Source organism: Pseudomonas sp. TWRC1-2 (genome assembly GCF_049896685.1).
Lineage (GTDB): Bacteria > Pseudomonadota > Gammaproteobacteria > Pseudomonadales > Pseudomonadaceae > Aquipseudomonas.
Map to the genome: position 1 here is coordinate 56,269 of NZ_JAFCUU010000003.1, position 55,582 is coordinate 111,850.

The window sequence follows — 55,582 nt, forward strand, 5'->3', positions numbered from 1 at the left end:
CGCGGTGGCCCTTGCGCAAGGCATGGTGGGCGAGGGTGATGGTCACGCTGGAGCTGACCAGCAAGATCGTATTGATCAGCGGCAAGCCCCAGGGGCTGATGGTGCCCTCCGGTGGCGGGTACATTTTTGGGTCAGGGTTGTTGAGCAGCGGCCAGGTGAACTGAAAGTTCGGCCACAGCATGTGCGCGATGCCCTTGTGCCCTTCACCGCCCAGCCATGGCCCCGACATGTGCCGCACATAAAACAGGGCGCCAAAGAACGCGACGAAGAACATCACCTCGGAAAAGATGAACCAGGTCATGCCCCAGCGAAACGAGCGGTCCATCTGCGGGCTGTACAAACCGGCGCGGCTTTCCTTGATCACCGCGCCGAACCAGCCGAACAGCATGTAGGCCAGCAGCAGCCCACCGACGAAAAAGATCCACGGCCCGTGGGATTCCGGGCGCGCCGCCTTCAGATCGTTGAACCACACAGCCAAACCGTACACGGTGGTGAGCATGCCCAGGGTGGCAATTATTGGCCATTTGCTTTGCGCTGGTACGTAGTACGTATCATGAGACGACATGTATTCGCTCTCCTGATTGAGGGGGCAAACAGTAGCTAGCCGCCGGTATGGACGGCCACCGGCGGTTGGCGCGCAGTGATGTCAAACAGCGTGTACGCCAGGGTCAAATGCTTCACATCCTTGGGCATGTCGCGGTCGACGATAAAACGCACCGGCATTTCAATGCGCTGACCGGGCTGCAGCACTTGCTGGGTGAAGCAAAAGCACTCGGTCTTGTGGAAGTACATCGCCGCTTCGGCCGGGGAAATGCTCGGCACTGCCTGGGCTTTCATGACCTTGTCGGTGGGGTTGTAGGCGACGAACAGCATCTCGGTGACCGCACCGGGGTTGACCACCACTTCGTCAGCCTTGGAGTGAAACTCCCAGACCATGTCGATGGCATTGGTCGACAGGAACTGCACTCGCACCTGGCGCGTGGGGTCGACGACTTGCTCACCTTCGTACTGCCCGGCGGTCTTCCCGTTGATGCCGAACGCCTTACACATCACGTCGTAAATCGGCACCAGGGCGAAGCCGAAGGCGAACATCGCCACCACCAGAATCAGCAGGCGGGTGACCAGGCGCTTGATGGGGATGGACTCAAGCATGGCAGCCACCCCGCTTTTGACTTTCTGTGGGAGCTGGCTTGCCTGCGATGAGGGTCTGGCAGTTGATAGATTCGGTGACTGACACACCGCTATCGCAGGCAAGCCAGCTCCCACAGGAGAGCGAGGTAGCCTGGGCCAGGGTATTCACTTGACCTCCGGCGGCGTGGTGAACGTGTGATACGGCGCGGGCGAGGGGATGCTCCACTCCAAACCTTCGGCACCATCCCACGGCTTGGCCGGCGCCGGCGGGCCGCCGCGGATGCACTTGATGACGATGAACAAGAAGAAGATCTGCGTGGCGCCAAACATGAAGGCGCCAATCGAGGAGACCATGTTGAAGTCGGCGAACTGCAGGTTGTAGTCCGGCACCCGGCGCGGCATGCCGGCCAGTCCCACGAAGTGCATCGGGAAAAACGCCATGTTCATGCCGATGAAGGACAGCCAGAAGTGCAGCTTGCCCAGGGTTTCGTCGTACATGTGCCCAGTCCATTTGGGCAGCCAGTAGTACGCCGAGGCGAAGATGCCGAAGATCGCGCCAGGCACCAGTACGTAATGGAAATGCGCCACCACAAAGTAGGTGTCGTGGTACTGGAAGTCCGCCGGGGCAATTGCCAGCATCAGACCGGAGAAGCCGCCGATGGTGAACAGGATCACGAAGGCCACGGCAAACAGCATCGGCGTCTCGAAGGTCAGCGAGCCTTGCCACATGGTGCTGACCCAGTTGAACACCTTCACGCCCGTCGGCACGGCGATCAGCAGCGTGGCGTACATGAAGAACAGCTCGCCCACCAGCGGAATGCCCACCACGAACATGTGGTGCGCCCACACAATGAACGACAGGAACGCGATGCTCGCCGTGGCGTAGACCATAGAGGTGTAGCCGAACAGCGGCTTGCGCGAGAAGGTCGGGATGATCGAGCTGACGGCACCGAAGGCCGGCAGAATCATGATGTACACCTCGGGGTGACCGAAGAACCAGAACACGTGCTGGAACAGCACCGGGTCACCGCCACCGGCGGCACTGAAGAAGCTGGTGCCGAAGTGGATGTCCATCAGCATCATGGTCACGCAGCCGGCCAGCACCGGCATCACCGCGATCAACAGGAACGCGGTGATCAGCCAGGTCCAGACAAACAGCGGCATCTTCATCAGGGTCATGCCCGGCGCACGCAGGTTGAGAATGGTCGCGACCACGTTGATCGCGCCCATGATCGAACTGATGCCCATCAGGTGGATGGCAAAAATAAAGAACGTCACACTTTCCGGCGCGTAGGTGGTGGACAGCGGGGCGTAGAAGGTCCAGCCGAAATTCGGCCCGCCGCCGGGTGTGAACAACGTGGAAACCAGCAGCAGGAACGCCGCTGGCAGCAGCCAGAAACTGAAGTTGTTCATGCGCGGCAGGGCCATGTCCGGCGCGCCGATCATCAGCGGGATCATCCAGTTGGCCAGGCCGACAAAGGCCGGCATCACCGCGCCGAACACCATGATCAGGCCGTGCATGGTGGTCATCTGGTTGAAGAACGCCGGCTGCACGATCTGCAGGCCGGGCTGGAACAACTCGGCGCGGATCACCATGGCGAACGAGCCGCCGAGCAGGAACATGGTGAAGGCGAACCACAGGTACATCGTGCCGATGTCTTTGTGGTTGGTGGTCAGCACCCAGCGCATCAGGCCTTTGGCGGGGCCATGGGCATGGTCGGCGTGACCATGGTCATCGATCACAGTGCTCATGGCCGTTCTCCTGCAAAGGAATGGGCTGTGCGGTTCAGGGCATACGCAGTTGAGGCCGTCATTTGCTTTCCGCCTGTTTCAAAGCCAGCACGTCTTTGGGCGTGACCATGTCGCCTTTGTTGTTGCCCCAGGCGTTGCGTTCGTAGGTCACCACGGCGGCGATGTCCACTTCCGACAGCTGTTTGCCGAAGGCGGCCATGGCGGTGCCAGGCTTGCCGAAATACACGCGGTGCAGGTGATCTTCCTTAGGCCCGGTGGCGATCGGCGAGCCTTTAAGCGCCGGGAACATCGGCGGCAGGCCTTGGCCCTCAGCCTGGTGACAGGCCACGCAGGTGGTGTGGTAGACCTTGTCGCCACGCGCCACCAGCTCTTCAAGCGTCCACTCTTTGGAGGTCAGCTCCTTGAGCTTGGCCGCTTCTGCCTTGCGCTCGCCGAGCCAAGTGTCGTAGTCGGCCTGGGATTTGACCTCGACCACAATCGGCATGAAGCCGTGGTCCTTGCCGCACAATTCAGCGCACTGGCCACGGTAGATGCCGGGCTTCTCGATACGCGTCCAGGCCTCGTTGACGAAGCCGGGAATGGCGTCGCGCTTGACCGCAAAGGCCGGCACCCACCACGAATGGATCACGTCGGCGGCAGTCACCAGAAAGCGCACTTTGGCGCCTACCGGCAGCACCAAAGGCTGGTCGACTTCGAGCAGATAGTGCTCGCCCTTGGTGGCCTGGTTATGGATCTGCTCGGCAGGGGTGGCCAGGTTGCTGAAGAATTCCACGTCCTGGCCCAGGTATTTGTAATGCCACTTCCACTGGTAACCGGTGACCTGGATATCGATATCCGACTCGGTGCTGTCGTAGATGTTGATCAGGGTCTTGGTCGCCGGAATGGCCATCGCTACCAGGATCAGCAACGGCACTACGGTCCAGAGGATTTCCACGGTCGTGCTTTCGTGAAATTTGGCAGCCACCTGGCCCGTGGACCGGCGGTGCAGGATCATCGACCAGAACATCGCGCCAAACACGACAATGCCGATCACCACACAAATCCAGAAGATGGTCATGTGCAGGTCAAACACGGCGTGACTGACTTCAGTAGCCCCTGGCGCCATATTCGTTGTCCAGGCGGCGTGCGCCTGGCCGAATACCGACCACAACAGAAGGCCCATCCAAACGTGTGGATGTCGCGTCATTGCGGGTTCCCCTTTATGTTTCTTGTTATCCCGCCGGTTTGCACCTGCGGCGAAGGGAGCGGCTTCCATACTGCTTACAACCGCCAAGCCTTGCCTGCTTCATGCAGTTGGGCGTCATCAGCTAATTGCGTACAAAATCGAGTATAGACAGCCGGGGCAACCCCGCAATGTGTAGGGGCAAATGAGCACAAACAGACGGGCGGGCCCAATAAATACGGGGGCGCAAACGTTTATCCGACGAACGATGGCGATTCGATATAACGCATGCGCATAACCATGAAATAATTATGACAAACGCGTCTTAGGCCCTCGTATAAACGAGCTACCTTGTTCTTTCCCTTTTCCTACGCCTGCTTCAATGGAGCTTTCATGAACACCGCCGCATTGCGCGAGCAGATTTCCCGTGCCCATCAACACGAAGCCAGCACTGGCCAGCTTGCCCAGCAACTGGAAAAACAATTGCCGCACCTGCATTCGGCCATTTCCCTGGCTGACGGTGATCGCAACATTGTCATGACCCGTTTTGTTACTGCCTACATCGAGCTTGTCCCTGACTTGCTGGAAGCCGCCAATGACGTGGCGCGCGAAGCTGGCATCGAAAGCCAGATCAAGCCGGTACTGAAAATTGCTGAGCATTTCTTCCTGCAACCGCCCGCGATTCTTGCCGGCCACGAAGGCCTCGACGGCCTGCTGGACGAGGCCTACCTGGCCCATCGCCTGGTAGAAGAAGTCAACGATCTGTACATCACGCACTTCGGTCAGCCGTTGATTCCGGCGGACACCACCGTGGCCAACTTGATCGCTCATCAGCTGATCGGCGAAGCATTTGCCAACCAGTTGGACGAAGCCGTGCATTTGGCGGTGGATGAAATGCTCAACGAAGACAGCTTTGCGCTGGAGTCGGTCGAGGCTTACCGCGAGACGCTCAAGAGCCCGAACACGGAAGCGGCGTGGAAGCGCTGGCCGTGCCTGTCGCGGCAGCTGGGGGTTGAGTTGGCGTTGGATCAGCCGGCTTAACTCTTCAATATGATGCAAAACCCATGTGGGAGCGGGCTTGCTCGCGAATGCGGTAGATCAGTCGACATTGCTTTGACTGATACACCGCTTTCGCGAGCAAGCCCGCTCCCACATTTTTGATTGGGTTCCGTCAGCTAGTGGACGGCGCCGAACCTATCCCCACGGTCGTGCGCACCCGGCCTTCAAGCCTGCGCTTCAGGCCGCGCGCCTCGATCACCAGTTGCGAGCCCTTGGCCGCATTGGCCCGGCCCCATTCCTCCAGCAACTCCAGGCAGGAATGGTCGATGTAACTCAAGTTGCTCAGCGGCACATGCAACGTGGTCCCTGCGGGCACCGTCGAAAGCACTTGGGTCAGTGCCGGCACTTTCAGGAAGGTCGCCGCACCGGTCAGGCGCAACTCCATCTCACCGTCCTGGGGCAGGTCGATCAGGCTGATTTTCAGTCGCGACGCCTTGAAGGCCAACTTGACCAACGTCAGCCCGAAGCCCACCAGTACACCGGTCAGCAAGTCGGTAAAGATGATCGCCAGCGCCGTCGCGGCATAGGTGAACATCGGCATCCGCCCGTATCGGCCCAATGCGCGAAATGCTTTCACGTCCACCAGCTTGATCCCGGTGTACACCAGCACGCCCGCCAGGCTCGCCACCGGGATGCTTTGCAGCACGCTCGACAGCAGCAGCACGAACCCCAGCAGCCATACACCGTGGAACATCGCCGACAAGCGCGTGGTCGCACCGGCCTGCACGTTGGCCGAGCTGCGCACGATCACGCCGGTCATCGGCAGCGCGCCGACCAGGCCACAAAGCATGTTGCCTACACCTTGAGCGGACAATTCCTTGTCGAAATCCGAGCGCTGGCCGCTGTGCATGCGGTCAACCGCAGCAGCCGACAGCAGGGTTTCGGCGCTGGCGATAAAGGCCACGGCGAACGCGGCGATCAACAGTTGCGGATCGGCCAGGTTCAGCAAGTCGCTGGGGCGTAGCCAGTCAATGGCATCGGCAAGGTTTTCCGGGACTTCCACACGCTTGACCTGCAACGCCAGCACCAGGCTGGTGACCGTCGCCAAGCCCACGCCCAACAAGGCGCCTGGCACAAACCGCAGTTTTTGCGGGCGGAATTTATCCCACAGGTACATCACCAGCATGGTCGACAGCCCCAGCAAACCCGCTTGCCAGCCAAGGCCTGCGCCCAGGGTTGGTATCGCCTCAACCACCGCGGCCGGGAAGCCCGCCAGGTTATCCAGCCCGGAAGGCTTGGGCGCGCCGTCGAGCATCACATGGACCTGCGAGAGCACAATCAGCACGCCGATCCCCGCCAGCATGCCGTACACCACCGCCGGCGCCGTGACGCGAAACCAGCAGCCCAGACGCAATCGCCCGGCCACCAATTGCAGGAACCCCGCCAGCAACAGGATGGGGCCGAGCATCATCATGCCGTGCTGGCGCACCAGTTCGAACACCAACACTGCCAAACCTGCGGCGGGCCCGCTGACCTGCAGCGGCGATCCAGCCAGCCAACCCACCACCAGGCCACCGATGATCCCGGTGATCAGCCCTTTGGCCGGCGGCATGCCAGACGCAATCGCGATGCCCATGCACAAGGGCAGGGCGACCAGAAACACAACCACGGACGCGAGCAGCTCCCGAGGCAATACAGCTTTCAATTGAGCAGCACGCATAATGACTCTCCCAAGGCATTCGCCGGGCGCGGCAATGCCTGGCTGCATCCATGGCAGCCACCGCATTACCCGGCAGGGAAGTGTTTTAGAAGCGCGCTTTAGGCGTCGCGCAAGGGATTGGTCCGTCGCCGCTCAGCGGTCGAAATGCCGCCTGATCTGCATCGTAGGCTCGGATTTCGCTGGTCTCGATGTTGTAGATCCAGCCATGGATAAACAAATGACCATTGGCCATGCGTGAGGCCACGGAAGGGTGGGTGCGCAAATGCTGCAACTGGGCGATGACGTTTTCTTCGGTCAGCACCTTCATGCTTTCGCCTTCATTGGCGCAGTCGCAGTTGTCCTCAACCATCGACTTGGCGACCTCGGCATGACGCAGCCAAGCCCGGACCGTCGGCATTTTTTCCAGGCTCTGGGGGTTGAGTACCGCGCGCATGGCGCCGCAGTCGGAATGCCCGCACACGATAATGTGCTGCACGCCCAGAGCGAGAACCGCGTACTCGATGGCCGTGGAAACGCCGCCGTTCATCTGTCCGTAGGGTGGCACCACGTTGCCGACGTTACGCGTGACGAACAGGTCGCCAGGGGAGCTTTGGGTGATCAGCTCGGGCACGATCCGCGAATCGGCACAGGTGATAAACATCGCCCGCGGGCTCTGGGCCGTGGCGAGTTTTTTGAAAAGTTCTTCCTGCTGGGGGAAGACGTCGTGATGGAAATGCAAAAAGCCGTCAACGATGTGCTTTAGCGCTGCATCGGCGGACTCGGCCACCTGAGGGGCTGAAGCCGACGCAGCCAACGGCTGTTTATCCTTGTCACTCATGATTCATCCTCTTGATTAATGCAGGGAGAGTGTTCAGGTCATTTCGACGCTGGGCCAGTGGATTAGTTGTAAAACGCTGAAGACCACGCTTTCGACCCACCAGTCACTCGCAGAACAAGGTAACCGCCGAAACTTAACTCAAACTGAATGAACCGCTCTAGATCGCGGGTTTCAGTGATATCAAAACGCGACTACTCCTACAGGCATGTCGCGCCCTTCTTGGTCAGTTTACAACAATGCCATCTGCCTGCCCGGTGGGCAGAACGCCGTGCAATCCAGATTAAACCCTTCCCGACGATTAAGCCCCAGGCGCTTGATCGCCTTGCTGAAGCGCTGCGCCAGCAGATCGGCGAACGGCCCCTCGCCCCGCATGCGCACACCGAAGCGGCTGTCGTACACCTCACCACCGCGCACCTGGCGCACCAGGCTCATCACATGGGCCGCGCGCTGCGGGGGTAATGCGCCGCCAGCCACTCCTCGAACAACGGCGCCACCTCCAGCGGCAAACGCAGCATCATGTAGGCCGCACTTTGCGCACCCGCCGCGTGCGCTTCGGTCAGCAGGCTCTCGAGCTCGCTGTCGTTGATCATCGGAATCATCGGTGAACACAACACGCCCACCGGGATGCCGGCCTCGCGCATCACCCGAATCGCCCGCAACCGTGCCTTGGGCGCCGCCGTGCGCGGTTCCAGAATGCGCTTGAGCTCATCGTCCAGGCTCGTGAGGCTGATCATCACTGCCACCAGCCGCTGCCGGGCCAGCTCGGTCAGCAGGTCGAGGTCACGCAAAATCAGCGAGCCCTTGGTGATGATGGTCACCGGGTGGCGGTAGCGCAGCAGCACTTCGAGGGTCTGCCGGGTGATCCTGTACTCGCGCTCGATGGGCTGGTAGGGGTCAGTATTGGAGCCCAGATTGATCGGCGCACACACATAACCCGGCTTCGACAGCTGTTGCTCCAGCACCTGGGCGGCATTGGTCTTGGCGATCAGTTTGGTTTCGAAATCCAGCCCCGGCGACATGTCCCAGTAGGCGTGACTGGGCCGCGCGTAGCAGTAGATGCAACCGTGCTCGCAACCGCGATAGGGGTTGATCGAGCGATCGAACGGCAGGTCCGGCGAGTTATTGCGGGTGATGATGCTTTTGGCCGTTTCGATACGCACTTCGGTCCCCTGGGTCGGCGGCACCTCCTGAAACCAGCCGTCGTCCTCGGCCACACTGACCGTAGGCGCAAAGCGATTGTGCAGGTTGGTGGCCGTGCCCCGGCCACGGGGCGGTAAAGGTGTAGACATGAAAACGCCCCAATACTGTTTTTATATACAGTAATGGGGCGTGATGGTTATGACCAGTGCCGTCTGGCGGTCAGTGCTTTTGCGTCACTTGCCCCAAGTCATCGCCCGAGGTGGTGCGCATATCGCTCTTGCGCAGGTCCGCCACGTCGCTGGCTTTTACCGGCGCACCTTTATTGCCCCAGCTGCCGCGGACGAAACTGACCACATCCGCCACTTCCTGGTCCGACAACCGCCAGGCAAACGCCGGCATGGTGAACGTCGACGGTGCCGTGTGCGTAGCCGGCAAGGTGCCGCCATTCAACACAATGTTGATCAGCGACGTGGCATCTGCCGTCTGCAACACCGGGTTACCCGCCAGCGCCGGGAACACCCGCGTATAGCCATGGCCGTCGGTACGGTGGCACGCCGCGCAGTTGTCGATGTACACCGACGCGCCCGGCTTGCTGTCGTCACCTTTCCACAACGCCTCGGCCACCTGTTTGTCGTACTGATGCGGCTGATCCTTGGGATCCACCGCCGGCAGGCTCTTGAGGTAGCGGGCAATAGCAGTCAGGTCATCCTGCGACATGTACTGCATGCTGTGCACCACCACATCGCTCATGCCGCCAAACACGGCGCTGCGATCACTGCGGCCGGTCTTGAGAAATTGCACCAGTTCGTCCTCGCTCCAGCTGCCGAGGCCGTCCTTGTGATCGCCGCGCAGGCTTTTCGCGATCCAGCCTTCCAACGGCGCGCTGCCGGACAGGAAGGCGTTGCCGTCAGTGGCGCTGAGGGCTTTTTCCTGCATGGTCAGGGCGCGCGGCGTATGGCAGGCGCCACAGTGTCCCAAGCCTTCAACCAGGTACGCGCCACGACTGACCACCGGGTCCGCGGCCGGTTGTGCCGGATGCTCCTCAACGGACGGCGCAAACATCCAGCGCCAGGCCGCCAACGGCCAGCGCATGCTCAAGGGCCAAGGAATATCGCTGTCTTTGTTCTCTTGGGCGACCGGCTCTACACCCTTCATGAAGTAGGCATACAACGCCTGCATGTCGCTGTCGCTGACACGCGCGTAAGACGGGTAGGGCATCGCCGGGTAAAGCGTACTACCGTTCTTGGCGACGCCATGGCGCACGGCCTTGTCGAAATCTTCGAAGCTGTAGTCGCCCAGGCCGGTCTTGTCCGGGGTGATGTTGGTGGAGTAGATCACGCCGATCGGGGTTTCCATCGGCAGCCCGCCGGCAAAGGGTTTGCCACCCTTGGCGGTGTGGCAGGCCACGCAGTCACCGGCGCGGGCCAGGTATTCGCCCTGCTTGACCAGGTCGGTCTCAGCGGCGCTTACCGAACAGCTGCTCAAGAGTGCCAGGGAGGCGATAACAAGTGCTTTCATGGTCATCGCTCCTTATGCCTGAACCAGTGGGCCGGGGTTTTTCAGGTACTGCTCGCGGATCGCCCGCGCCGACCAATAGGTCAGTGCCGCCACCAGGCCGGTAGGGTTATAGCCCAAGCCCTGTGGGAAAGCTGACGCGCCTGGGACAAACACGTTGTGTACGTCCCAGCTCTGCAGGTAGCGGTTCAACGCACTGGTTTTCGGGTCGGTGCCCATGATCGCGCCGCCGTTGAGGTGGGTGGTCTGGTAGGCCGCAGTGTTGAAGTGCTCACCGACCTTTTTGCCGAGCACAGCAATGGCCTTGGGGTTCATCGCTTCGGCGACCTTGCCCATTTTCTCCATCATGAAGCGGTTCATCTTGATGTCGTTTTCCTGCCAGTCGAATGTCATCCGCAGCAGTGGCAGGCCGTAGGCATCGCGGTACACCGGGTCCAGATCCAGGTAGTTGCCCCGGTAGGATTGATGCGCACCGTGGGCGTCCATCGACACCTGGTGGGTGTAGTAATCGGCGGTCGCGCGCTTCCAGGCACTGCCCCACGCTGGCGTGCCTGGCGGGTTGGACGTACCGGCAATCGGCCGGCTGCCGGCCTGGTTGACCCACATCGGCGAACCGCCGACAAAGCCGTGCGGCCCATGGTCGAAGTTATCCGCGTTGAAATCATCAATGGCCACACCATTGCCGCCCGCACCGATGAAGTTATTGGTGTGGGTGTCCTTGTCGAAGAAGGCTTTGATGGTGCCCATGTTCTGGTAGGCGAAGTTGCGGCCCACCACGCCCTCATTGGTAATCGGGTCGTAGGGTTTGCCGATACCCGAGAGCAACATGAGGCGCACATTGTTGAACTGGAAAGAGCCGATGATCACCAGGTCAGCCGGCTGCTCGCATTCGCGACCCTGGGCGTCGATATAGGTCACGCCGGTGGCCTTGCTCTTGGTGCTGTCCAGGTTGACCTTGAGCACGTGGGAATTGGCCCGCAGCTCAAAGTTCGGTACCTGACGCAGCGCCGGCAGGATGTTCACATTCGGCGAGGCCTTGGAGTACATGTAGCACACGTAGCCGCTGCAGAAACCGCAGAAGTTGCACGGGCCCATCTGTGCGCCGTAGGGGTTGGTGTACGGCCCCGACGTATTGGCCGACGGCAGGTTGTAGGGTTTGTAACCAACCTCGGCGGCCGCTTTCTGAAACAGCTGTGCGGAGACGGTGTTTTTCTGCGACTCCAACGGGAACGGGTTGGAGCGATCCGGCGCATACGGGTTGCCACCACGGCCTTCGCCCACCACCTGACCTTTTACGGTCCAGGCCTGGCCGGAGGTGCCGAAGACTTTTTCCGCGTAGTCGAAAAACGGTTCCAGCTCTTCGTAGCTGACGCCGAAGTCCTGGATGGTCATGTCCTTGGGAATGAAGTTTTTGCCGTAGCGCTCTTCGTAGTGGCTGCGCATGCGCAACTCGATAGGGTCCACACGAAAGTGTACGCCCGACCAGTGCAGGCCCGCGCCGCCCACGCCATTGCCCGGCAGAAACGCACCCAGCTGGCGGTTGGGCAGGGCGACGTCATTCACGCTATGGCGAATGGTCACCGTTTCTTTAGAGATGTCCTGAAAGAGTTTTTTACGCACGCTGTAGGTCAATTCGTCGATGACCTGCGGATAGTTGCCGTCCGGGTAGGTGTCCTGCATCGGGCCGCGCTCCAGCGCTACCACGTTGAGGCCAGCTTCCGTGAGTTCCTTGGCCATGATCGCGCCGGTCCAGCCGAAGCCCACGATCACCGCGTCCACTTTCTTCATGATGGTCGCCACGTTTATGCCCTCTCGCCGCGAATGGAAACAGCCGGGAAGGGGTATTGCTCGTTGCGTTCAACCCAGTCCATAAAGTCGGCGCGGGCGCCGGGGAAGCCGATCATGGTCCAGCCGACCATACCTTTGTTGCCGCCGTGGATCGGGTCGCAGAAGAATCCTTCCTTGGTGTTTTGCAGCAGCAGGTTGAAGAACATCTTTGCGGGCACCGTCTCAAAGTGCGCAGTCACTTCGCTGCCGCCGGCTTCAAGGCGGCGCAGCATATCGTCCTGGGTAGCGCTGTCTTGCGCGGCAAAGGCCTTGCCGTTGAACGCCTTCGACCACGCATCCGTCGCTGCAATGCCCAGGCGATAAATGTCCTTGGGCACCAGCTTGCTCTGCCAGCCCATCTCCGGGGCCGCATCGGCGTTGAACGGGCCCTGCATGAACCACAGCGCGCCCGCGGCGTAAGGCGTGTTCATCTGGCGGTCGATGTATTCCGGCGCACCGGCCTCCAGGGCGCCAGGGCCTTGGGCATCAGCGGGAATCAAACGCGCGACGGCGGCGTTGAGAAACGCCCACTCTTCAGCCGTGAAATAGCTCGGTTCGTAGGCGTTGTCGCTGACCGGCGGCTTAGCCTCGGCAGCCTGCACCGGTTCCGGCGTGGCCATCAGCATCGAGCCACCAAAGCCGGTGCTGGCAACCGTGACCACCGGGATCAAGGTCAAGGATTTGCGCAAAAAATCACGCCGGGGGTTGTCTTGATCTTGATCAGACATGGGTGCACCTCATTATGTGGTCACGGGTTTATCAGCCGCTTCTGGGAGCAGCGTGAAGGCTTGCCAGGAAATTGGATCCAAAGGGATAGAACACAGTGGCAAACAATAGTTACAAATGATAGCAGGCTAAGAATTGAGAAAATCGGTTCAGCGAGAAAAACAGCAGATCAGGTCGGTATTCACGATTCTTTGACGAGTACCTCACGCCGCATTGACCCCGCGTAGGCGAATCTTTGGCCTATCAGCCATTTCCCTATTCGGTTACAACGCGCATGTTCGAGATTCGATTGCTGCCTGCCCTCGGCATGGCGCTTCTGGCCCTGTTCGCCACCGCGCACGCCCAGGCGGACGGCGCCTCCTCCCTACGCTCACCGGAATGGGCCCAGCCTGTGGGCGACCAGTTCAATCTGCACCAAATGACGCCGACGCTGTATCGCAGCGCGCTGCCCAACGGCAATGCGCTCCCCATATTGGAAAATCTGAAGATCGCCACAGTGATCAACTTTCTGCCGGAATCTGATGCAACGTGGCTGAAGACATCTGATATCAAACAGGTGCAGCTGACTTATCGCACCAATCACGTTGACGATTCGGACGTACTCGCGGCGTTAAGGGCCATCCAGGATGCAGAAACCAAAGGCCCGGTGCTGATGCACTGCAAACACGGCTCGGACCGCACAGGTTTGATGGCGGCGATGTATCGCGTGGTGATCCAGGGCTGGAGCAAGGAAGATGCGCTGAACGAAATGACCCTGGGCGGTTTTGGTACCAGCAACGGTTTCAGGGACAGCGTTCGCTACATGATGAAAGCCGATGTCGACAAGTTGCGTACGGCCTTGGCGAATGGCGATTGCAGCACCAGTGCGTTTGCCCTGTGCTCGATGAACAGTTGGCTCAACACGGCCAATAGCAGCCGTGTCGACACCAAAAAAGACGCTGAATTGGTGCTGACCCCCTGATGGGCGTCAGTCTTTTTTCAGCTTCGGATTGGGAAAAAACTGCACGGCCTGCACCTTCGGGTCCGGCGCTTTCAATGCCGATGTATTAACCCGCGTGCCCAACTCCTTGGGTACCGACAGACCTTGGTCATTCAACGTGTCGGTATAACCGCAGGCCACGCATTCGCGGTGCGGCACGTTGTCTTCGGTCCACATCTTCAACTTGTCCGGCTCGCTGCACGCCGGGCAGACCGCCCCGGCGATAAATTGCTTTTTGGTAATCACAGGCCCTTCGCTCATGCTGCCGCGTCCTCACTCAGGCCGCTGTGGCGCAAGAGTGCGTCAATCGACGGCGCACGTCCGCGGAAGTCGACGAACAGCACCATCGGTGCCTGCGAACCGCCGCGCGCCAGAATGGCTTCGCGGAAGGCGCGGCCGGTCTCGGCGTTCAGCACGCCGTCTTCTTCAAACTTGGAGAAGGCATCCGCCGACAGCACTTCCGCCCACTTGTAGCTGTAGTAACCCGCCGCGTACCCGCCGGCAAAGATGTGCGCGAAGCTGTTAGGGAAGCGGTTGTACGCCGGTGGACGCATCACCGAGACCTCATCGCGCACGCCTTCAAGCACTTGCGCAACGCTGCGGCCATCGCCGTGGGTGGCATGCAGTTCGAAGTCGAACAGCGAGAACTCAAGCTGGCGCACCATCATCAGGCCGGACTGGAAGTTCTTCGCCGCGAGCATTTTTTCCAGCAGGTCCTGGGGCAGCGGCTCGCCGGTTTCATAGTGGCCGGAGATCAGTGCCAGGCCTTCCGGCTCCCAGCACCAGTTCTCCATGAACTGGCTCGGCAATTCCACCGCATCCCAGGCCACGCCGTTGATGCCGGAGACGCCGGCGTGTTCGACACGGGTCAGCAGGTGATGCAGGCCGTGGCCGAATTCGTGGAACAACGTGGTCACTTCATCGTGGGTCAGCAGGGCAGGCTTGCCGCTGTCGGCCGGGGTGAAGTTGCACACCAGGTTAGCCACCGGGCTTTGCAGCACGCCGTCAACCGTGCGGCGACGGTCACGCGCGCCGTCCATCCAGGCGCCGCCACGCTTGTTGGCGCGGGCGTACAGGTCGAAGAAGAAGCGGCCGACGTGCTGGCCGTTTTCCTTGATTTCGAACAGGCGAACGTCCGGGTGCCAAGTGTCGAAACCCTTTTGCTCGGCGATCTCGATGCCGTACAGGCGCTGGACGATGGCAAACAGGCCGCCCAACACTTTGTCGATCGGGAAGTAGGCGCGCAGGGCTTCCTGGGACACGCTGTAGCGCTGCTCGCGGAGTTTTTCGCCGTAGAAACCACTGTCCCAGCTTTGCAGATCCGCACAACCTTGTTCGGCGGCATATGCCTTGAGCTGTTGCAGGTCCTGGGCGGCAAACGGCTTGCTGCGCTTGGCCAGGTCGCGCAGAAAGCTCAGCACCTGGTCGCTGGACTCGGCCATTTTGGTCGCCAGGCTCAGCTCGGAGAACGACGCATAGCCCAGCAGTTGGGCCAGCTCCTGACGCAGGTCGAGGATCTGTTCCATCACCGGGCCGTTATCATTCTTACCGGCATTCGGGCCTTGGTCCGACGCGCGGGTGCAGTAGGCCGCGTAGACCTCTTCGCGCAGGGCGCGGTCGTGGGCGTAGGTCATCACCGCGTAGTAGCTGGGGAATTCCAGGGTGATCAGCCAGCCATCGAGGCCTTTGGCCTGGGCGGCGGCGGCCATTTGCGCCTTGGCCGAATCGGTCAGGCCGGCGAGGGTGGCTTCATCGGTAACGTGCTTGGTCCAGGCCTGGGTGGCATCCAACAGTTGGTTGGAAAATTTGCTGCCCAGCTCGGAGAGCTTGCTCTGCACTTCGGCGTAGCGCTTTTGCTGCTCAGGCGGCAAATCGATACCCGACAGGCGAAAGTCGCGCAGCGAGTGCTCAAGGATAGTCTCTTGCGCCACGTCGAAACCAGCGGCTTCCGGGCTGTTGGCCAGGGCTTCAAAGGCCTGGAACAGCGCGCGGTTCTGACCCATCTCGGTGGAGTAGGCGCTCAATGCCGGCAGGCAAGCCTCGTAGGCCTCGCGCAGTTCAGCGCTGTTGCATACGGCATTGAGGTGGCTGACCGGGCTCCAGGCGGCGCCCAGGCGATCATTCAGTTCATCCATCGCCAGCACCAGGCCGGCCCATGTAGGATTTTTACCCTGGCTTTGCAGGATGCCTTCGATGGCAACACGGTTGTCGGCGAGGATCTGTTCGATGGCCGGTTGCACGTGCTCGGCACGGATCGCCGAGAACGGCGGCAGGTCGTAGGACTGCAGAAGAGGGTTGTTCGCGCTCACGGTGGGCACCTTGGCTGAAGAAACATGTAAGAACAAAGATGGGGCCATCTTAATTACAATCAACACCCACCGCAGCTATCAGCAGAAGAGAGAGAGGCTATCGTGACCCTTCGCACCTATCAGAACCACACGCCAACCCTGGGCGCCGGGGCTTTTGTCGATATTTCGGCGGTGGTGATCGGCGATGTCGAAATCGGCGCCGACAGCTCGGTTTGGCCGCTGACGGTGATTCGCGGCGACATGCACCGCATCCGCATCGGTGCGCGCACCAGCGTGCAGGACGGCTGCGTGTTGCACATCACTCATGCCGGGCCGTTCAACCCGGACGGTTTCCCGCTGCTGATCGGCGATGACGTAACCATCGCCCACAAGGTCATGCTGCATGGCTGCACGGTGGGCAACCGCATCCTGATCGGCATGGGCAGCATCGTGATGGACGGCGCCGTGGTGGAGGACGACGTGATCATCGGCGCCGGCAGCCTGGTGCCGCCGGGCAAGAAACTGGAGAGCGGTTTTTTGTACGTGGGCAGCCCGGTTAAACAGATCCGCCCATTGACTGACAAAGAGCGTGCCTTTTTCACCTACAGCGCCGCGAACTACGTGAAGCTCAAAGACCTGCACCTGGCGGAAGGATTCGACCGATGACCCTGAACTACTCCACCGTGCTGTTCGACCTGGACGGCACCCTGACCGACCCGCGCGAGGGCATCACCCGTTCGATCCAGTACGCCCTCGGCAAACTCGGCATTGATGAACCCGACTTGACCAAGCTGGAACACTTTATCGGCCCGCCATTGCTGCAAGCCTTTATGCAGTTCTATGGCTTCGATGAGGCCAAGGCCTGGGAAGCGGTGAATTTTTATCGCGAACGCTTCAAGGTCACCGGCCTGTATGAAAACCGCGTATTCGACGGCGTCATGCCGTTGCTTGAGGAACTGAATGGCCAAGGCCGCCAGCTGTATGTGGCCACGTCCAAGCCGTGGGTATTCGCCCGCGAGATTGCCCGGCACTTTGATTTTGCCAAGCACTTCAAGGTGATCTACGGCAGCGAACTGGACGGCACACGCACCAACAAGGTTGAGTTGATTGCGCACTTGATGAATGAAGAGGGCCTGGACCCGGCGACCACGTTGATGATCGGGGACCGCAAGCATGACCTGATCGGCGCGCGCAGCAATGGGCTGGATTCAGCGGCGGTGGGGTATGGGTTTGGCAGTTTTGAAGAGTTGAATGCCGAGGCGCCGACCTGGCATTTTGAGACGCTGGATGAGATGCATCAGGCGTTTTTGCAGCGCGCTTGATACCGCTTTCGCGAGCAAGCCCGCTCCCACACTTGACCGAGTTTCAACATGAGAATGCGGTCGAATGTGGGAGCTGGCTTGCCTGCGATGAGGCCCTAACGGCCGCCATCCTCCAACTGCCGCAGCGCCGCTTTACGCTGCTCCACCGGCAAGCCACCCATCTTCTCCACCGCCGCAAAAAACTTCACCCAATCCCCACCTTCCTGCGCAAACAACGCCGCAAACGCCGGCACCCATTGGTCATATAGCCCAAACGGCAGCAACCGCGCGTTGTTCATCGGCTGGTTGATCCACACGTCGTAACGTTTATCGCCTCCCCACTGGCTATCGCGCATTTGCCGGTAATCGCTGCGCAAACGCTCGAATTCCGCCGCCTTGGCCTGGCGCATCACGTCAACTGCCAAGGGCTGTGCGTAGAGCTGTTCCAGGCGTTTACGGGTATCCAGCACCAGTCGGATAAATTGATCACGCTGCTGCAACGCTGCATCGCTCAGAGGCGCCAAGCCCCGCGCCGCACGCCATTGACGAGTGCCTTCCTGCTCGACGAAGTTGGCATACGACTCGTTGAACTCGGTGTCGTCCTTCACATAGAAACGCTGGTGCGCCAGCTCATGAAAAATCAGTGTGGCCAGGCGCTCATCGCCCCAGTTCATCATCGAATTCATGATCGGGTCATTGAACCACCCCAACGTGGAGTAGGCCTCGACGCCACCAATCGACACGTCCATGCCTTGTTGCTGCAGCAACGCCGCCTCACCGCGCGCCGCGCCCTGGTTGTAATAACCGCGATAGGCGACGCATCCGGCAATCGGGAAGCAATGGGTTTCGGGAGAGAGGGAAAATTCCGTCGTGGCGAATACATTCCAGACTACGTATGGCCGGCCAATGTCCGCGTACAACCTGTAACTCTGGTTGTCGGGCAAGTGCAGGTGCTCACTGGCGAACGTGCGGGCTTTTTGCGACTGCACCAAGTGCTCACGCAATACCTGTGGGCGAGAAGGGTCGGCAATCACCTCGGCAACCGGCTCACGGGCCCGCAGCAATTGCCATTGGCCGCTGGCGAGCTGGCTGTAATAACTGACACTTGAGCAGCCGCTGAGCACCACCACCATTAACCCTGGAAGAAAACGCTTCAACATGCTCCGACTGCTCCTGGGTAATTTGCTCGCCAGCCTATCCTGCCTGCACGGAATTTTTCCATGGCCTGGCGTGTTTATACTCATGAGGAGTCTGCTGCCATCGGCGCCGGGCTCAATTCCTTCCTACCGTTGAGTGCCTGCCATGCGCCAGCTCCTGCTACCTGTCACCGTCCTGTTTCTCAGCGCCTGTGCTTCTACGCCGATCCCCCCGGTGGATCCGCATCAGGCCTGGGTCGACTTCGCCACCCCGACACCCGGCGCCAAACTGGTGATGGCCCAGCGCCTGGATGGCAAGAATCTGAATGACGGGCGTTTTTTCCAAGTGCCACCCGGCAGCCACGAGCTGATGGTGCGCTTTGATTTCGAGGTGAACACGGGTACAGGCTTTGGCGGGCTGGACCAGACGCACGACCGCACCTGTTTCATGACCCTGCAGTACGACAATTTCCAGGCAGGCCAGCGCTATGTGCTGGAAGGGCGCTCGCTGGCCTTCACGCCCAACATTCGGCTGTATAACTCAGCGCGTCAGCTGCTGGCGCAGGAGCGCAGCGTGAACTGCATCTGATCAGTCGTTGTTCTTCTGATAAACGATGGCTTTGGTGCCGTTTTCACAGCTGCCGACGACCATGGCGCTGTCATGCTTGTCGGCTTCTTCCTTGCTGACGATTTCCAAGGTGTAGGACGGCACGGCGTTAGCCTGGATCTTGACCTCGATCTCTTTTCTAAGCTCTTCACAATCTTTTGGAGCGGCCACGGCCGAAGTGGCCAAAACACCGCAGATGATCGCCAAGGCAAAACGTTTCATGTGTGAAGCTCCCTGAATGCATGCGCACGAGTGTGCGCCTAGCTGCATAGGCTATAGGACCACATAGGGGAAACACGAGTTCTGATTTAAAGCAGAACTAAATGTGGGAGCGGGCGTGTGTGGGAGCTGGCTCGCCTGCGATGGTAGCGCCTCGGTGCAACTGCAAAACCGAGGTGTCCCAATCGCGGGCAAGCCCGGCTCTCACACAAACCCACTCCCACACTGGATCTACGCGGTTACGCAGACCGCATTAGCTGACGAGCGTGGCATCCAGGCTGATCTTGGCGTTCAGCACCTTGGACACAGGGCAGCCTTCCTTCGCCTTTTTGCTCAGTTCGTCGAACTGCGCCTGGCTTGCGCCCGGGATCTTGGCTTTCAATACCAAATGCACAGCAGTAATTGCGAAGCCGCCTTCCACTTGGTCCAGCGTCACTTCAGCCTGGGTGTCGATGCTGTCAGCCTTGAGGCCGGCGTCGCCCAGAATCATCGAAAACGCCATGGAGAAACAGCCGGCGTGCGCCGCACCAATCAGCTCCTCAGGGTTTGTGCCCTTGCCGCCTTCGAAACGGGCCTTGAAACCGTAGGGCGCTTCGCGCAATACGCCGGTTTCAGTGGAAATGGAACCCAGGCCTGTCTTCAGATCACCTTCCCAATGCGCGGATGCTTTTTTAACGATACTCATAGCGGTCTCCTCGAACGGTGGTTTTGCTTCAGTAAGGTTCTGAGGATAGAAGCTCTGGCAAAGTTCATCTTGTCGGAGAAACCTAGCATTCCAGTAGGAAATTTCCCTAGCTACTATTGAATCTCGGGTATATGCCCTCATTGCATAGAACATGCACATGAAGCGGCAGGTTTTGGTTCGTCTATAAGCCTGCGCACCTATTGGAGAAGCAGGCTTATGAAATCGCTGTCCGACGTGAAATTCTCGACCCTGGACCTGGTGCCCGTGCGCGCCAATGGCAGCCCGGCCCAGTCGTTGCGCAATTCCCTGGACTTGGCCCAGCACGTGGAAAAGTTTGGCTATAACCGTTTCTGGGTGGCCGAACACCACAACATGGATGGCATCGCCAGCTCTGCCACCTCGGTATTGCTCGGCTACCTGGCCGGTGGCACCTCGACCATCCGTGTCGGCTCCGGCGGCGTAATGCTGCCCAACCATGCACCGCTGGTGATCGCTGAGCAGTTCGGCACCCTGGAAAGCCTGTATCCGGGCCGGATCGACCTGGGCCTGGGCCGCGCGCCGGGTTCTGATCAGATGACCGCCCGCGCCCTGCGTCGCGAACGCTCGGGCAGCGCCGACGACTTCCCTGATGATGTGGCCGAGCTGATGGCTTACCTGGGCCCACGCACGCCGGATCAACGGGTTATTGCCGTGCCGGGTACGGGTACCAATGTGCCCGTGTGGTTGCTCGGCTCCAGTTTGTTCAGCGCGCAATTGGCCGGTGAGCGCGGTTTGCCCTACGCCTTCGCCTCGCATTTCGCACCGCGCCTGATGCATGAAGCTATTCGCGTGTACCGCAATCACTTCAAGCCTTCAGCCGTATTGGACAAGCCCTACGTGATGCTTGGCATCCCGCTGGTGGCCGCCGATACCGACGAGCAGGCCGATTACCTGGCTACCTCGGTGTACCAGCGCATCCTCGCGCTGATGCGCGGGCAAAGCCTGGTGCAACGTCCGCCGGTCAAGACTATGGACGGCCTGTGGCTGCCCCATGAAAAAGACGCGGTCGGCAGCTTCCTCGGCCTGGCCATGGTCGGCAGCCCGGCGAAGATCCGCGCAAAACTGGACGTGCTGGTTGAGCAGACCGGTGCCGATGAGCTGATCTTTACCTGCGACCTGTACGAGCATGCCGACCGGATTCATTCCTACGAGCTGCTGGCGCAGTTGATGAAGGGCTAACAACATCCGCAGACAAAAAAACGACGCACCTGTGCGTCGTTTTTTATGTCTGGAGCAAGGGGTTAACCGCGCTTGTAGACGATTTCCTTGGTGCCGGCTTCGCAGCTACCGACGACTGTGTGGTCGCTGGGTGCCGCGCCTTTGTCTACCACCTCCAGCGAGTAACCCGAGGCGCCCTTGGCGTCGATTTTCGCTGCAATTTCGCTTTTCAGCTCTTCACAAGGCTTGCCCGCCGCCAGGGCTGTGCCCGCAATGCTCAACAAACCTACCGCTAACAGGAACTTCTTCATCCGTTACTTTCCTTGCGCTGATCGAAAAGAGCGTGCCGACGCTTTCGCATCGGCACCCATTGGTTGTAGCGCAGGTTATGGCAATCGGCCAGTCGGCAAAGTTCAACCGACGTGATCAACTACTGGCGATTCGGAACCCCACCTTGAGCGTGACCTGGAAGTGCGCGGCCTTGCCGTCCTTGATGTGACCACGGGTTTCTGTCACTTCGAACCATTCCAGGTGCTTGATGCTTTTGTTCGCTTCGGCGATGGCGTTGTTGATGGCGTCTTCGATGCTGGTCGCCGACGAACCCACCAATTCGACTTTCTTGTACGTGTGATGATCAGACATGGCGTTTCTCCTGAGGTCTTTAGTGAGCGTAGCAGTCAATGTTCGTACTGCTTCTGGCGACTATTCCCACTCAAAAGTTCAGATTTACTGCACTTTCTGAAAACGCTGGAGTCGGTATCTACACATGCCACTCAATCACTTCAGGAGAGTCCACATGGCCAACACTTCTTTACGCAAAGCGTCGCTGGAAAGCATGGAAGCCGAGATTTCGAGCCTTCTCAAGTCCCTTGAGAGCCTTAAGGACGATGCGTCCGACGAGTCGCGCAAAACGCTGAAGGCCCTGAAAAGCAATGCCGAGAATGCCCTCAAGCACTCCCGTCATCTGATCAGCGATGCCTACGAAGAAAGCAAAGTCAAAATCCGCGAAACCGGTGTTGCAACCCGGGACTACGCACAAGAGCACCCATGGACTACCGCCGGCGTCGCCGTTGGCGCGCTGGGTCTGCTGGCGGCTTACCTGCTGTGCAAACGCGGCGACTGAAACACCGGCTACACCGGCTGGCGCAACAGCTCTGCCTTGAGCCACTGCGCCAGTTGACCCGCGCGCCCGTCTGCGGCGCGCTTGGGTAGCCACAGCGCCAGGTGCGCCGGGGTTTCGCTGAAACCCCACGGCGCCACCAGGCGACCCGCGCGCAGATCCTCTGCCACCAGCGGTTCTGGCGCAATTGCCACCCCAAGCCCTGCCACCGCCGCCTCCAGCAAATAATACAAATGCTCAAACCCCTGGCCGTGTTTCAACGCGCCGGGTGCAATGCCGTATTGCTGCGCCCAACTGGGCCAGGCTTGCGGGCGCGAGGTGGTGTGCAACAAGGCTTCGCCACACAAGGCTTGCGCCGGGGCCTGGCGCAAACGCTCGTAACCGGCAAACCGCGGGCTCATCACCGGGCCAATGCGCTCGCTGGCCAACTCGTACACCTGCATGTCCGCCGGCCACGGCGGCTCAGCGAACACCAGCAGGGCGTCGAGGCCGGGACGCCTGGGGTCAAGATCGCCGTCACCTGCTGACAGGTGCAGGCGCAAGTCCGGCAGGTCGGTGTTCAAGCGGCCCAGGCGCGGGATCAACCAGCGCGCCAACAAACTGCCCGAGCAGCCCAGCACGAACGGCGCGTCGGCGCTGGCCTGGGTCAGCTCGGCGCACACATCCCTCAAACGTTCGAACGCCTCTGCGCTGGCATCGCGTAGCCGAACGCCGGCATCTGTGAGTTTAAGGCCGCGCCCATCTTTGGCGAACAGGCTGACACCCAAATGCTCCTCGAGCAGCTTCAACTGGCGGCTGACGGCGCCGTGGGTCACATGGAGCTGCTCGGCAGCCTGGCTGACACTGTTGAGCCGGGCGGTGGCTTCAAATGCACGCAAGGCATTGAGGGGTGGAAGGTCTCGGCTCATCTGTGAGTTTTCCTGACAGGTTGCGGCGATCTTATCGGTTTTCAGCGTAGCGCGTCAGGGGTAGAGTGGGCCTCATTGCCTCTCCTCACATTCTTTACCGGAGCGCCCCATGACTCAGTCCCAGACCGATCTACGCAACGGCCCAGACGCCAACGGCTTGTTTGGCGCGTTCGGCGGCCGCTACGTCGCTGAAACCCTGATGCCGTTGATCCTCGACCTGGCCCGCGAATACGAAGCCGCCAAGATCGATCCGGCATTCAACGAAGAATTGGCCTACTTCCAGCGCGACTACGTCGGACGTCCAAGCCCGCTGTATTTCGCTGAGCGCCTGACTGAATTCTGCGGCGGCGCCAAGATTTACCTTAAGCGCGAAGAGCTCAACCACACCGGCGCGCACAAGATCAACAACTGCATCGGCCAGATCCTGCTGGCGCGGCGCATGGGCAAGAAACGCATCATCGCCGAGACCGGCGCCGGCATGCACGGCGTGGCCACCGCCACCGTGGCAGCGCGTTTTGGCCTCGACTGCGTGATCTACATGGGCACCACCGACATCGAGCGCCAGCAGGCCAACGTGTTCCGCATGAAGCTGCTGGGCGCCGAAGTGATCCCGGTGGTCGCCGGCACCGGCACCCTCAAAGACGCGATGAACGAAGCCCTGCGTGACTGGGTGACCAACGTCGACAGCACCTTCTACCTGATCGGCACCGTCGCCGGCCCACACCCCTACCCGGCGATGGTGCGCGACTTCCAGGCCGTGATCGGCAAAGAAACCCGCGACCAACTGCAAGCCCAGGAAGGCCGCCTGCCGGACAGCCTGGTGGCGTGCATCGGCGGCGGTTCCAACGCCATGGGCCTGTTCCACCCGTTCCTGGATGACACCAGCGTCGAGATCATCGGCGTTGAAGCGGCCGGCCACGGCATCGAAACCGGCAAACACGCCGCCAGCCTCAACGGCGGCGTACCCGGCGTACTGCACGGCAACCGCACCTTCCTGCTGCAGGATGACGACGGCCAGATCATTGACGCCCACTCGATTTCCGCCGGCCTCGACTACCCGGGCATCGGCCCTGAACACGCCTGGTTGCATGACATCGGCCGCGTCCAGTACACCTCGGTGACCGACGACGAAGCCCTCGAGGCGTTCCACACATGCTGCCGCCTGGAAGGGATTATTCCTGCACTGGAAAGCGCCCACGCCCTGGCTGAAGTGTTCAAACGCGCACCGAACCTGCCGAAAGATCACCTGATGGTGGTCAACCTTTCCGGCCGTGGCGACAAAGACATGCAAACCGTGATGCACCATATGCAACAGTCGAAGCAGGAGAAACACTGATGAGCCGCCTGCAAACCCGTTTTGCGCAACTCAAAGAACAAAACCGCGCCGCGCTGGTGACCTTCGTCACCGCCGGCGACCCGGGTTATGACACCTCGCTGGCGATCCTCAAAGGCTTGCCGGCAGCTGGCGCCGACGTGATCGAGCTGGGCATGCCCTTCACCGACCCGATGGCCGACGGCCCGGCGATTCAACTGGCCAACATCCGCGCGCTGGAAGCCAAGCAGAACCTGGCGAAAACCCTGCAGATGGTTCGCGAGTTCCGCAAAGACAACAACGACACGCCGCTGGTGCTGATGGGCTACTTCAACCCGATCCACAAATATGGCGTGCCGCAGTTCATCAGCGACGCCAAGGAAGCCGGCGTAGACGGCCTGATCGTGGTCGACATGCCGCCTGAGCATAACGGCGAGCTGTGCGATCCGGCCCAGGCAGCAGGCATCGACTTTATCCGCCTGACCACGCCAACCACCGATGACGTGCGCCTGCCGACCGTGCTCAATGGTAGCTCCGGCTTTGTGTACTACGTGTCGGTGGCCGGTGTGACCGGTGCCGGGGCGGCCACCCTGGAGCACGTTGAAGAAGCCGTGACTCGCCTGCGTCGGCATACCGACCTGCCGATCAGCATCGGCTTTGGTATCCGCACGCCGGAACAGGCAGCCGCTATCGCGCGCTTGGCAGACGGTGTGGTGGTCGGTTCGGCACTGATTGATCACATCGCCACTGCCAAAAATGATCAGCAGGCGATTGATGGCGTGTTGACCTTGTGCGCGGCGCTTTCGGAAGGCGTTCGCAACGCCCGTAAGTAAACGCCGTGTAGCAGTAGGTAAAGTTCCTGATACAGAGGAATCATACTGTCGAATCAGTACCTAAACTGACAAGACCAAGGGATTTCGAACCCGGTTCGAAATCCCTTTTTTGTTCGTGCAGTACTGAGGAAACACCCCATGAAAATGCCTAAACGCTTGATCGCTGGTCTCGGCGTGCTGATGCTCGGCGCGAGTGCCTTGGTGCAGGCCGCGCCACCTGACCAACGGGGCGATGACAATGGCCCTGGCCGTGGCGGCCCGCAAGGCCAGCACGAGCAACGCGGCGATGACCATCGTGGCCCGCAGAACAACCGTCGTGGCCCGCCTCAGGACTTCGGCCCGGTGCGCCAGATCATCCACGACAACCACGGTCAGTTCGCCCGTGGCGCACCGCCGCCACCGAATGTACGCCTGGTCCGCGGCCAGCCACTGCCACGCGGCTACTACGGCGAACGCCTGGACAACCGCGCCCTGGCACGCCTGCCGGTTTACCCGGGTTATGAATGGCGCCGTTCCGGCCCGGACGTGGTCTTGATTGCAGTCGGCACAGGCATCGTCTACGAGATTCTGGACGGCGTACTTAACTAATCCCTCGCACTACCCTGTGGCGAGCGGGCTTGCCCCGCGTTGGGGTGCGAAGCGCCCCCAAAACCGGATAACGCGGTTTCCCTGAGACACCGCAGTGGCCCTGATGGGGCTGCTGCGCAGCCCAACGCGGGGCAAGCCCGCTCGCCACGGGAAGCCCGCTCAGCACAGGAAGCCCGCTCGCCACAGGGGTCACTCGCCGCAGGCTATTCCTTCAGTTCTATACGTTCGACTTTGCCTACAAGCAGCACATAGGACAGCGCGCCCAGCAGCGCCAGCACCGCAATGTAGGTAATCGCCGGCGCAAACGAATCCCCGCTGGCCAAAAAGCCAATCACAATCGGCGTCGTAATCGCCGACAAGTTACCGATAAAGTTAAACACCCCGCCGGTCAACCCCAGCAGCCGCGCAGGCGCCAAGGTCGACACCAGCGACCAGGTAATCGACGCCAAGCCATTCCCAAAGAACGCCACCGCCAGAAACGCAATCACCCACGTCGTCGAATCCACATAGTTGGCGCCAATGATCGCCGTGGAAATCAGCAGCCCGCCAATAATCGGCAACTTGCGCGCAAAGCCTACCGACGTGCCCCGGCGAATCAGCCAGTCAGAAAACAGCCCCGAACACAGTACGCCGACAAACGCCGCCAGAAACGGCAGCGACGCCAGCAAGCCCGACTTGATGAAGTCCATGCCGCGATATTTCACCAGGTAGGTCGGGAACCACGTCAGAAAAAACCACAACGTGGAGTTCAGGCAAAACTGCCCCAGGTAGATGCCCCACAGCTTGCGCTTGCTCAGTACGATCCCGAGGTCGACCCAACTGAATGGCGCCTTGACCGCCTTGGCCTGCATATCCACCAGCCCGCCGCCTTCGCGGATCAGCTCGATTTCAGCCGCATTGGCGCCTTTGAAGTCCTTCGGCTCGCGGTACACGGCGTACCAGATCAGCGCCCACACAATGCCCACGCCACCGGTGGCGACAAACACCATGTGCCAGCCGAACGCGTGTTGCAGCCAGGCCAGTACCGGCGTGAGAAACGCCAGCCCGACAAACTGCCCGGAGGTATAAACGCCAATCGCCGTGGCACGCTCACGCTCGGGAAACCAGGTGGTGACCACGCGACTGTTGATCGGATAAGCCGGCGCTTCCAGCGCGCCGACCGCCATGCGCAGCACAAACAGCGCGATAAAGCTGGCGGCAAAACCAAGCATCACGGTGGCAATCGACCACAGCAGCAAGGCCACGGTGTAGAGAGTGCGCGGCGGCACCCGGTCCACCAACCAGCCGCCGGGGATCTGCATGGCGGCGTAGGTCCAGCCGAACGCCGAGAAGATCAGCCCGACATGCACCGGGTCGATGCCCAGCTCGCTGGTCAGCGCCGGGGCGGCAATCGACAGGTTGCTGCGGTCGAGGTAGTTGATCACCACGGTGATAAACAGCAGCACCATGATGAAGAAACGCTTTCTGCTGGGCGTGACGAGAGAAGCCTGCCCGGTGAAGGATTCAGGGTGCATGGGGGTTGCCTCTTCTTATGTTTATTGAGGACAGGTCTCACTGGACCAAAGGTAGGAGGGGGCTTGCCCCCGATGAGGAGTGCCAGTCACCGAATGCATCAACTGATACACCGCTATCGGGGGCAAGCCCCCTCCCACATTTTGTGTCCGATTTCGTCAGGGGACGATCACCACTCGGCAAAGCTGCCGTCGGCATGCCGCCAGATCGGGTTGCGCCAGCGGTGGCCGATAGCCGCGCGCTCGATCACGTATTCCTCGTTGATCTCGATGCCCAGGCCTGGCCCGTTGGGGATTTTCACAAAGCCTTTGTCATAGTCGAACACGCCCGGGTCGCGCACATAGTCGAGCAGGTCGTTGCTCTCGTTGTAGTGAATGCCCAGGCTTTGCTCCTGGATAAACGCGTTGTAGCAAACCGCGTCCAATTGCAGGCAGGCCGCCAGGGCAATCGGGCCCAGCGGGCAGTGCAGGGCCAGGGCCACGTCGTAGGCTTCGGCCATGTTGGCGATCTTGCGGGTTTCGGTGATGCCGCCGGCGTGGGAGGCGTCCGGCTGGATGATGTCGACGTAACCTTCGCTGAGCACGCGCTTGAAGTCCCACCGTGAGAACAGCCGCTCGCCCAGCGCAATCGGCGTGCTGGTCAACGGCGCCAGTTCTTTGAGCGCTTCGTAGTTTTCGCTGAGCACCGGCTCTTCGATAAACATCAGTTTGTAAGGGTCGAGTTCTTTCATCAGCACCTTGGCCATGGGCTTGTGCACCCGGCCATGGAAGTCGACGCCAATGCCGACGTTCGGGCCCACCGCATCGCGCACGGCGGCAACGTTGGCCAGGGCCAGGTCGACTTTGTCGAAACTGTCGACAAACTGCAGCTCCTCGGTGCCGTTCATTTTCACGGCAGTGAAGCCACGGCCCACGGCCTCTTTGGCGGCACGCGCCGTATCGGCGGGGCGGTCGCCGCCGATCCATGAATACACGCGAATCTTGTCGCGCACCTGGCCGCCCAACAGGTCGCTGACCGACACACCGAGCGCCTTGCCCTTGATGTCCCAGAGCGCCTGGTCGATACCGGCGAGGGCGCTCATGTGCACGGCACCGCCTCGGTAGAAGCCGCCGCGATAGAGCACCGTCCAGATGTCTTCGATATTACGTGGGTCTTTGCCGATCAGGTAGTCGGAAAGTTCTTCAACAGCCGCCGCCACCGTGTGTGCGCGGCCCTCGACCACAGGTTCACCCCAGCCGGTCACGCCCTGGTCGGTTTCGACCTTGAGGAAGCACCAGCGTGGCGGAACGATGAAGGTGGTCAGTTTGGTGATTTTCATCTTCTTATCTCTCTTGTCGATGCAGCGCCGAGGGCGCAAAACTTGCGTTCTTTTCAGGGCATCAATTCAGCGCATTCCAGGCGGCGACATACGCCTGGGCACTGCTCGCCACTTGATCCACAGACATGCCCGGCTTGAACAACCCGGACCCCAGGCCGAAGCCCTTGGCGCCTGCGTCGAAATACACCTGCATGTTGTCCGGGGTCACGCCGCCGACCGGCAGCAGCAACGTGCCCGCCGGCAGTACCGCCAACCACGCCTTGATCACAGCCGGGCCCATTTGCTCGGCCGGGAACAGCTTCAGTACGTCGGCGCCTTCGGCCAACGCGGCGAAGGCTTCGGTGGGCGTGGCCACACCCGGCGACAGGTACAAGCCCGCCGCTTTCGCGGCGCGTAGCACCTTGGCATCGCTGTGGGGCATGACGATCACTTGGCCACCGGCGGCTTTGACGTGCTCGACCTGCTCGGGCGTCAACACGGTGCCCGCGCCGATCAGGCAATCGGCGGGCAGGCTGTCGCGCAGCGTGCGGATGCTGGTGTAAGGGTCCGGCGAATTGAGCGGAACTTCGATCACGCGAAAGCCGGCCTGGTAGAGCACTTGGCCGATCGCTTCAGCTTCGTGCGGCCGTACACCGCGCAGGATTGCGATCAAACCGTTGTGTGCGAGTGCTTGCTTGAGCATGTCAGGCCTCCAGGACCGGTTGAGTGAGCCCGGCCGCCACGGCCAATTGCCACAGGCCGCGTTCGGTGGCCGCTTGCGCCAGGCTGACGTGGGCGAAGCCGCAGAGCGCGAGGGCGCGCTGGTAACGGGCGCAGAGCGCTGCGGTGCCGACCAGGACGATAGGCTTATGTTTTGCAGGGGCCGGTAAACCGGCGAGTTCATGCCCGATCAGCAGGCCGGACAGGTAATCCGGTTGCTGGTCGGGAGCCAGTTCGGCGGTCAGCCCGAGTGTGCGGGCGCTGAACAATGTCGAGAGCACGCCACGCTGGCCGTCGTTGGAGAGTGCCACCTGCACGCCGCGATCAAAGGCTTCGGCCTGGAAGTGGTCGGAGGTTTTTTGCGTACGGCCGAGAATGCTGTGCTGGCTCAGCACGGCGAACAGTTCGCCGGTCATGAAGGTGTCGAAGTGGGTGATGCAGCCCTCCACCACCTCGACCCATTTGGAATGGCTGCCCGGCAGGCCGATCAACACCTCAGCCGCGAGGCCTTGCAGTACGCCCAGCACCTGGGTTTCTTCGCCGCGCATCACATTGGGCAAGCCCACCTGTTCGATCACGCCGGGCACGATATGCACCGCCACGCCGCGCAGGCTGCGCACGCTATGCAGCGCCTGGCCGAGGCTTGCGACATCGACCGGCGTATTGCGATACGCCGCCTCACTCCAGCCCTGGGCACTGCCGACCATGCCGCAGGCGATCACCGGCAAGTCGGGCTGGGCGTCGAGCCAGTCGCCGCAGGCCGCGTCGAACGCCAACTCGAAGCCATCGCTGCAACGCACGCCGGCAATGTCACGGGGTTCGCTGGGCAGGTGCATGATGCCGAACGCCAGTGCGCGCTGGTCGAGCACCTTGCCGGCCGGGCCGAGTTTATAAGCACGAAGGGAGCTGGTCCCCCAGTCGAGCGCGATCAATTGCGCCTGCATCGCTTCACCTGAAATGAGTGGGTGCTGAAAAAAGCAGATGGGCGAATATAAACCTATGACTGTCGATATCTCAATATATAAATAACAGTCCCATATATTGGGTTAAAACACAAAAAATCCCATCGCCTTTGCACAAGGAGATGGGATTTTTATACGCACTGGTTAAAAAATAGACAGGTCCAGCTCGCGCATCGCGCCCATCCAGATCGCGTAATCGGTGTGATCCTTCAGGTCATCGCCGGTATCAGGGTGCAGGAACACCACCAGCCCCTCGCGATGCAAAGCCAGCCATGGCAACACCACACCGATGTATTCCGGCTCGAACGCCAGCTGGCAACTCCAGTCCGGGTGCGGGCCCACCGGGCGTTCATGCACGCGGCCCATGCGCAACGGAAACAGCTTGGCTGCGTCCTCGCAGAGCTTGCGCGCCTGGTCGATGGTGCTGGCGTCGAAGTAGATATGGGCGTGGTAGCCCTTGATACGTTGCATGGCGAAATCCGGATCCAATATGCGCCGATCCTAGACCGCAATCGACGGCAGGGCCAGCCCGGTCAGCGACTGTGCGCTGCTGGCTTGCTCGGCCACCAGCCAGTCGACAAAGCGCTCGACCAACTGCCCCCGGCGTTTGCGCTGGGGCTGCACCACGTAATAACCGAAGCGTGAGATCGCCGTGTCGCTGATCGGCCGACACAGCCAGTTCTGCTCCAGCAGGTTATCCACCAAGTGGCGCCAGCCGATGGCCACGCCCTGGCCGGCAATCGCGGCCTGGATCAACAGGGTGTAGTTGTCGAAGCGCAGTTGGCCGGGTGTGGGCGCGGTGGTAATGCCCAGCTCGCGGAACACACCGCTCCAGTCGAACCACTGGCTGTTGTTTTCCTGGCGCAGGTGCAGCAGCGGACAGTCCGGCAGCGTCTGCACGGTCAGCGGCGTGGCCTGATCCTTGAGCCATTGCGGGCTGCACACCGGGAACACTTCCTCGTTGAACAGCCAGAGGCTGTCACCCTGTTTGAAACGGCCATCGCCAAACAACACCGCCACGTCGATATCGCTGCGCAAGCTGGCATGGTTGCGTTCGCTGGTGACCAGGCTCACGTCTACCTGCGGGTTGGCCTGGTGAAAGCGGTGCAGACGCGGCATCAGCCAGTAGGCGGCGAAGGCAAAGTCGGTGGCCACTTGCAGCACTTCATGCTGGTCTTGCTGGGTGATCGCGCTCAGGCCTTGGTTGATGGTCTGCAAACCGCCCTGCACATGCTCAAACAACAGCGCGCCAGCGTCGGTCAGCTCGATGCCACGGTAGATGCGATCAAACAAACGCAGCCCAAGCTGTTCTTCGAGGCGTTTGATCTGTTGGCTGATGGCCGGCTGAGTGGTGCCCAGTTCCACGGCGGCAGCGGTAAAGCTGCGGTGGCGTGCCGCCGCCTCGAATGCGCGCAGCAGGTCGAGGGAAAGATCGCCAAGGGCTTCATACATAAGCTGTGCTTATCCTAGACATTGCTTTTCATGGGCTTTACCCCATTTTCCATGGGCCGCATGCTCATTCGCATAAACACCGCCTATGGAATGCCGAAGACTCATGAAGCGCAAGAACATTCTTTTCATCATGGCCGATCAAATGGCCGCGCCGCTGCTTCCGTTCTACGGACCTTCCCCGATCAAACTGCCAAACCTGAGCCGCCTCGCCGAACAGGGTGTGGTGTTCGACGCCGCCTATTGCAACAGCCCGCTGTGCGCGCCGTCGCGTTTCACTTTGGTCAGCGGCCAGTTGCCGAGCAAGATCGGCGCCTACGACAACGCGGCAGACTTCCCTGGCGATGTGCCGACCTATGCCCACTACCTGCGCCGCCTCGGCTACCGCACCGCGCTGTCGGGCAAGATGCACTTCTGCGGCCCTGACCAGTTGCACGGCTATGAAGAACGCCTGACCAGCGACATTTACCCCGCCGACTATGGCTGGGCGGTGAACTGGGATGAGCCGGACGTGCGCCCCACCTGGTATCACAACATGGCATCGGTGCTGCAAGCCGGCCCGTGCGTGCGCACCAACCAGCTGGATTTCGACGAAGAGGTGGTGTTCAAGGCCCAGCAATATTTGTTCGACCATATCCGCAATGACGGTGACCAGCCGTTCTGCCTGACCGTGTCGATGACTCACCCACACGACCCGTACACCATTCCCAAGCCGTTTTGGGACCTGTACGACGACAGCGACATCCCATTGCCTACGACGCCGGCCCAGGCCGACCTCGACCCGCATTCGCAGCGCCTGCTCAAGGTCTACGACCTGTGGGACAAGCCGCTGCCGCTGAACAAGATCCGTGATGCGCGCCGTGCCTATTTTGGCGCGTGCAGCTACATCGACAGCAACGTCGGCAAACTCCTGCAAACCCTGGAAGACACGGGTCTTGCCGAGGACACGATCATCATCTTCTCCGGCGACCACGGCGACATGCTCGGCGAACGCGGCCTCTGGTACAAAATGCACTGGTTTGAAATGGCCGCCCGCGTGCCGCTGCTGGTCAGTGCGCCGGGGCAATTCGCGGCGGGCCGCGTGACCAAAGCGGTTTCCACGGCCGACCTGTTGCCGACGTTGGTGGAGTTGGCCGGCGGCGAGCTGGACCCGCGCTTGCCGCTGGACGGACGCTCGCTGGTCCCGCACTTGCAGGGGCAGGGCGGGCACGACGAAGTGTTTGGCGAATACATGGCCGAAGGCACCATCAGCCCGCTGATGATGATTCGCCGTGGCGCGTACAAGTTCATCTACAGCGAGGACGATCCTTGTCTACTGTTCGATGTGCACAACGACCCGCACGAGCGGGAAAACCTCAGCCAGTCACCGGAACACCGGCCACTGTTCGAGGCGTTTTTGAGTGAGGCGCGGGCCAAATGGGACATCCCGGCGATCCATCAGCAGGTACTCGCCAGCCAACGCCGTCGCCGCCTGGTGTTTGAGGCGCTGACCCAAGGCAAGCTGAAGAGCTGGGATCACCAGCCACTGGTGGACGCCAGTCAGCAATACATGCGCAACCATATCGACCTCGACGACCTGGAGCGCAAGGCACGTTACCCACAACCCTGCCAAAACCAATAAATAGACAGAGGGAAGGCCATGCAAAAGTTGACTGTAGTGCTGGGCATGTTGGTGCTCAGTAGCGCCAATGCGTACGCGGACGCTAGCTGCGACACGGTGAAGATGGCCGATCCAGGCTGGAGCGATATCGCCGCCACCAATGCCATCACCGGTTTTCTGTTGAACGGCATGGGCTACAAGGCCAAGGTCGACACCCTGGCGGTGCCGATCACCTTTGGCGGGCTCAAGGACGGCCAGGTGGACGTGTTTCTGGGCAATTGGATGCCGGCGCAGCAGGGCTTCTATGACAAGTTCGTGGCCAATGGCGATGTGGTGCAACTGGCGAAAAACCTCGACGGCACCGAGTTCACCCTTGCCGTGCCGGACTACGTGTGGGACGCCGGGGTGCATGACTTTGCCGACTTGAACAAATTTGCCGACAAGTTCGACGAGAAGATCTACGGCATCGGCTCCGGCGCGCCGGCCAATATCTCGCTGCAAGAGATCATCAAGAAGAACGACTTCGACCTCGGTCAGTGGAAGCTGATCGAGTCGAGTGAACAGGCGATGCTGGCCGAAGTGTCGCGGGCGGTTAAGAAACAGAAGTTCGTGACCTTCCTCGGCTGGACGCCGCACCCGATGAACGTGCAGTTGAACATGCATTACCTCAAGGGCGGCGAGAAGTACTTCGGTGACACCGGCAGTGTGTATACCTTGACCCGCAAGGGCTACGCGCAAGCCTGCCCGAATGTCGGAAAACTGCTGACCAACCTGAGTTTTACCCAGGAGATGGAGAACAGCATCATGGCGGAGGTGGTGAATAAAAAAGTCAGCAATGCTGATGCGGCGAAGGCCTGGATCAAGGCCAATCCGGCGGTGTTGGACAAGTGGCTCGATGGGGTAAAAACCGTGGATGGCCAGGATGCGTTGGCCGCCGTAAAAGCCAAGCTATAACCCCCGAAATCGATCCTTTTTGGGAACTGGCTTTTGTGGGAGCTGGCTTGCCTGCGATCCAGGCACCTCGGTATTACTGATACGCCGCGGTGATGCTATCGCAGGCAAGCCAGCTCCCACGGGGGACTGTGTGTGCTGATACCCTGATGCAAACCTTTCGAACCGAGCCTTTCATGCCCCGGCCCAACCGCCATACACTCTTGCCCTTCCTCGCCTGGCTCCCGCGCCAAACCCGCGCCAGCGTCGGCCGGGACGCGATGGTTGGCTTAAGCGGTGCCGTGCTCGCGCTGCCGCAGTCGATTGCCTACGCGCTGATCGCCGGTCTCCCACCCGAATACGGCTTGTACGCCGCCATCATCCCGGTACTGATCGCCTGCCTCTGGGGTTCCTCCTGGCACCTGATCTGCGGCCCTACCGCCGCCATTTCCATCGTGCTCTACGCCAGCATCAGCCCCTTGGCCGTGCCAGGGTCGCAGGACTACATCACGCTGATCCTGCTGCTGACCGTCCTCGCTGGCGTTTTCCAATGGCTGCTGGGCATGCTGCGCTTCGGCGCGCTGGTCAATTTCGTCTCTCATTCGGTGGTGCTGGGGTTCACCCTCGGCGCTGCCGTGGTGATCGCCTTGGGGCAGTTGCCCAACCTGCTGGGGCTGGATCTGCCCAGCCAAGCCACAGCGATCAAGAGTTTGCTGGCGCTCATCGATCACAGTGGCGAATGGGACCACGCCTCCCTCGCCCTGGGCCTGGGCACTTTGCTGGTGGGCGCGCTGCTCAAGTACCTGGTGCCACGTTGGCCAACACTGTTGATCGCCCTGGCCTTGGGCAGCCTGGTGGCGTGGCTGTGGCCGTCGATGTTCGGGCATGTGGCGCGGGTCAGTTCGTTTGTGGGCACACTGCCGCCGTTCAGCCCATTGCCGATGGACCTGGACATGCTCCTGCGCCTGCTGCCGAGCGCGGTGGCGGTGGGCATGCTCGGGCTGGTGACCAGCTTGTCGATTGCGCGCTCGCTGTCGGCGCGTTCGCAGCAACTGCTCGACGCCAATCAAGAAGTCCGCGCGCAGGGCTTATCCAATATCGTCGGCGGATTTTTCTCCGGCTACTTGTCGGCCGGTTCCTTTACCCGCTCCGGCCTCAGTTACGAGGCGGGCGCTTGCTCACCGTTGGCAGGCGTGTTTTCCGCCGGCTGGGTGGCGTTGTTTGCCGTATTTGGGGCGGCGTTGATCGCGCACATACCAATCCCCAGCATGGCCGCGAGCATCCTGCTGATTTGCTGGGGCCTGGTGGATCATCGCGGCATCCGCGCGCTGTTTCGCGTGAGCCGCGCAGAATTTGTGGTGATGAGCCTGACGTGCGTGGCCACCTTGCTGCTGGAGCTGCAAACGGCGATTTACGCCGGGGTGCTGGCGTCGCTGTTTTTCTACCTCAAACGCACTTCGCAACCGCGTGTTCAGCAGTGGCGCGACGGTGATGAAGATGTATTGCGGGTGGGGGGCTCGATCTTTTTTGGCGCCAGCCATTACCTGCAAGTGCGCCTGCAGAGCTTGCAGGGTGAGCGGGTGGTGATCGAGGCGCAGCAGATCAACTTTATCGACTATTCCGGGGTGGAGATGCTGCACCAGGAGGCACGGCGGTTGCGGGGAACGGGGCGTAGTTTGACGTTGCGTAGGGCCCGGCCGCAGGTAGTGGAAGAGCTGAAAAAACTCGAAGGGGCCGACAACTGCCCCATCCATTTCGAAGACTGAATGCGGTTGAAACTGTGGGAGCTGGCTTGCCTGCGATAGGATCACCTCGGTCTAACTGACCGACCGAGTCGTCTGCATCGCAGGCAAGCCAGCTCCCACAGTTTGACCGTGCCCACGTTGGCGTTGTGTTACGCCAACTGGCGGCGTAGCTCAGCCAACACCGGCGCCGAATCCGGGCGCACGCCGCGCCACAGGAAGAACGCTTCCGCCGCCTGCTCCACGAGCATGCCCAGGCCATCCATCGCCACGGCTGCGCCATGCTCTGTCGCCCAACGGCAGAACGCGGTGGGTTCCTTGGCGTACATCATGTCGTAGCAAAAGGTCTTGCCCGGCTCGATCATGCTGCTGGCAATCGGCGGTACATCGCCTGACAGACTCGCGGACGTGGCATTGATGATCAGGTCCACCGGCTCACGCAGCCAGTCGAAACCGCTGGCTGACACAGCGCCCAGATCGTCAAACAGCCCGGCAAGCAACTCGGCCTTTTCCACCGTGCGGTTGGCGATGATCAGCGCGGCAGGCTGCTCGGCCAGCAAGGGCTCCAACGCCCCACGCACCGCGCCGCCAGCACCGAGCAACAGGATGCGCTGGCCTTGCAGGTTCAGCCCGGCGTTCACTTTCAGGTCGCGCACCAGGCCGGCGCCGTCGGTGTTGTCACCCAGCAGGGAGCCGTCCGCCAGCTTGCTCAGGGTGTTCACCGCCCCGGCGCGCTGGGCACGTTCAGTCAGGCTGTTGGCCAAGCGGTAGGCGTCTTCCTTGAAGGGCACCGTGACATTGGCGCCACGGCCTTGCTGAAAAAACTCACGGGCACAGCCGGTGAAATCCTCCAAAGGCGCGAGCAAGGTGCTGTAGTCCAGTTGCTCGCCGGTCTGCTCGGCGAACATGCGATGAATCAACGGCGACTTGCTGTGGCCGATAGGGTTGCCGAACACCACATAACGGTCCATCAGACGGCCGCCTTGGGCGCGGCTAGGCCCAGCCAGTCGCGGTCTTGCAGGAAGTAATCGGTGAGACGCGCTTCTTCGCTACCGGCCTCGGCCTTCCAGTCATAGCTCCAGCGCACTTGCGGCGGCAGCGACATCAGGATCGACTCGGTGCGCCCGCCCGACTGCAGGCCGAACAGGGTGCCACGGTCGTAGACCAGGTTGAATTCGACGTAGCGCCCTCGGCGGAACTCCTGGAACTGGCGCTGCTGTTCGGTGTAAGCCAGGGCCTTGCGGCGCTGCACGATTGGCAGGTAGGCGTCGATGTACGCATCGCCGATGGCGCGGATGAAGGCGAAGCAGGTGTCGAAGTCCCACTCGTTCAAATCGTCGAAGAACAGGCCGCCGATGCCGCGCGGTTCGTTGCGGTGCTTGATATGGAAATACGTATCGCACCAGGCTTTGTAGCGCGAGTACACGTCCGGGCCGAACCGCGCACAGGCCTGCTCGGCAACGCGGTGCCAGTGGATGCAGTCTTCCTCGTTGCCGTAGTAGGGCGTAAGGTCGAAGCCGCCTCCGAACCACCACACCGGTTCTTCGCCTTCTTTTTCGGCGATGAAAAAGCGCACATTGGCGTGGGACGTCGGCACATGCGGGTTGTGCGGGTGGATCACCAACGACACGCCCAAGGCTTCAAACCCGCGACCGGCCAGCTCAGGGCGATGCGCACTGGCGGACGGTGGGAGACCGCTGCCGAACACGTGGGAAAAGTTAACGCCGCCTTTTTCGATGACCGTACCGTTTTCGATCACACGGGTGCGACCGCCGCCACCGGCAGGCCGGGTCCAGGCGTCTTCGATAAAGCGAGTGTCCGTCTCGAAGGTTTCCAGGGCGCTGCAAATACGGTCTTGCAGGTCGAGCAGGTAGGCTTTAACAGCCTCGGTGCGGGTAGTCATGGCATCACCTTGAATCGGGCAAAGCTACGCGAGGCCATGCGGCGTCGGCGGCAAATGGGCGCACAGGATACCACTGCACTTACGTGGCACTGCACTTAGGTGCGCCGCAGTTGACGAAGATCAAGCATAGGAGTGGGATAGAGGGCTACGCGAATTCGACCTCAGGAGAAGTGCAGATGGCCAAACGTATCCAGTTCAGCGCCCATGGCGGCGCCGAAGTGCTTGAGTATGTCGACTACACGCCGGCAGAGCCTGGCCCGCAGCAGGTTCGTGTGCGCAATGAGGCCATTGGCCTGAACTTTATCGATACCTACTTCCGCAGCGGCCTTTACGCGCCGCCGGCCCTGCCATCGGGCCTGGGCGCAGAGGGCGCCGGTGTGGTCGATGCCGTGGGCAGCGAGGTCACGCAATTCAAAGTCGGCGACCGCGTGGCCTACGGCAGCGGCCCGCTGGGCGCCTACAGCGAATTGCACGTGCTGCCCGCCGCCAACCTGGTGCACCTGCCGGACGACATCAGCTTCGAACAGGCTGCCGGTGCGATGCTCAAAGGCCTGACCGTGCAGTACCTGCTGCGTCAAACCTACGAATTGAAGGGCGGCGAAACCATTCTGTTCCACGCTGCTGCCGGTGGTGTGGGTTCACTGGCCTGCCAATGGGCCAAGGCCTTGGGAGTGAAGTTGATCGGCACCGTGAGTTCACCGGAAAAGGCCGCCTTGGCCAAATCCCTCGGCGCCTGGGAAACGATCGACTACAGCAAGGAAAACGTCGCACAACGCGTACTGGAATTGACCGACGGCAAAAAAGTCCCGGTGGTGTACGACGGCGTTGGCAAGGACACCTGGCTGACCTCGCTGGACAGCGTGGCGCCACGTGGGCTGGTGGTGAGTTTTGGTAATGCGTCGGGCGCGGTGGATGGGGTGAACCTGGGGATTCTGGCGGCGAAGGGTTCGCTGTATGTCACCCGGCCGACCTTGGCGACTTACGCCAGCAACCCGAAAGACTTGCAGGCCATGGCGGATGATTTGTTCTCGATGATCAAGAGCGGCAAGGTGCGCATTGATATCAACCAGCGGTTTTCGCTGGCGGACGCGGCGAAGGCGCAGACTGAGTTGTCGGGGCGGCGGACGACGGGGTCGACCATTCTGCTGCCATAAGGCGGTAGATCTTTTGAGGTTGTAAGGGCCTCATCGCGGGCAAGCCCGGCTCCCACATTTTGATCGCATTCCAACGGAAGGAACGCGGTCGAGTGTGGGAGCGTGTTTGCCCGCGATGGCCGCACCGCGGTCTCAGGAAGGCCGCACCACCTCACCCGTCGCCAAATCACGAATCAGGCTCGGGTTCTTGCGCCCACCCAAAGCACCACCCAACACCCGATCAACCTGGCCACGGAAGTATTGCTCCACGCGAAGCCGCGTACGCGCAGCCGGGCGCCCTTGCGGGTTGGCCGAGGTGGAAATCAGCGGCCCGACCAGCGAGCACAGATCCCGCACCAGCGGATGATCAGTCACCCGCAACGCCACCGTGTCATGCACACCCGTTACCCACTCAGGCAGCAGGTCCTGATGGGGCACCAGCCAGGTATTGGGCCCAGGCCAGGTGCTGGCCATGCGCTCGATCCAGGTGTCCGGGAAGTCTTCAAAGAGAAAATCGAACTGGCGAATATTGTCCGCCACCAGGATCAGGCCCTTGTCCACCGACCGATTCTTGATCGCCAGCAGCCGGTCCACCGCTTCTTCGTTCCACGGATCGCAGCCAAGGCCCCAGACCGCTTCGGTCGGGTAGGCAATCACCGCGCCTGCGCGAATTTCCCGTGCGGTTTCCAGCACACGCCACCTGTTGACCATTACTCACTCTCCGGACTAAAGCTCTGCGCAGTTTACCGATCTTCTTTACAAAACCTAGCAGCGCGCAAGCCAGCGCCCGCTTTCGCAGATCACCTGGCCTTCGAGCTCAAGCTCGGTGAGGGTTGCCAGCACCTGGGACAACGGCCGCCCGCTGGCAATGGCCAAGCCTTCACTGGTGTGAGGCGCGGCGTGCAGCAACGCCACCAGCGGATGAGTGACCGGCATGGGTGCCGGACGGGACAGCGCCTGCCAGCCACGTAACCCTTCCAGAATGTGCTCGATGGATTCCACCAGCGTCGCGCCATCGCGGATCAATTGATGGCAGCCCTTGGCGCCAGGGTGATGGATGGAGCCCGGGATCGCATACACCTCGCGCCCTTGCTCGGCCGCCAGCCGCGCGGTGATCAGCGAGCCACTGGCCATGCTGGCCTCCACCACGAGCACGCCCAGCGACAGGCCACTGATGATCCGGTTGCGCCGGGGGAAGTTGCCAGCTTGTGGCGAGGTGTCCAACGGGAACTCGGAAACCACCGCGCTGCCCTGGGCAATCATCGTGGCTGCGAGCTGTCGGTGGCGCTGTGGATAAAAGTTTTCAAGCCCGGTACCGAGCACGCCGATTGTCTGGCCGCCGACATCCAGCGCTGCCTGGTGCGCCGCGCCGTCTATACCCAAAGCAAGGCCACTGGTGATGACAAAACCGGCGCTCGCCAAGCTGCGGGAAAAGGCCGCTGCGGTGTCCATGCCGGGGCGCGACGCACGGCGACTGCCGACCATGGCCAACTGCGGTTTTTCCAGGATTTTTGGGTCACCGGCGACGAACAATAGCGGCGGGGCATCGTCGATCTGGGCGAGGAGTGCCGGGTAATCAGGTTGGTCCCACATCAGCAAATGCTGGGCCGGCTGCGCCAACCACGCCAATGCCTCACTGGCACCGTCACGTATTTCAGGGCTGCGGCGGGCATCGGCGCTGACGGCCGGCAACCCGAGGGAACGCCATGCACTGGCAGGGGCGCTGATGGCTTTTGAGGCAGAGCCGAAGGCTTCGAGCAACACACGAAAACGCTTGGAACCCAGTTCCGGCAGCCTGTGCAAGCGTAGCCGAGCTTCCAGTTCTGACGGGGAAATTTCGCTGCTGTTTATCGGATACATTTGATCATCCTTGACCGGAACAAGCTGTGGATAACTCTGTTGGTAACTTATTTAGCAGGCTATTTATTGTGTTTGTTGAGCAGTCTCGAATCGGTCCATGACTGCCAGCGAGCGTGAGGCGCTGAGAACCAGGCCATAGCTGAGCCTTTCATAAGTGCGAAACACCAGCAGCGTGCCGGCGCGCTCATCAGGGAGTTGGGTTGCCGTGCCAGTGAGGGTGTCGCGGATCGTCGCGCCGGCTTTGATCACGGTCAGCAATTGGCCTTCAACCAGCCCGTCGCGTCGGCCTTTGTTCAGGGTGACGGCGTCCAGTACGCCAATCTGGGTGACGCCTTTGGGAATGTCGATGATGTGCCCCTTAACACAGGGCGCACGCTTAACGGGGGCCGGCTCAAACGTAGGTTCGGCGCGCAGCAGCCGATCGCCGGGACGTACTTCCTGGGTGACTCGCTGCACCGCCAGCGTGGTGAGATCGCCGGCCATTACGAAGCGCGCGGTGCCGATGTTGTCGGCATTGATGCCCAGCAATTCCTGAGTGTCGGGGTCGGTGTAGGCCTTGGCGCGGCGAAAAATTCCGTAATTGGGCTGTGTGGGGTCCAGGGCGCCCCTTGCATACACACGGTCACCATTGGCGCCCAGCACCCGGCCCGCATCGGCCGCGACAATGTAAGGTGCGTTGTCCAGGTCGTGAGCCGTATCGAGTATGCGGTTGTGCAGTAAAAAGGACTGGATAGCCTGCTGAGTTGCTGGTTCCAGCCGCTGGCCAGGCGGTGGGATCAAGGCCATCGTGAGCGGCGTCCACAGCAGCAAGACGAGTAGCGATTTCCTCATGGGGTCAATCTCCTTTATTATGTGCGTTCGCGTGAAATGCCATAGCCTTCGCGGCTTTCGAACCTTTCACACCGGCTGCCTGGGTCCATCCCACCGCCGATTTGCCTCTACCTCACATGTGCAGCAATTACGCTTATGGCTATTTTGAACATCCTCGAATTTCCCGACTCGCGCCTGCGCACGATCGCCAAACCGGTGGCCGTAGTGGACGACAAGGTTCGTCAGTTGGTCGATGACATGTTTGAAACAATGTATGAAGCCCCGGGCATCGGCCTCGCCGCCACCCAGGTCAACGTGCATCAGCGCGTCGTGGTCATGGACCTGTCGGAAGATCGCAGCGAACCGCGGGTGTTTATCAACCCCGAGTTCGAACCGCTGACCGAAGAGATGGGCGAATACCAGGAAGGCTGCCTCTCGGTGCCGGAGTTCTACGAGAACGTCGAACGCCCGCTGCGCGTGAAGATCAAGGCACTGGACCGTGACGGCAAGCCCTACGAGCTGATCGCCGATGGCCTGCTGGCCGTGTGCATCCAGCACGAGTGCGACCACCTCAACGGCAAGCTGTTTGTCGATTACCTGTCCACGCTTAAACGCGACCGGATCAAGAAGAAGCTGGAAAAAAAGCATCGCCAGCAAGCTTGATGCCCTTCTTCCAAAGGCTTGCTGCGGCAAGCCTTTTTCTTTTGTGACTGTTTTTAACCGAGACCTCCCATGACCGAGCCACTGCGCATTGTTTTTGCCGGCACTCCCGAATTCGCTGCCGAACACCTCAAGGCGCTGCTTGCCAGCCCTTATGACATTGTCGCGGTGTACACGCAGCCGGACCGCCCGGCCGGTCGCGGGCAAAAGCTGATGCCAAGCCCGGTCAAGCAGCTGGCGCTGGAACACAACCTCCCTGTGCTGCAACCGCCAACCCTGCGCAACGCCGAGGCCCAGGCGGAACTGGCGGCGCTGAAGCCAGACCTGCTGGTGGTCGTGGCCTATGGCTTGATCCTGCCTCAGGCGGTGCTGGATATCCCGCGCCTGGGCTGCATCAACAGCCACGCTTCGCTGTTGCCACGCTGGCGCGGTGCGGCGCCGATCCAGCGCGCCGTGGAAGCCGGCGACCGTGAAAGCGGTGTGACCGTGATGCGCATGGAGGCGGGCCTCGACACCGGCCCTATGCTGCTGAAAGTCACCACCCCGATCACCGCCCAAGACACCGGCGGCAGCCTGCATGACCGCCTCGCCGAGCTAGGCCCGCCCGCTGTGGTCCAGGCCATCGCCGGCCTGGCCGCCGGCACCCTCGAAGGCGAAGTGCAGGACGACAGCCTGGCCACCTACGCCCACAAACTCAATAAAGACGAAGCGCGCATCGACTGGAGCCGCCCGGCCGTAGAGCTGGAACGCCTGGTGCGTGCCTTCAACCCATGGCCGATCGGCCACAGCACACTCAGTGGCGAAGCCTTGAAAGTGCTGGCCGCCACCTTGGCTGAAGGCAAGGGCGCCCCCGGTGAAATCATCGGCGCCAGCAAAGAAGGCCTGTTGGTCGCCTGCGGCGAACAGGCGCTTTGCCTGACCCGTCTGCAATTGCCCGGCGGTAAAGCGCTTAATTTCAGCGATTTGTTCAACAGCCGTCGTGAGAAATTTGCCCTGGGCACGGTTCTCGGGGCGGTCGTTCAATGAACCCGCGTCTGGCCGCCGCCAAGGCCCTCGCCGCCGTCCTGAATGGCAAGGCTTCGCTGAACAGTTCGCTGCCTACGCAGCTGGATAAGGTTGAAGACCGTGATCGCGGTTTCACTCAGGACCTGGCCTTTGGCACCGCGCGCTGGCAGCCACGCTTGTCGGCGCTGGCAGCCAAGCTGCTGCAAAAGCCGTTCAAAGCCGCGGATGCGGATGTGGAAGCGCTGCTGCTGGTCGGCCTCTATCAACTGCTCTACACCCGCGTGCCGGCCCACGCCGCCATCGGTGAAACCGTTGGGTGCGCCGACAAGCTGAAAAAACCTTGGGCCAAGGCGCTCCTCAACGCCGTGCTGCGCCGCGCTCAGCGCGAGGGCGAAGCGTTGCTGGCCGAGCTGGAACACGACCCGGTGGTGCGCACCGCACACCCGCGCTGGCTGCAAAAGTCCCTGAAAGCCTTCTGGCCTGAGCAATGGGAAGCCATCTGCGCGGCCAACAATGCGCACCCACCAATGATTCTGCGGGTCAACCGTCGCCATCACAGCCGCGACGCCTACCTGCAATTGCTCACCGACGCCGGCATCAACGCCACGCCGTGCGTGTACAGCGTCGACGGCATCGTGCTGGAAGCAGCCACCGACGTACGCAGCCTGCCAGGCTTTGCCGAAGGCTGGATCAGCGTGCAGGACGAAGCCGCGCAGCTGGCCGCCGACCTGCTCGACCTGGCGCCCGGCCAACGCGTGCTCGACGCCTGTTGCGCGCCGGGCGGTAAGACCTGTCACATTCTGGAAGTCGAAAAAGACCTCGCCGCTGTCGTCGCCGTCGACCTGGAAGCCAAGCGCCTGGTGCGCGTGCGTGAAAACCTCGCCCGCCTGGGCCTGAACGCCGAGCTGATCGCCGCTGACGGCCGCGACACCGCCACTTGGTGGGACGGCAAACCCTTCCAGCGCATTCTGCTGGACGCGCCATGCTCCGCCACTGGCGTGATTCGCCGTCATCCGGACATCAAGCTGACCCGCCAACCCGACGACATTGCCGCCCTGGCCGTGCTGCAAGGCGAACTGCTCGACGCCCTGTGGCCGACCCTGGAAGTCGGCGGCATCCTGCTCTACGCCACGTGCTCGACCTTGCCCACCGAGAACACCGAGGTGATTCAAGCCTTCCTCGCCCGCACCAGCGGCGCGCGCGAACTGGACCTCGCCACCGCGGCCGGCATCAAGCAGCCCCACGGCCGCCAGTTACTCGCGCAAGAAGGCGGACACGATGGCTTCTACTACGCCAAACTGATCAAGATTGCCGCCGCGCGCGGCTAATGGGTTTAAGGGAGTGACCGGATGAAAATCATCATCCTTGGGGCAGGGCAGGTCGGCGGCACGCTGGCCGAGCATTTGGCCAGCGAAGCCAACGACATCACGGTGGTCGACACCGATGCCGAGCGCCTGCGCAACCTCGGCGACCGCCTCGACATCCGCACCGTGCAAGGCCGCGCGTCATTCCCGACGGTGCTGCGCCAAGCCGGTGCCGACGATGCCGACATGCTGGTGGCCGTCACCAACAGTGACGAGACCAACATGGTCGCCTGCCAGGTCGCCCACACCCTGTTTCACACCCCGACCAAAATCGCCCGTGTCCGTGAGGCGGCTTACCTGACCCGTGCAGGGCTTTTCGACAACGACGCGATTCCAGTGGACGTGCTGATCAGCCCTGAACAAGTGGTGACTCACTACATCAAGCGTCTGATCGAAATTCCGGGCGCCTTGCAGGTGATCGACTTTGCCGAGGGCAAGGCGCAATTGGTCGCCGTTAAAGCCTATTACGGCGGTCCGCTGGTGGGCCAGCAACTGCGCCAGTTGCGCGAGCACATGCCGAATGTGGAAACCCGCGTGGCGGCGATTTTCCGGCGCGACCGGCCGATCCTGCCCCAGGGCGATACCGTGATCGAGGCCGACGACGAAGTATTTTTCATCGCCGCCAAAGCGAATATTCGCGCGGTCATGAGCGAAATGCGCCGGCTGGACGAGACCTACAAACGCATCGTCATCGCCGGCGGTGGGCAGATCGGCGAGCGCTTGGCCGAGGCCATCGAAAGCCGCTACCAGGTGAAGATCATCGAGATGAACCCGGCGCGCTGCCGGCATTTGTCCGACACCCTCGACAGCACCGTCGTACTGCAAGGCAGCGCCTCGGACCGCGACCTGCTGATGGAAGAGAACATCGCCGACGCCGATATTTTCCTGGCACTGACCAACGATGACGAGGCCAACATCATGTCCTCGCTGTTGGCCAAGCGGCTGGGGGCGAAGAAGGTCATGACCATCATCAACAACCCGGCCTATGTCGACCTGATCCAGGGCGGCGATATCGACATCGCCATCAGCCCGCAGCTGGCCACCATCGGCACCTTGCTTGCTCACGTGCGCCGTGGCGATATCGTCAGCGTGCACTCCCTGCGCCGGGGCGCGGCGGAGGCCATCGAGGCGATTGCCCATGGCGATTCGAAGTCGAGCAAGGTGATCGGCAAGGCCATCCGCGATATCGGCTTGCCGCCGGGCACCACCATTGGCGCGATCATTCGTGACGAAGAGGTGCTCATCGCCCACGACGATACGGTGATCGTCACGGGCGACCATGTGATTCTGTTTCTGGTGGATAAAAAACATATCCGCGATGTGGAGAAGTTGTTCCACGTGGGGTTGAGCTTTTTCTGATCAAACCATTCAGGTGAGCCTGCCGTCGTCACCGCGGGCAAGCCCGCTCCCACAGGTGATCGCGTTTTTAACGCGCAAGCGGGCTTGCCCGCGATGACGCGCTTGAAAACCTTACCTAGCTAAAAGGACACGCCACCATGCTCGAATCCCTGGAAAAAATGCTCGCCAAGGGTGTGGATAATTCATTGCTGCGCTTTGGCTTGGGCAAGGGTTATCTGGACGCGAAGGACAACGCCAAGGCGGCCGAGCATTTGCACAAGTGCGTGGAATTCGATCCGAAGTATTCGGCGGCGTGGAAGTTGTTGGGCAAGGCGCAGGCGGGGTTGGGTGATAGTGCGGCGGCGCGGCTGGCGTGGGAGAAGGGCATTGAAGCGGCCCAGGCCCATGGCGACAAGCAGGCCGAGAAAGAGATGAGGGTGTTCCTGAAAAAGCTCGACCGGCAGGCCTGATGCGATCCCTGTGGAAGCTGGCTTGCCTGCGATGCAGACAACTCGGTCTCTGTGTTACACCGAGGTGATGCCATCGCAGGCAAGCCAGCTCCCACATTAGGTCTTCATTGGGCTTAGACCTGGGTGAATCAATACCAACGCGCCTCACCCGGCGGGCGCTTCTTGAAGCGCTTCATGCTCCACATGTACTGGCTCGGGTAGGCGCCGACATAGCGCTCCACCACCTTGCTCATCGCCGCGCAGGACGTGGCGGTGTCGGTGCTGTACATGTCTTCCGGCGCCGCTTCCAGAATCACTTTGTAACCCGAACCGTCCGGCAGCCGCAGCGCATGCAGGAACACGCCCACCGCTTTATGGCCGGCAAGCATGTTGGGTACAAACTTGCTGGTCAGTGCCTGGGTGGCGAAGAACGGCACAAAGATCCCGGCCGATTCCGCCGGCTCGGGGTCAGCCGGGATTCCCACCTGGCCGCCTTTGCGCACTTCCTTGATCACGCTGAGAATGCCTTCCTTGGTGGACGCCGCCACACGGTTGCCCAATTGCACGCGCTGTTTTTGCAGCAGTTCATCCACCGCCTTGAGCTTGGGCGGGCGGTAGAAAATGATCGGTTTGCACTGGTTGCAATAAAAGTGATTGAGCACTTCCCAGTTGCCCAGGTGGCTGGTGATGCCCACCACGCCTTTGCCCGAGGCCAGGGCTTGGTGCAGCACTTCCAGGCCTTCGACTTCGCGCACCAGGTCGATGGAGCGCTGGGCCGGCCAGATCCAGGCGCAGGCGCTTTCCGTCAGGGACTTGCCGATGTCCATCAAGCTCTGGCCGACCAGGCGCTCGCGGGCGGCGGGGTCCATGTCCGGGAAGCATTTGGAGAGGTTGATCCGCACTGTTTCGCGGGAGCGGTTGGGGGTTTTCCACATGATCCAGCCAATTGCCGTGCCAACGGCCTGAACAGCGCGCCATGGCAACAAGGCAAACAACCGAAGAGCGCCTACCAGCAAGGCGCCTTTAAACTTTTCCACAGGTCACTCCTGATCGTGTGTGGTGCGAAAAGCGGGCATTCTAACCGGCGTTGGCCAAGTCCGCGTAACGGTCGCAGTCTTGAGTGTGGTCCATGACCATTCCGCTGGCCTGCATGAAGGCGTAGCAAATGGTTGGCCCGACGAAGGTGAAACCGGCTTTTTTCAGGGCGCGGCTCATGGCTTCAGCCTCGGGCGTAATCGCCGGGACCTCACTGCGATCCTTGAAGTGATTGACCTTGGGCACGCCGCCGACGAACGACCAGAGCAAACCCACCGGGTCTTCCAGCGCCAGCCAGGCCGCGGCATTGCGGCGGGTGGCATTGAGCTTGAGGCGATTGCGCACGATGCCAGGGTCGAGCATCAGTGCCTCGATCTCGGCATCGCTGAGGCGTGCCAGGCGCTGTGCATCGAAGCCGAACAGGACCTTTCGATAATGCTCGCGTTTGCGTAAAACGGTGATCCAGGACAGGCCCGCCTGGAACCCTTCGAGCAAAAGCAACTCGAACAGACCCTGCGCATCGCGCAGCGGCGTTCCCCACTCCTGATCGTGATAAGCCATGTACAGCGGATCTTCAGAACACCAAAAGCAGCGTGGCATAAGGCTCCAGGGGATGGTGGCGCGGCCGAATCGGGTATACTCCCGCTCTTTAAATCGCAGCCCAAGTAACAGGTGAATTTCGTGAGCCAGCCTACGCCAGCCGTGCGTACCTTCCAAGACTTGATCCTCGCCCTCCAGCAATACTGGGCCGAGCAAGGTTGTGTGGTACTTCAGCCCTACGATATGGAAGTAGGCGCCGGCACTTTCCACACCGCTACATTCCTGCGGGCCATTGGCCCGGAAACCTGGAACGCCGCTTATGTGCAGCCCAGTCGTCGCCCGACTGACGGCCGCTACGGCGAAAACCCGAACCGCCTGCAGCACTACTACCAGTTCCAGGTGGTACTCAAGCCTAACCCGGACAATTTCCAGGAGCTGTACCTGGGCTCGCTGAAACATGTCGGCCTGGACCCACTGGTGCACGACATCCGTTTCGTCGAAGACAACTGGGAATCGCCGACCCTGGGCGCCTGGGGCCTGGGCTGGGAAGTCTGGCTCAACGGCATGGAAGTGACGCAGTTCACTTACTTCCAGCAAGCGGGCGGCATCGAGTGCTACCCGGTGACCGGCGAGATCACTTACGGCCTTGAACGCCTGGCCATGTACCTGCAAGGCGTGGACTCGGTCTACGACCTGGTGTGGGCTGACGGTCCGTTCGGCAAAGTGACGTATGGCGATGTGTTCCACCAGAACGAAGTGGAGCAGTCCACTTACAACTTCGAACACGCCAACGTCGACAAGCTGTTCGAGCTGTTCGACTTCTATGAAAGCGAAGCCAAGCGCCTGATCGAACTCGACCAGCCGCTGCCGTTGCCAAGCTATGAAATGGTGTTGAAGGCCTCCCATACCTTCAACCTGCTGGATGCCCGCCGTGCCATCTCGGTCACCGCGCGCCAGCAATACATCCTGCGTGTACGCACCCTGGCGCGTTCCGTCGCCCAAGCCTACCTGCTGGCTCGCGCCAAGCTGGGCTTCCCGATGGCAACCCCGGATCTGCGTGATGAAGTGTTGGCTAAGCTGGAGGCTGCACAATGAGTGCTCAAGATTTTTTGGTTGAACTGGGCACCGAAGAGCTGCCGCCCAAGGCACTCAACACCCTGGCCGAGGCGTTCCTGGCCGGTATTGAAAAAGGCCTGCACAGCGCTGGCCTGAAATTCACTGCGAAAAAAGTCTACGCCGCGCCACGTCGCCTGGCTGTGTTGCTGACCGCGCTGGAAACCCAGCAGCCGGACCGCAGCATCAACCTCGACGGCCCGCCGCGCCAAGCCGCTTTCGATGCGGAAGGTAACCCGACTCAAGCAGCCCTGGGTTTTGCCAAGAAGTGCGGCGTCGAGCTGAGCGAGATCGACCAGAGCGGCCCGAAACTGCGTTTCAGCCAGGTCATCACCGGCAAGCCGACGGCGAGCCTGTTGCCGACCATCGTTGAAGATTCCCTCAACGACCTGCCGATCCCCAAGCGCATGCGCTGGGGCGCTCGCAAAGAAGAATTCGTACGCCCAACCCAATGGCTGGTGATGCTGCTCGGTGACCAGGTCATCGACTGCACGATCCTCGCTCAAAAGGCGGGCCGTGATTCGCGTGGTCATCGCTTCCACCACCCAGAAGCCGTGCGCATCACTTCGCCCGCCAACTATGCCGCCGACCTGCGCGCCGCTTACGTGCTGGCCGATGCCAATGAGCGTCGTGAGCTGATCAGCAAGCGCACCGAAGAGCTGGCCCGCCTGCAGGAAGGCACCGCCATCGTGCCGCCAAGCCTGCTCGACGAAGTGACCGCGCTGGTTGAATGGCCAGTGCCGCTGGTGTGCTCGTTCGAAGAGCGTTTCCTCGACGTGCCGCAAGAAGCCCTGATCACCACCATGCAGGACAACCAGAAGTACTTCTGCCTGCTGGACGTGGACGGCAAGTTGCTGCCGCGCTTCATCACCGTGGCCAACATCGAAAGCAAAGACCCGCAGCAGATCATCGCCGGTAACGAAAAAGTCGTGCGCCCGCGCCTGACCGACGCCGAGTTCTTCTTCAAGCAAGACAAGAAGCAGAAGCTCGAAGACTTCAACCTGCGCCTGCAAAACGTGGTGTTCCAGGAAAAACTCGGCAGCGTCTACGACAAAGCCGTGCGCGTTTCCAAGCTGGCGGCCTACATTGCGCCGCGCATTGGTGGCGATGCCGCCTGGGCTGCCCGCGCGGGCTTGCTGTCCAAGTGCGACCTGGCCACCGAAATGGTCGGCGAGTTCCCGGAGATGCAAGGCGTTGCCGGTTACTACTACGCCCTCAACGACGGCGAGCCGGACGATGTAGCCCTGGCGCTGAACGAGCAGTACATGCCGCGCGGTGCCGGTGCTGAGCTGCCAACCACCTTGACCGGTGCGGCCGTGGCCATCGCCGACAAGCTGGATACCCTGGTGGGTATCTTCGGTATCGGCATGTTGCCTACCGGCAGCAAAGACCCGTACGCCCTGCGCCGTGCTGCCTTGGGCGTGCTGCGTATCCTGATCGACAAAAAGCTCGACCTCGACCTGACCCAGGCCGTGGTGTTTGCGGTCGGCCAGTTCGGTGGCAAGGTCAAGCAAGCCGGTTTGGCCGAGCAAGTGCTGGAGTTCGTGTTCGACCGCCTGCGTGCGCGTTACGAAGACGAAGGCGTGGATGTTTCGGTGTACCTGTCGGTCCGTGCCCTGCAACCGGGCTCGGCACTGGACTTCGATCAGCGTGTGCAGGCCGTACAGGCTTTCCGCAAGCTACCGGAAGCCGATGCGCTGGCTGCCGTGAACAAGCGCGTGTCGAACCTGCTGAGCAAGGCCGACAACCTCGGCAATACCGAAGTCGACCCGTCCCTGTTTGCCGATGCCAAGGAGTTCTCGCTGAACTCGGCCATCGCCAAGGCCGAAAACGCAGTGAAGCCGCTGCTCGCTGAACGTAACTACGCCGAAGCTCTGGCGCGCCTGGCCACCTTGCGTGAGCCGGTGGATGCGTTCTTCGAAGCCGTGATGATCAATGCCGACGATGCCGGCGTGCGGAAAAACCGCTACGCCATGCTGGCGCGTCTGCGGGGTTTGTTCATCAACATCGCTGACATTTCTGTACTGGGCTGATCATGTTGAAACTGCTGATTCTCGATCGGGACGGAGTGATCAATTACGACTCCGACGCTTACATCAAGTCGGTGGCGGAATGGATTCCACTGCCCGGCTCGATCGAGGCCATCGCGCAGTTGAGCAAAGCCGGCTGGACGGTGGCCATCGCCACCAACCAGTCCGGCATCGCCCGTGGTTATTACGACATCGCCACCCTGGACGCCATGCACGCGCGCTTGCGCACGTTGGTGGCCGAGCAGGGCGGTGAGGTGGGGCTGGTGGTGTACTGCCCTCACGGGCCGGATGAGGGCTGCGATTGCCGCAAACCCAAGCCTGGCATGTTGAAAACCATTGCAGAACATTACAAGGTGCCCTTGGCTGGGCTATGGTTCGTCGGGGACAGCCTCGGTGACCTGGAGGCGGCCAAAGCCGTCGACTCTCAGCCAGTTTTGGTTAAGACCGGGAAAGGCGAAAAGACCCAGGCGAAAGACCTGCCGGTAGGCACTTTGATTTTTGACGATCTGGCGGCGGTTGCCGCAGAACTTATCAACAACTAGCCGCCCTCGACTTCCTGACCAAGGACTGTTCGGGAGTGCGCTTTTAACAGGCGGGCCGTGTCCCGCAACGGTAAATGCCGCCATGTCGATCTTGCAGGCCATCAGAACCTTTTTCTTTTACCTGCTGCTGGGCACCAGTTCGTTTCTCTGGTGCACCCTGAGCTTTTTTATTGCGCCGTTCCTGCCGTTCAAGGCGCGCTATCGCTTTATCAACGTTTATTGGTGCCGCTGCGCGTTGTGGCTGACCAAGGTGTTCCTGAACATCCGTTTCGAAGTGAAGGGCGCTGAAAACGTCCCGGAGCAGCCTTGCGTGATTCTGTCGAACCACCAGAGCACCTGGGAAACGTTCTTCCTCTCCGCGTACTTTTCGCCGTTGAGCCAGGTGCTCAAGCGCGAGCTGCTGTATGTGCCGTTCTTCGGCTGGGCCATGGCCATGTTGCGCCCGATCGCCATTGATCGTGACAACCCCAAGGCGGCGCTCAAGCACGTCGCCAAAAAAGGCGATGAGTTGCTCAAGGATGGCGTTTGGGTACTGATCTTTCCGGAAGGTACGCGTGTGCCTTACGGCACCGTAGGCAAATTCTCGCGGGGCGGCACCGCTTTGGCGGTGAATGCCAACCTGCCGGTATTGCCGATTGCGCATAACGCCGGCAAGTTCTGGCCGAAGACAGGTTGGGCCAAAAGCGCAGGCACCATCACGGTAGTGATTGGTGAGCCGATGTACGCAGAAGGCGAAGGGCCACGTGCGATTGCAGCATTGAATGACCGCGCTGCAGCGTGGAATGAAGCGCAGCAACGGGCCATGGGTTCATTGCCTCCCGAGCCTGTGGTGGTAGAGACGCCGGCGATTTGAGCTTCTGTGGATAACCTGTGTACGGTTTGTTGGCGAATTGCCGTTTTTGTTTCGTAAGAAGCTGATTTACTTACATATTTCTCAAGCTAATAAAATCGCGAAAAACGTGCATAAGTTTTTTGCGCATTAAAAAACCGGTCTTTTTGACCGGTTTTTTATGCACAGCAGAAAACCAGGCTTTTCACGTATCGAGCAGGGGCAGTTTCAGGCTGAAGGTCGAGCCTTTGCCTAACTCGCTCTCGCACAGAATACGGCCGCCATGGCGCTCAATCACGGCTTTGACCATGGTCAGCCCCAAACCCAAACCCTCACTGCCCTGGGCTGAATCGAAGCGTCGGTACTGGCTGAACAGCTCCGGCAAATCCCCAGGCGCGATGCCCAGCCCCTGATCGCTGATGCGACATTCCAACCAACCTTGCGCGCTGCCGTGGCTCAGCGTGACGGTGGTGCCTGACGGGGAGTACTTGATGGCGTTTTCCAGCACGTTGAACAGCGCCCGTGTCAGCAATGATTGATCGGCTGACACCATGCCCTCATCCGCCTCATCCAAGTCGTGTACCAAGTGAATGCCCTTGAGCTGCGCGATCACTGCCACCTGGTCAAAGGCATCCATGACCAGCATGGCAAATAGCGTCGGCTGGAAGTGGTAGCCGTCGGCTTCGGCTTTGGCCAACTGCACGAAGGATTCGGTGAGGCTCAATGCGCGTTTCACCTGTTGTTCGATCTGGGCAAATATCGGTGAATCGCCGTTGTGCACATCCAGCAACGCCAGGATCGCCGAGTGCGGCGCACGCAGGTCATGGGACAGGAAGCGCAACATCGTCTCGCGGTGTTGTTGGGCTTCACGCTCCTTGCTCAAGTCGGTAAGGCTCAGCAGCCAGCCAAGGGCGACATCACCTTCGGCCGGCAGCAAGGGTGCCAGCTCCATGCGCAGGCTGCGCTGGTGGATATCACGGAACTCGATAAGCTGCAGCGCCGACAGGGCAGGGCGAACGCCGTTGTGCAGCGGCGGGTAGCCGAGGTCGGCGAGTTGTTCCAATAGATTTGTGGCCACCAGATCGTTGCCGAACACCTCACGGGCGACGCGGTTGGCCAGCAGGATGCTGCCGTGGGGATCGGTAATCAGGGTCGCCACCGGCAGGCACTCCAACCCGTCCGCCATAAAGCGCCGCGTGTCGCGCGTGCGGCTTACCGCCTGCTCAAGCGCAAAGATCCGCCCCTGCAACACGTCACCTTTGCTGGCGGGCGCACGGCGGCGCTCGGGCAGCACTTTGGGTTCGTTATCCAGGCGTGCCAGTTCCCAGCCGAAGTAAGCAAGGATCACGCTCAGGCGGCGCCAATTCCAGATCAGGTAGCTGAGCAGCAGCCCGATCAGACACGCTGCGGGTGACCACCAATGCCCCAGGCGTAGCAGCGCCCATGAGCCGAGCAGTGCGGTGACCATGCAAGCCAGGGTCATCCACAGTGCATAGCGCGGCCGATACAACAGCAGCCCCAGCAGCAACGCCACCAGCGATGCGGCCATCAATGCGGCAAGCCAGCCTGGAAGATCGACGATGCTGCGCCCCAGCAGCAATCCATTGAGGATGTTGGCCTGGATCTCCACTCCGGCCGTGGAGCCCACTGTGGAGGAGAGGGGCGTGACAAAGCGATCACCCATTCCATAGGCCGTGGCACCGACCAATATCAACCGACCACGCAACACGTCGGGCGGTACCTCGCCCTGTAATACGCTGACGTAGGACACGCTGGGAAAGTGACCCTGCGCGGTGTAAGGAACACGAACCGCGTGTTCACGATGCCAATGCTGACCGTCAGGTTCCTTGGCGAGCCCCGGCATGGGTGAGGTTTGCCCACTCAACGTATAGGCAAGCCATGCCAGCTGCGCAAGCGTGTTGCCGGGCGGGCCCTCGCGCATATACAGGCTGCGTACCACACCATCGTTATCGGCTTCGACATTGATCTGGCCCATGCCTTTGGCGCATTTGAGCAGTGGCAACAGTTGCTCATCCGCCGCGTCGGAACTCGCCGTGGGCAACAACACATTGCCGGCATTGCACACCGCGTCGGCCAACCGTTGGTCATCCGCCGCATCGCCGGGCTCGCTGAAGATCACATCAAACAATATGCCTGCCGGTCGAGCAGCACTGAGCCGGTCAATCAGGTCAGCATGCACGCTGCGCTGCCAAGGCCACTGGCCTAGCTTTTTCAGGCTCTGGTCATCAATGGTCACCAGCAGGATCCGTGGATCGACCGGCAATGGGGTCAGGCGACGAAGGCTGTCGTACAGCGGGTTATTGAGGGCCAGGCCTGGGCTCAAGGACAGGTAAACAGTGAAGGGCAGCAGAACCAGGCCAATCAATAGCCACTCGCGTATCAAACCGTGGAACAGCAGTTGTGCTCGAGTGGGTTGGCGTTTTTCGGATTTGCGCCACAGCATCACCGGGCCACCGTCGCAGGCGTGTAGAGGTGTCGAGAGTGGATAGTTGAACGCGCCATATGCCCCGGCCCCTCCCTGTTCGATATGAGCGGTGTACTGAACCCAGTGAAGCTCATATCGGTCTCACTGTTAGACTTTCCTGAGCGATTCATGCTGAACCTTTTCCTTACGGGCAGGAGTGGGTATCTTTCCTCCAAGGTATCGAGGTCTTCCAACGGATTAAAGGCTCTTTGATATCAGCGTATCGATAGATTCATGGTCCGCTGAATCTGACCACAATTATTCAGATTCGATGGCCGGCATTTGCGCCGTTTTTTTAGTAGAAGGGACCCA

Annotated in this window: 54 protein-coding genes and 1 pseudogene (1 of these 55 cut by a window edge); 23 read left to right on the forward strand and 32 right to left on the reverse strand. The window is 61.0% G+C overall.

What is annotated here, in order from left to right:
* From ACP7B3_RS09125 to coxB, 4 genes are all read right to left on the reverse strand, one after another.
* Positions 1–565 carry the 5' portion of a cytochrome c oxidase subunit 3 gene (locus ACP7B3_RS09125; protein WP_145158502.1) on the reverse strand. It extends 323 nt beyond the left edge of the window, so the window shows 565 of its 888 coding nt (coding positions 1–565); the start codon lies at positions 563–565; the stop codon falls past the left edge of the window.
* Between the two features lie 35 nt (positions 566–600).
* Positions 601–1,152: a cytochrome c oxidase assembly protein gene (locus tag ACP7B3_RS09130; protein WP_145158500.1), complete on the reverse strand. Its 552-nt coding sequence runs from the start codon at positions 1,150–1,152 to the stop codon at positions 601–603.
* A 144-nt stretch (positions 1,153–1,296) separates the two neighbouring features.
* Positions 1,297–2,883: a cytochrome c oxidase subunit I gene (gene ctaD / locus ACP7B3_RS09135; RefSeq protein ID WP_106576019.1), complete on the reverse strand. Its 1,587-nt coding sequence runs from the start codon at positions 2,881–2,883 to the stop codon at positions 1,297–1,299.
* Between the two features lie 58 nt (positions 2,884–2,941).
* Complete coding sequence (gene coxB / locus ACP7B3_RS09140; protein ID WP_119741308.1) at positions 2,942–4,069, reverse strand: cytochrome c oxidase subunit II; 1,128 nt, start codon at positions 4,067–4,069, stop codon at positions 2,942–2,944.
* A gap of 369 nt (positions 4,070–4,438) precedes the next feature.
* On the opposite strand from coxB, the gene ACP7B3_RS09145 reads away from it, so the two are divergent.
* Positions 4,439–5,086, forward strand: a complete 648-nt coding sequence (locus ACP7B3_RS09145) for a hypothetical protein (protein ID WP_145158496.1) — start codon at positions 4,439–4,441, stop codon at positions 5,084–5,086.
* A 130-nt stretch (positions 5,087–5,216) separates the two neighbouring features.
* On the opposite strand, the gene ACP7B3_RS09150 is transcribed toward ACP7B3_RS09145, so the two are convergent.
* The 6 genes and pseudogenes from ACP7B3_RS09150 to ACP7B3_RS09175 form a co-directional block, all read right to left on the reverse strand.
* Positions 5,217–6,764 carry a SulP family inorganic anion transporter gene (locus ACP7B3_RS09150; RefSeq protein WP_426178674.1) on the reverse strand — a complete coding sequence of 516 codons (1,548 nt, stop codon included), beginning with the start codon at positions 6,762–6,764 and terminating at the stop codon, positions 5,217–5,219.
* Between the two features lie 85 nt (positions 6,765–6,849).
* Positions 6,850–7,581 carry a carbonic anhydrase gene (locus ACP7B3_RS09155; protein ID WP_106576015.1) on the reverse strand — a complete coding sequence of 244 codons (732 nt, stop codon included), beginning with the start codon at positions 7,579–7,581 and terminating at the stop codon, positions 6,850–6,852.
* 228 nt (positions 7,582–7,809) lie between these two features.
* A pseudogene (locus ACP7B3_RS09160) lies at positions 7,810–8,870 on the reverse strand (PA0069 family radical SAM protein).
* 70 nt (positions 8,871–8,940) lie between these two features.
* Positions 8,941–10,239, reverse strand: coding sequence for a c-type cytochrome (locus ACP7B3_RS09165; RefSeq protein ID WP_426178675.1), 1,299 nt, complete (start codon positions 10,237–10,239; stop codon positions 8,941–8,943).
* A gap of 12 nt (positions 10,240–10,251) precedes the next feature.
* A complete protein-coding gene (locus tag ACP7B3_RS09170) occupies positions 10,252–12,036 on the reverse strand; it encodes a GMC family oxidoreductase (protein WP_145158488.1) in 1,785 nt (594 codons plus the stop codon).
* Positions 12,037–12,038: 2 nt separating this feature from the next.
* Positions 12,039–12,791, reverse strand: coding sequence for a gluconate 2-dehydrogenase subunit 3 family protein (locus ACP7B3_RS09175; protein ID WP_242200508.1), 753 nt, complete (start codon positions 12,789–12,791; stop codon positions 12,039–12,041).
* Positions 12,792–13,063: 272 nt separating this feature from the next.
* Between ACP7B3_RS09175 and ACP7B3_RS09180 the strand changes: the two genes are divergently transcribed.
* The gene (locus ACP7B3_RS09180; protein ID WP_426178676.1) at positions 13,064–13,750 is read left to right on the forward strand and encodes a dual specificity protein phosphatase family protein; all 687 of its coding nucleotides are present in this window, start codon (positions 13,064–13,066) and stop codon (positions 13,748–13,750) included.
* Positions 13,751–13,756: 6 nt separating this feature from the next.
* Here ACP7B3_RS09180 and ACP7B3_RS09185 read toward each other — a convergent pair whose 3' ends face one another.
* A complete protein-coding gene (locus ACP7B3_RS09185) occupies positions 13,757–14,029 on the reverse strand; it encodes a YheV family putative zinc ribbon protein (RefSeq protein ID WP_065902760.1) in 273 nt (90 codons plus the stop codon).
* On the reverse strand, positions 14,026–16,077 hold the full coding sequence (prlC, locus tag ACP7B3_RS09190; protein ID WP_426178677.1) for an oligopeptidase A: 2,052 nt from the start codon (positions 16,075–16,077) through the stop codon (positions 14,026–14,028). Before prlC ends, ACP7B3_RS09185 begins: the two co-directional genes overlap by 4 nt.
* A 102-nt stretch (positions 16,078–16,179) precedes the next feature.
* On the opposite strand from prlC, the gene ACP7B3_RS09195 reads away from it, so the two are divergent.
* Positions 16,180–16,722, forward strand: a complete 543-nt coding sequence (locus ACP7B3_RS09195; protein WP_369302761.1) for a gamma carbonic anhydrase family protein — start codon at positions 16,180–16,182, stop codon at positions 16,720–16,722.
* Positions 16,719–17,378: an HAD family hydrolase gene (locus ACP7B3_RS09200; protein ID WP_242200515.1), complete on the forward strand. Its 660-nt coding sequence runs from the start codon at positions 16,719–16,721 to the stop codon at positions 17,376–17,378. Before ACP7B3_RS09195 ends, ACP7B3_RS09200 begins: the two co-directional genes overlap by 4 nt.
* 95 nt (positions 17,379–17,473) lie before the next feature.
* Here ACP7B3_RS09200 and ACP7B3_RS09205 read toward each other — a convergent pair whose 3' ends face one another.
* Entirely contained in the window at positions 17,474–18,517 is a 1,044-nt protein-coding gene (locus tag ACP7B3_RS09205) for an aminopeptidase (protein WP_426178678.1), read from the reverse strand.
* Positions 18,518–18,659: 142 nt separating this feature from the next.
* Between ACP7B3_RS09205 and ACP7B3_RS09210 the strand changes: the two genes are divergently transcribed.
* Complete coding sequence (locus tag ACP7B3_RS09210; RefSeq protein WP_106576005.1) at positions 18,660–19,082, forward strand: hypothetical protein; 423 nt, start codon at positions 18,660–18,662, stop codon at positions 19,080–19,082.
* On the opposite strand, the gene ACP7B3_RS09215 is transcribed toward ACP7B3_RS09210, so the two are convergent.
* Both ACP7B3_RS09215 and ACP7B3_RS09220 read right to left on the reverse strand, forming a co-directional pair.
* Positions 19,083–19,322, reverse strand: a complete 240-nt coding sequence (locus tag ACP7B3_RS09215; RefSeq protein WP_010207769.1) for a DUF1161 domain-containing protein — start codon at positions 19,320–19,322, stop codon at positions 19,083–19,085.
* Between the two features lie 250 nt (positions 19,323–19,572).
* Positions 19,573–20,004 (reverse strand): OsmC family protein, encoded by a 432-nt coding sequence (locus ACP7B3_RS09220; protein WP_141156381.1) that lies wholly within the window; start codon positions 20,002–20,004, stop codon positions 19,573–19,575.
* Positions 20,005–20,220: 216 nt separating this feature from the next.
* Here ACP7B3_RS09220 and ACP7B3_RS09225 point away from each other — a divergent pair, with 216 nt between their 5' ends.
* On the forward strand, positions 20,221–21,222 hold the full coding sequence (locus ACP7B3_RS09225) for an LLM class flavin-dependent oxidoreductase (RefSeq protein WP_106576004.1): 1,002 nt from the start codon (positions 20,221–20,223) through the stop codon (positions 21,220–21,222).
* 62 nt (positions 21,223–21,284) lie between these two features.
* On the opposite strand, the gene ACP7B3_RS09230 is transcribed toward ACP7B3_RS09225, so the two are convergent.
* Positions 21,285–21,512, reverse strand: a complete 228-nt coding sequence (locus tag ACP7B3_RS09230) for a DUF1161 domain-containing protein (protein ID WP_145158474.1) — start codon at positions 21,510–21,512, stop codon at positions 21,285–21,287.
* A gap of 115 nt (positions 21,513–21,627) precedes the next feature.
* Complete coding sequence (locus ACP7B3_RS09235) at positions 21,628–21,843, reverse strand: dodecin (protein ID WP_145158472.1); 216 nt, start codon at positions 21,841–21,843, stop codon at positions 21,628–21,630.
* Between the two features lie 154 nt (positions 21,844–21,997).
* Here ACP7B3_RS09235 and ACP7B3_RS09240 point away from each other — a divergent pair, with 154 nt between their 5' ends.
* On the forward strand, positions 21,998–22,324 hold the full coding sequence (locus ACP7B3_RS09240) for a DUF883 family protein (protein ID WP_003170746.1): 327 nt from the start codon (positions 21,998–22,000) through the stop codon (positions 22,322–22,324).
* Positions 22,325–22,332: 8 nt separating this feature from the next.
* On the opposite strand, the gene ACP7B3_RS09245 is transcribed toward ACP7B3_RS09240, so the two are convergent.
* Entirely contained in the window at positions 22,333–23,229 is an 897-nt protein-coding gene (locus ACP7B3_RS09245) for a LysR family transcriptional regulator (protein WP_426178679.1), read from the reverse strand.
* Positions 23,230–23,338: 109 nt separating this feature from the next.
* Here ACP7B3_RS09245 and trpB point away from each other — a divergent pair, with 109 nt between their 5' ends.
* From trpB to ACP7B3_RS09260, 3 genes are all read left to right on the forward strand, one after another.
* Complete coding sequence (gene trpB, locus ACP7B3_RS09250) at positions 23,339–24,565, forward strand: tryptophan synthase subunit beta (RefSeq protein WP_426178680.1); 1,227 nt, start codon at positions 23,339–23,341, stop codon at positions 24,563–24,565.
* Positions 24,565–25,374, forward strand: coding sequence for a tryptophan synthase subunit alpha (gene trpA, locus ACP7B3_RS09255; protein ID WP_119741286.1), 810 nt, complete (start codon positions 24,565–24,567; stop codon positions 25,372–25,374). The genes trpB and trpA overlap by 1 nt, the downstream gene beginning before the upstream one ends.
* A 138-nt stretch (positions 25,375–25,512) precedes the next feature.
* Entirely contained in the window at positions 25,513–25,962 is a 450-nt protein-coding gene (locus tag ACP7B3_RS09260) for an anti-virulence regulator CigR family protein (RefSeq protein WP_242200528.1), read from the forward strand.
* A gap of 203 nt (positions 25,963–26,165) precedes the next feature.
* Here the strand turns inward: ACP7B3_RS09260 and ACP7B3_RS09265 are convergent, their stop codons facing one another.
* The 6 genes from ACP7B3_RS09265 to ACP7B3_RS09290 all read right to left on the reverse strand — a co-directional run bounded on the left by ACP7B3_RS09265 (position 26,166) and on the right by ACP7B3_RS09290 (position 31,905).
* Positions 26,166–27,476: an MFS transporter gene (locus ACP7B3_RS09265; RefSeq protein ID WP_369302765.1), complete on the reverse strand. Its 1,311-nt coding sequence runs from the start codon at positions 27,474–27,476 to the stop codon at positions 26,166–26,168.
* 167 nt (positions 27,477–27,643) lie between these two features.
* Entirely contained in the window at positions 27,644–28,792 is a 1,149-nt protein-coding gene (dgoD, locus tag ACP7B3_RS09270; protein WP_145158464.1) for a galactonate dehydratase, read from the reverse strand.
* A 61-nt stretch (positions 28,793–28,853) separates the two neighbouring features.
* A complete protein-coding gene (locus ACP7B3_RS09275; RefSeq protein WP_145158462.1) occupies positions 28,854–29,474 on the reverse strand; it encodes a 2-dehydro-3-deoxy-6-phosphogalactonate aldolase in 621 nt (206 codons plus the stop codon).
* 1 nt (position 29,475) lies between these two features.
* Positions 29,476–30,435: a 2-dehydro-3-deoxygalactonokinase gene (locus tag ACP7B3_RS09280; protein ID WP_416364666.1), complete on the reverse strand. Its 960-nt coding sequence runs from the start codon at positions 30,433–30,435 to the stop codon at positions 29,476–29,478.
* A 162-nt stretch (positions 30,436–30,597) separates the two neighbouring features.
* Entirely contained in the window at positions 30,598–30,924 is a 327-nt protein-coding gene (locus ACP7B3_RS09285; protein WP_426178681.1) for a DOPA 4,5-dioxygenase family protein, read from the reverse strand.
* A 30-nt stretch (positions 30,925–30,954) separates the two neighbouring features.
* Positions 30,955–31,905, reverse strand: coding sequence for a choline sulfate utilization transcriptional regulator (locus ACP7B3_RS09290; RefSeq protein ID WP_426178682.1), 951 nt, complete (start codon positions 31,903–31,905; stop codon positions 30,955–30,957).
* Between the two features lie 103 nt (positions 31,906–32,008).
* Here ACP7B3_RS09290 and betC point away from each other — a divergent pair, with 103 nt between their 5' ends.
* The 3 genes from betC to ACP7B3_RS09305 all read left to right on the forward strand — a co-directional run bounded on the left by betC (position 32,009) and on the right by ACP7B3_RS09305 (position 36,198).
* A complete protein-coding gene (gene betC / locus ACP7B3_RS09295) occupies positions 32,009–33,523 on the forward strand; it encodes a choline-sulfatase (RefSeq protein ID WP_426178683.1) in 1,515 nt (504 codons plus the stop codon).
* 18 nt (positions 33,524–33,541) lie between these two features.
* Positions 33,542–34,456: a choline ABC transporter substrate-binding protein gene (gene choX / locus ACP7B3_RS09300; protein ID WP_426178684.1), complete on the forward strand. Its 915-nt coding sequence runs from the start codon at positions 33,542–33,544 to the stop codon at positions 34,454–34,456.
* Between the two features lie 173 nt (positions 34,457–34,629).
* Complete coding sequence (locus ACP7B3_RS09305) at positions 34,630–36,198, forward strand: SulP family inorganic anion transporter (protein WP_426178685.1); 1,569 nt, start codon at positions 34,630–34,632, stop codon at positions 36,196–36,198.
* 128 nt (positions 36,199–36,326) lie between these two features.
* Here ACP7B3_RS09305 and aroE read toward each other — a convergent pair whose 3' ends face one another.
* On the reverse strand, positions 36,327–37,145 hold the full coding sequence (aroE, locus tag ACP7B3_RS09310) for a shikimate dehydrogenase (RefSeq protein WP_426178686.1): 819 nt from the start codon (positions 37,143–37,145) through the stop codon (positions 36,327–36,329).
* Positions 37,145–38,077 (reverse strand): oxygen-dependent coproporphyrinogen oxidase, encoded by a 933-nt coding sequence (hemF, locus tag ACP7B3_RS09315; protein WP_145158446.1) that lies wholly within the window; start codon positions 38,075–38,077, stop codon positions 37,145–37,147. Before hemF ends, aroE begins: the two co-directional genes overlap by 1 nt.
* A 176-nt stretch (positions 38,078–38,253) precedes the next feature.
* On the opposite strand from hemF, the gene ACP7B3_RS09320 reads away from it, so the two are divergent.
* Positions 38,254–39,231 carry an NADPH:quinone reductase gene (locus ACP7B3_RS09320; RefSeq protein WP_426178687.1) on the forward strand — a complete coding sequence of 326 codons (978 nt, stop codon included), beginning with the start codon at positions 38,254–38,256 and terminating at the stop codon, positions 39,229–39,231.
* Positions 39,232–39,363: 132 nt separating this feature from the next.
* On the opposite strand, the gene ACP7B3_RS09325 is transcribed toward ACP7B3_RS09320, so the two are convergent.
* The 3 genes from ACP7B3_RS09325 to ACP7B3_RS09335 all read right to left on the reverse strand — a co-directional run bounded on the left by ACP7B3_RS09325 (position 39,364) and on the right by ACP7B3_RS09335 (position 41,901).
* Complete coding sequence (locus ACP7B3_RS09325) at positions 39,364–39,921, reverse strand: L-threonylcarbamoyladenylate synthase (RefSeq protein WP_106575988.1); 558 nt, start codon at positions 39,919–39,921, stop codon at positions 39,364–39,366.
* Positions 39,922–39,975: 54 nt separating this feature from the next.
* A complete protein-coding gene (gene dprA, locus ACP7B3_RS09330) occupies positions 39,976–41,070 on the reverse strand; it encodes a DNA-processing protein DprA (RefSeq protein ID WP_426178688.1) in 1,095 nt (364 codons plus the stop codon).
* A gap of 63 nt (positions 41,071–41,133) precedes the next feature.
* Positions 41,134–41,901, reverse strand: a complete 768-nt coding sequence (locus ACP7B3_RS09335; protein ID WP_426178689.1) for a peptidoglycan-binding protein — start codon at positions 41,899–41,901, stop codon at positions 41,134–41,136.
* A 135-nt stretch (positions 41,902–42,036) separates the two neighbouring features.
* On the opposite strand from ACP7B3_RS09335, the gene def reads away from it, so the two are divergent.
* The 5 genes from def to ACP7B3_RS09360 all read left to right on the forward strand — a co-directional run bounded on the left by def (position 42,037) and on the right by ACP7B3_RS09360 (position 46,717).
* Positions 42,037–42,543 (forward strand): peptide deformylase, encoded by a 507-nt coding sequence (gene def, locus ACP7B3_RS09340; protein WP_016970668.1) that lies wholly within the window; start codon positions 42,037–42,039, stop codon positions 42,541–42,543.
* Between the two features lie 69 nt (positions 42,544–42,612).
* Positions 42,613–43,566 carry a methionyl-tRNA formyltransferase gene (gene fmt / locus ACP7B3_RS09345; protein ID WP_426178690.1) on the forward strand — a complete coding sequence of 318 codons (954 nt, stop codon included), beginning with the start codon at positions 42,613–42,615 and terminating at the stop codon, positions 43,564–43,566.
* Complete coding sequence (gene rsmB, locus ACP7B3_RS09350) at positions 43,563–44,873, forward strand: 16S rRNA (cytosine(967)-C(5))-methyltransferase RsmB (RefSeq protein WP_145158434.1); 1,311 nt, start codon at positions 43,563–43,565, stop codon at positions 44,871–44,873. The genes fmt and rsmB overlap by 4 nt, the downstream gene beginning before the upstream one ends.
* A gap of 21 nt (positions 44,874–44,894) precedes the next feature.
* Positions 44,895–46,268, forward strand: coding sequence for a Trk system potassium transporter TrkA (trkA, locus tag ACP7B3_RS09355; protein WP_106575983.1), 1,374 nt, complete (start codon positions 44,895–44,897; stop codon positions 46,266–46,268).
* Between the two features lie 137 nt (positions 46,269–46,405).
* Positions 46,406–46,717, forward strand: coding sequence for a hypothetical protein (locus ACP7B3_RS09360; protein ID WP_242200565.1), 312 nt, complete (start codon positions 46,406–46,408; stop codon positions 46,715–46,717).
* A gap of 128 nt (positions 46,718–46,845) precedes the next feature.
* Here the strand turns inward: ACP7B3_RS09360 and ACP7B3_RS09365 are convergent, their stop codons facing one another.
* Both ACP7B3_RS09365 and ACP7B3_RS09370 read right to left on the reverse strand, forming a co-directional pair.
* The gene (locus ACP7B3_RS09365; RefSeq protein ID WP_242200567.1) at positions 46,846–47,733 is read right to left on the reverse strand and encodes a lysophospholipid acyltransferase; all 888 of its coding nucleotides are present in this window, start codon (positions 47,731–47,733) and stop codon (positions 46,846–46,848) included.
* Positions 47,734–47,773: 40 nt separating this feature from the next.
* The gene (locus ACP7B3_RS09370; protein WP_106575980.1) at positions 47,774–48,331 is read right to left on the reverse strand and encodes a DNA-3-methyladenine glycosylase I; all 558 of its coding nucleotides are present in this window, start codon (positions 48,329–48,331) and stop codon (positions 47,774–47,776) included.
* A gap of 81 nt (positions 48,332–48,412) precedes the next feature.
* On the opposite strand from ACP7B3_RS09370, the gene glyQ reads away from it, so the two are divergent.
* The 4 genes from glyQ to ACP7B3_RS09390 all read left to right on the forward strand — a co-directional run bounded on the left by glyQ (position 48,413) and on the right by ACP7B3_RS09390 (position 52,809).
* Positions 48,413–49,366 (forward strand): glycine--tRNA ligase subunit alpha, encoded by a 954-nt coding sequence (glyQ, locus tag ACP7B3_RS09375; RefSeq protein ID WP_003187265.1) that lies wholly within the window; start codon positions 48,413–48,415, stop codon positions 49,364–49,366.
* On the forward strand, positions 49,363–51,417 hold the full coding sequence (gene glyS, locus ACP7B3_RS09380) for a glycine--tRNA ligase subunit beta (RefSeq protein WP_426178691.1): 2,055 nt from the start codon (positions 49,363–49,365) through the stop codon (positions 51,415–51,417). Before glyQ ends, glyS begins: the two co-directional genes overlap by 4 nt.
* Complete coding sequence (gene gmhB, locus ACP7B3_RS09385; protein ID WP_177410061.1) at positions 51,417–51,956, forward strand: D-glycero-beta-D-manno-heptose 1,7-bisphosphate 7-phosphatase; 540 nt, start codon at positions 51,417–51,419, stop codon at positions 51,954–51,956. Before glyS ends, gmhB begins: the two co-directional genes overlap by 1 nt.
* An 82-nt stretch (positions 51,957–52,038) precedes the next feature.
* Positions 52,039–52,809: a lysophospholipid acyltransferase family protein gene (locus tag ACP7B3_RS09390; RefSeq protein WP_145158426.1), complete on the forward strand. Its 771-nt coding sequence runs from the start codon at positions 52,039–52,041 to the stop codon at positions 52,807–52,809.
* 181 nt (positions 52,810–52,990) lie between these two features.
* Here ACP7B3_RS09390 and ACP7B3_RS09395 read toward each other — a convergent pair whose 3' ends face one another.
* A complete protein-coding gene (locus ACP7B3_RS09395) occupies positions 52,991–55,252 on the reverse strand; it encodes a CHASE2 domain-containing protein (RefSeq protein WP_369302777.1) in 2,262 nt (753 codons plus the stop codon).
* Positions 55,253–55,582 lie beyond the last annotated feature (330 nt).

What these genes read in the sequence shown, in the direction of transcription:
- ACP7B3_RS09240 (WP_003170746.1), top strand. Translation starts at nt 21,998, where the DNA reads ATGGCCAACACTTCTTTACGCAAAGCGTCGCTGGAAAGCATGGAAGCC.
- ACP7B3_RS09200 (WP_242200515.1), top strand. Translation starts at nt 16,719, where the DNA reads ATGACCCTGAACTACTCCACCGTGCTGTTCGACCTGGACGGCACCCTG.
- ACP7B3_RS09320 (WP_426178687.1), top strand. Translation starts at nt 38,254, where the DNA reads ATGGCCAAACGTATCCAGTTCAGCGCCCATGGCGGCGCCGAAGTGCTT.
- ACP7B3_RS09325 (WP_106575988.1), bottom strand. Translation starts at nt 39,921, where the DNA reads ATGGTCAACAGGTGGCGTGTGCTGGAAACCGCACGGGAAATTCGCGCA.
- ACP7B3_RS09285 (WP_426178681.1), bottom strand. Translation starts at nt 30,924, where the DNA reads ATGCAACGTATCAAGGGCTACCACGCCCATATCTACTTCGACGCCAGC.
- ctaD (WP_106576019.1), bottom strand. Translation starts at nt 2,883, where the DNA reads ATGAGCACTGTGATCGATGACCATGGTCACGCCGACCATGCCCATGGC.
- aroE (WP_426178686.1), bottom strand. Translation starts at nt 37,145, where the DNA reads ATGGACCGTTATGTGGTGTTCGGCAACCCTATCGGCCACAGCAAGTCG.
- ACP7B3_RS09305 (WP_426178685.1), top strand. Translation starts at nt 34,630, where the DNA reads ATGCCCCGGCCCAACCGCCATACACTCTTGCCCTTCCTCGCCTGGCTC.
- trpA (WP_119741286.1), top strand. Translation starts at nt 24,565, where the DNA reads ATGAGCCGCCTGCAAACCCGTTTTGCGCAACTCAAAGAACAAAACCGC.
- ACP7B3_RS09215 (WP_010207769.1), bottom strand. Translation starts at nt 19,322, where the DNA reads ATGAAACGTTTTGCCTTGGCGATCATCTGCGGTGTTTTGGCCACTTCG.
- def (WP_016970668.1), top strand. Translation starts at nt 42,037, where the DNA reads ATGGCTATTTTGAACATCCTCGAATTTCCCGACTCGCGCCTGCGCACG.
- hemF (WP_145158446.1), bottom strand. Translation starts at nt 38,077, where the DNA reads ATGACTACCCGCACCGAGGCTGTTAAAGCCTACCTGCTCGACCTGCAA.
- fmt (WP_426178690.1), top strand. Translation starts at nt 42,613, where the DNA reads ATGACCGAGCCACTGCGCATTGTTTTTGCCGGCACTCCCGAATTCGCT.
- ACP7B3_RS09235 (WP_145158472.1), bottom strand. Translation starts at nt 21,843, where the DNA reads ATGTCTGATCATCACACGTACAAGAAAGTCGAATTGGTGGGTTCGTCG.
- betC (WP_426178683.1), top strand. Translation starts at nt 32,009, where the DNA reads ATGAAGCGCAAGAACATTCTTTTCATCATGGCCGATCAAATGGCCGCG.
- ACP7B3_RS09260 (WP_242200528.1), top strand. Translation starts at nt 25,513, where the DNA reads ATGAAAATGCCTAAACGCTTGATCGCTGGTCTCGGCGTGCTGATGCTC.
- ACP7B3_RS09145 (WP_145158496.1), top strand. Translation starts at nt 4,439, where the DNA reads ATGAACACCGCCGCATTGCGCGAGCAGATTTCCCGTGCCCATCAACAC.
- ACP7B3_RS09175 (WP_242200508.1), bottom strand. Translation starts at nt 12,791, where the DNA reads ATGTCTGATCAAGATCAAGACAACCCCCGGCGTGATTTTTTGCGCAAA.
- dgoD (WP_145158464.1), bottom strand. Translation starts at nt 28,792, where the DNA reads ATGAAAATCACCAAACTGACCACCTTCATCGTTCCGCCACGCTGGTGC.
- ACP7B3_RS09230 (WP_145158474.1), bottom strand. Translation starts at nt 21,512, where the DNA reads ATGAAGAAGTTCCTGTTAGCGGTAGGTTTGTTGAGCATTGCGGGCACA.
- coxB (WP_119741308.1), bottom strand. Translation starts at nt 4,069, where the DNA reads ATGACGCGACATCCACACGTTTGGATGGGCCTTCTGTTGTGGTCGGTA.
- ACP7B3_RS09390 (WP_145158426.1), top strand. Translation starts at nt 52,039, where the DNA reads ATGTCGATCTTGCAGGCCATCAGAACCTTTTTCTTTTACCTGCTGCTG.
- ACP7B3_RS09335 (WP_426178689.1), bottom strand. Translation starts at nt 41,901, where the DNA reads ATGAGGAAATCGCTACTCGTCTTGCTGCTGTGGACGCCGCTCACGATG.
- ACP7B3_RS09185 (WP_065902760.1), bottom strand. Translation starts at nt 14,029, where the DNA reads ATGAGCGAAGGGCCTGTGATTACCAAAAAGCAATTTATCGCCGGGGCG.
- ACP7B3_RS09210 (WP_106576005.1), top strand. Translation starts at nt 18,660, where the DNA reads ATGCGCCAGCTCCTGCTACCTGTCACCGTCCTGTTTCTCAGCGCCTGT.
- trkA (WP_106575983.1), top strand. Translation starts at nt 44,895, where the DNA reads ATGAAAATCATCATCCTTGGGGCAGGGCAGGTCGGCGGCACGCTGGCC.
- ACP7B3_RS09165 (WP_426178675.1), bottom strand. Translation starts at nt 10,239, where the DNA reads ATGAAAGCACTTGTTATCGCCTCCCTGGCACTCTTGAGCAGCTGTTCG.
- ACP7B3_RS09280 (WP_416364666.1), bottom strand. Translation starts at nt 30,435, where the DNA reads ATGCAGGCGCAATTGATCGCGCTCGACTGGGGGACCAGCTCCCTTCGT.
- dprA (WP_426178688.1), bottom strand. Translation starts at nt 41,070, where the DNA reads ATGTATCCGATAAACAGCAGCGAAATTTCCCCGTCAGAACTGGAAGCT.
- ACP7B3_RS09220 (WP_141156381.1), bottom strand. Translation starts at nt 20,004, where the DNA reads ATGAGTATCGTTAAAAAAGCATCCGCGCATTGGGAAGGTGATCTGAAG.
- ACP7B3_RS09150 (WP_426178674.1), bottom strand. Translation starts at nt 6,764, where the DNA reads ATGCGTGCTGCTCAATTGAAAGCTGTATTGCCTCGGGAGCTGCTCGCG.
- ACP7B3_RS09205 (WP_426178678.1), bottom strand. Translation starts at nt 18,517, where the DNA reads ATGTTGAAGCGTTTTCTTCCAGGGTTAATGGTGGTGGTGCTCAGCGGC.
- ACP7B3_RS09225 (WP_106576004.1), top strand. Translation starts at nt 20,221, where the DNA reads ATGAAATCGCTGTCCGACGTGAAATTCTCGACCCTGGACCTGGTGCCC.
- trpB (WP_426178680.1), top strand. Translation starts at nt 23,339, where the DNA reads ATGACTCAGTCCCAGACCGATCTACGCAACGGCCCAGACGCCAACGGC.
- ACP7B3_RS09275 (WP_145158462.1), bottom strand. Translation starts at nt 29,474, where the DNA reads ATGCTCAAGCAAGCACTCGCACACAACGGTTTGATCGCAATCCTGCGC.
- rsmB (WP_145158434.1), top strand. Translation starts at nt 43,563, where the DNA reads ATGAACCCGCGTCTGGCCGCCGCCAAGGCCCTCGCCGCCGTCCTGAAT.
- ACP7B3_RS09180 (WP_426178676.1), top strand. Translation starts at nt 13,064, where the DNA reads ATGTTCGAGATTCGATTGCTGCCTGCCCTCGGCATGGCGCTTCTGGCC.
- ACP7B3_RS09130 (WP_145158500.1), bottom strand. Translation starts at nt 1,152, where the DNA reads ATGCTTGAGTCCATCCCCATCAAGCGCCTGGTCACCCGCCTGCTGATT.
- ACP7B3_RS09360 (WP_242200565.1), top strand. Translation starts at nt 46,406, where the DNA reads ATGCTCGAATCCCTGGAAAAAATGCTCGCCAAGGGTGTGGATAATTCA.
- ACP7B3_RS09155 (WP_106576015.1), bottom strand. Translation starts at nt 7,581, where the DNA reads ATGAGTGACAAGGATAAACAGCCGTTGGCTGCGTCGGCTTCAGCCCCT.
- ACP7B3_RS09245 (WP_426178679.1), bottom strand. Translation starts at nt 23,229, where the DNA reads ATGAGCCGAGACCTTCCACCCCTCAATGCCTTGCGTGCATTTGAAGCC.
- choX (WP_426178684.1), top strand. Translation starts at nt 33,542, where the DNA reads ATGCAAAAGTTGACTGTAGTGCTGGGCATGTTGGTGCTCAGTAGCGCC.
- ACP7B3_RS09290 (WP_426178682.1), bottom strand. Translation starts at nt 31,905, where the DNA reads ATGTATGAAGCCCTTGGCGATCTTTCCCTCGACCTGCTGCGCGCATTC.
- glyS (WP_426178691.1), top strand. Translation starts at nt 49,363, where the DNA reads ATGAGTGCTCAAGATTTTTTGGTTGAACTGGGCACCGAAGAGCTGCCG.
- ACP7B3_RS09265 (WP_369302765.1), bottom strand. Translation starts at nt 27,476, where the DNA reads ATGCACCCTGAATCCTTCACCGGGCAGGCTTCTCTCGTCACGCCCAGC.
- ACP7B3_RS09370 (WP_106575980.1), bottom strand. Translation starts at nt 48,331, where the DNA reads ATGCCACGCTGCTTTTGGTGTTCTGAAGATCCGCTGTACATGGCTTAT.